The organism is Dongia sp. (assembly GCF_041906375.1).
GTDB lineage: Bacteria > Pseudomonadota > Alphaproteobacteria > Dongiales > Dongiaceae > Dongia.
Genome location: NZ_JAYRJJ010000003.1, coordinates 115,344 through 170,805 on the forward strand (window position 1 = coordinate 115,344; position 55,462 = coordinate 170,805).

Sequence of the window (55,462 nt, forward strand, 5' to 3'; positions counted from 1 at the left end):
AAAAAATTGGCAAATTTTGTGTTGCTGCTATGCAACACTATAAAGTGAGTAGAGTATAGAGTCAGGCGCTAATCCCCTGACAAATGGCAGCTTTCCCGGAGCGGTCCAAAGGATCATTCGGGTGGGATTGCTCGGCCCGCCACACCCCGGTAACGTCCCCGTCATGAGCGAAGTCCTACTTTCCGGCCCCCTCAACGGCACCCATGTGGCGGCCGCGCGGCTGGCATGCGAAGAAAAAGGGCTCATCTACAGCGTCCAGGAGCCGGATCTGCTGAAAGCGGGCGGATTTCGCCTTGCCGAGCTCCTGACCTATCTTTGCGAGCGCCAGCCCACTCTCTCGCATGCCGGGCTGATGCTGTTCGACCTCGAGGCGATCCTGCGTTACGTCGATGAGGGCTTTCCTGGCCCGATCCTGCAGCCGGAAGCCCCGCGCGACCGGGCGCTGATGACCCAGATCATGGCGGTGATCCGCGCCCATCTCGGCCCCTCGGCTGTCGGCGTCGTGATCGCCCAGCGCCTGTTCGTGCCGTTCCTGGGGGGTGCCCCGGATCTCAACCTGGTGACGCGCATCGTGCCGGCGATGCAGGATGCGCTCTATGCCATCGAGCAGCTCTCCCTGCTGTCCCATGACGGCGAACGTTCCGAATTCCTCATCGGCCGCGATCTCAGCCTGGCCGACATCATGCTGCTGCCGATCGCCGGCTATCTGATGGCGACGCCGGAAGGAAAGGGCGTGCTGGGTACGTCGACGCGCCTGTCGCGCTGGTGGATCAGCCTGTCGCGCCGCGCCGCCTGGGCGCGCTGCAAACCGCGCCTTGGCTAGGCCCGCTGCCGTTTCAGCAGCACCACGAAGCGGAGCACGAAGACGAGGCCGCAGAGCGGCGCCAGCGTTCCCACCTTGAGAACCAAAGTCACGGCGCGGGCGACGTCCGCCGGCACCAGCGCATCGGTGAGGCCCGAGGCATTGGCGATGGCGCCTGCCGCCGCCGCACCGAAGGCGATGCCGAGCGACCGTATGGTGGGGATGGACGACGCGGTGATCGATTCCTCACCCTTGGCCGCGTGGCGCATCGCCGCTGCCACCACATGCAGGTTGGAACTGCCAAGGCCGATGCCGACCAGCGCGTTGAGCGCTGCGATGGCATAGGGTGACAGGCTGGCGACGCCCAAGGCGAGGGAGGCGAGCCCGACGGTGCAGAAGCTCATGCCGCAGATCATGGCCGTGGTGGCGGCAGGACCTTGCCATTTCGCCGTGAAGACCGAGGCCGCGGTCCAGCCGATCGCCAGCACGGCCATCATGTAACCGGCGACGATGGGCGTCTGACCATGCAGTTCCTGCAGCGCCAGCGGCAGAAACACGCCGATCACCGTATGCGTCATCGACGCGAGGAACATCGCCCAGTAGCCGGTGCCGGTGGTGGTGAACCAGGAAAGCGGTTGGCTTGGAAAGATGCGGCTGAGGCCGCGCCGGTCGAGTAGGAAGGTGACGAAGACGAGCAGCAGCGCCAGGCCGATGAGGCCGATGCGGGCCGCCAGATTGGCACCTTCGCTGGCGACACCAACGCACATGACACCGGCCGTCAGCAAAGCCAGGCGGCCAAAGGGGAATTGCGGCGCTTCGCCCGGCTGCGGCTTGTCGGCCGGAAGCCGGGCCAGGGCGACGCCGAGAAATCCCAGCACGAAAGGCAGGTTGAACCAGAAGGCACCGCGCCAGAAATCAATCTCGGCGAATGTGCCGCCGAGCGCCGGGCCGATGAGGGCCGCCACCCCCCAGGTCGAGGAGATGAGTGCCAGGAGCGGTTTTTTCAGTGGCTCGGGAAAGAGTTCGCCAACCATCGCCATGGAACGCGACAGCACGATCCCGCCGCCGAGGCCCTGGATGAAACGCGCAAGAACGAACAGCTCCATTCGCGGTGATGCGGCACAGCCGATCGAGCCGATGAGGAAGAGGATGGCGCCGGCGCAATAGGCGCGCCGCCCGCCGAAGCGCAGCCGCACCGGTGCCGTTGCCGCTGCACCGATGATCGAGGCCACCATGTAGAGCATGGTCGACCAGGCATAGTAATGCGCCCCACCGAGATCGCGCACGACATCGGGCATCACGGTCGAGACGACAAAGACATCGAGGGCATGGAGCCCGATACCGAGATTGAGCATGATGACATAGAGGCCGAGCCCGTGGCCGAACAGGCTGCGCCAGGTGCTGGCGGGTTCGGCTTGGGTGGGCGAAGACATGCTGCGATCCTTGCAAGTATCAGTCGGGGGCCGGACTGTAAAAGGGTAGCACATTGCCGTCAAAGTCCCGGTCGTGCTGGGCAGCCATGCTTTCATGCATGGCTGGGCCGATGGGCTGGACGATAACTATTGCCGTCATTGCGTGTGGCGTGGCGCTGGTGGCGTAGTCTCGCCGATGGTGCTAGAAATCCCCAGTGCAAGTCTGGGCGCAAATATGGGCGCAATTCGGGGGAATCGCATGGGCGTCAAATTGATCCGGTTCGGCAGTAATCCGCCTGCCATCGAGACCGGCATGCCGGGCAATGTCATCAGCGGCAACCCAAGCACCAAGCTGCAGAACTACTATACGGACCAGACGGGGCAGTTCTTCGCCGGTATCTGGGAATCCGCGCCCGGCAAATGGCAGGTCAGCTACGGCGAAGAAGAATTCTGCGCGATCCTTGCCGGCAAGGCCGTTCTCACCAATGTCGAGGGCGTCGCCGAGACTTTTCAGAAGGGTGACGCCTTCGTCATTCCCAAAGGCTTTACCGGCAGCTGGGAAACGATCGAGGCGGTGAAGAAATGGTACGTGATCTTCGAGCCCAAGGTATGACCATGTGGGGCATGACGATGCCGGGCGCCATGTGGCCGGGGTCGTGAGGCCGGCATGGCTGATCTGACCACCGGCTTGCGCGTGCTCATTATCGATGAGCAGAACATCACCCGGCGCATGGCCGCCAAGATGGTGCGCGACAGCGGTGCCGGCGAGGTGCTGGAAGCGGAAACGCCGGGGCACGCGCTGATCCTCCTTGAAGCACAGGAACGCCCGGTCGATCTGGTCATCACCGATATCAGAGCCGGTGACAGCGCCGGCGGCATGGACGGTGTCGAATTCGTGCGCCGGGTCGCCGAACGACGGCTGGCCGGCCATCTGGTCATCGCCACGGCACTGGAAGAGGCGATCGTCCGGTCTGTCGAGACAATGGCGCGCGGCTTCGGCATCGAATTTGCCGGCCATGTGCGGCGCCCCATCAGTCCGGAGAGTCTGCGGCCGCTCATCGTGCGGCTGGTGGCCCGCCGCGCAGCCGCACCGCTGCTGAGGCCGCGCTCAGTCCATCTCACCGTTGAGGAACTGCGCCACGCCATCGCCGACAAGCAATTCGTGCCACATTTCCAGCCGCGCGTGCGGCGCGAAGACGGTGCCGTCACGGCGGTGGAAGCCTTGATCCGCTGGCGCCATCCGGAGCGCGGGCTGGTGCCGCCAGGTGCTTTCATTCCGCTGGCTGATCGGACAGGCCTCATCGACGGCATCACCGACGTGGTACTCGAAAAGTCGATCGCCTGGGCGCGCGTCTGGCGTGACGCCGGCATCGAGATCGCGGTCTCGGTCAATCTGACGGAGAATGCCCTCAACCAACCGGGCCTGCCGGAGCGCATCGCGGAATTGGCCCGCCAGCACGGCGTAGCGCATGAGCGCATCGTGCTCGAAGTGACTGAGACCTCCGCCATCACGGACCTCGCCGCATCGCTCGAAGCCTTGGCGCGGTTGCGCATCATGGGCTTCGGCCTGTCGATCGATGATTTCGGCACCGGCATGGGGACGCCGGAGCAGCTGGCGCGGACACCTTTCACCGAAGTGAAGATCGACCAGGCGCTGGTAACCGGCGTGTTCGACCAGCCGCAATTCTTCGGCGTGCTCGAATACTCACTGAAGCTGGCCAAGCAACTGGGCCTCAAGACCGTGGCCGAAGGGGTTGAGGGGCCGGAAGATTGGCAGCTGCTGAGCGACTTGGGCTGCGACGAGATGCAGGGCTATCACGTCGCCCGCCCAATGCCTGGTGAAGAGATCGAAGGCTGGGTGCAAGGCTGGCATCGCCAGCCGCTCTAGGAGCGCTTCAGGCGTCCTTGTTCGAGCAATAGATCGCCGCCATCACGGCACCCTTGAGATAGGGCAGCATGGCCAGGGACATGATCGCGGTGCTGGGTAGCCAGATCGCGAGCTGCACCCAGGTCGGCGGATGCGCGTAGCTTTCCAGCATCAGGAGACCGCTCACCACGATATGGCCGACGATGGCGATGGTGAAGTAGGCCGGGGCGTCGTCGGCGCGCAGGGGTTCGAACGGCAGCTTGCAGGCGCTGCAATGGTCGGCGATGGAGAGATAGCCACGGAACATCGCACCTTCGCCGCAGCGCGGGCATTTACGCCGGCAGCCGCGCATGAAGGAGGTGGTCCAGGTGGTTGGCGCCTCGATCGAATCCATGGGTCCGTGATCCTTTAACCTACTAACGCGCTAAAGCATTGCGCCAAAACATACTGGCCCCGCGCGCGATCGCCATGCGGCTGATTGTCACCTGCAATCGCACACCAAAAAATGAATGTGATTAAAGGTTTGGCCGCTTGAATGGGTGACTCTGCTCGAAGGCGCGCGCGGCATTGAGAACGGCCCGGTCGCCATAAAGCGGCCCGACGATCTGCAGGCCGATCGGCAAGCCGGTGGAGGTGAAGCCGCAGGGGACGGAGATTGCCGGCTGGCGGGTGAGGTTGAAGGGATAGGTGAAAGGCGTCCAATCCGACCATTGCTGGCGGGCGCGCTGCGGCGGGAAGGCATGGCCGGCGGCGAAGGCCGGGATGGGCATGGTGGGTGTCAGCAACAGATCGTAGCGCTGATGGAACTGGTTCATGGTTGTGCCCATGGCCTCGCGTGCCTTCACGGCGGCGAGATGGTCCATCAGTGAAATGCGGCGGCCCATTTCAACGACTTCGGCAAGGCCGGGGTCGAGCAGTTTCTGCTTCTCCGCCGGAAACTGACTGACCAGGAAGGCAGCCCCACCGAACCAATGCGTCTGGAAGGTGAGGAGGCTGGGATCCAGCACATGCTCCACCAGCTCGACCTTGGCGCCCAGCCCTTCGAACACCCGTGCCGCCTTGGCGACACTGGCGGCGACTTCAGGATCGACCTCGGCGCCGGAAAGCGTCGGCGAATAGGCGATGCGCCAGCCGGCGATGTTGCCGCCCAGAGTCTCGTGGAAATCGGCCGGTTCGGGCGGCAATGCATAGCAATCGCGCGGATCGGGGCGCGAGATGACGGAGAACATCAAGGCTGCGTCGGCGACCGAGCGGGTCATCGGCCCAACATTGGCGAGGCTGCCGAAGGGGGACAGCGGGAAGGCCGGAACCCGCCCGAAGGTCGCCTTGAAGCCGACGATGCCGCAGAAGCTTGCCGGGATGCGGATCGATCCGCCGCCATCGGTACCGATATGGAGGGCACCCATGCCGGTGGCGGCAGCGACGGCAGCACCGCCGCTCGATCCACCCGGCGTCATCTCAGGATTCCAGGGATTGCGCGTAATGCCGGTGAGCGGTGAATCGGTCACACCTTTCCAGCCGAATTCCGGCGTGGTCGTCTTGCCCAGGATGACGGCGCCGTGAGTGCGCAGGCTTGCGCTGCTCGGTGCGTCCTCGTTCCAGCTTTGCGTAGGGTCCACCAGGCGCGAGCCGCGCAGGGTCGGCAGGCCCCTGGTCAGGACCAGATCCTTGACCGAGACCGGCACGCCGTCGACAAGGCCGCACGGCTCGTTGCGCTGCCAGCGCGCTTCCGACGCGCGCGCCATTGCGCGGGCATTCTCGTGATCAACGACGCAGTAGGAATTGAGGCTTGAGTTGTGCCGATCGATGGCGGCGAGTGCTGCTTCGGTCGCTTCGACCGGGGACAATTTGTGTGCCCGGTAGAGAGCCACCAATTCCACCGCCGTCAGAAAGGCGAGATCGTCCTGCATAAGCCTGCCCCTGCCAATATGATTAACTTTCTATAAAGGCTATTCCTGCATGGTTGCGGCACGTTGTTCAATGCTGCATTGGCGTTGCGCGTCGCAGCAAATTTCATTCGGTTGGTGGGGGCGTCGGGGCGATGAGGTTGTTGGAAGTATGAGCCAGGGGATCTGGGAACTTTCCTTCCTGGTCGACAAGGATGGCCGCATCCTTGAGGGCCGGGGTGCCTGCAGCGAGCATCTGGGTGCCAGCCTGCAGAGTCTCATTGGCCGCTCGATATTTTCCTTTATCTCTGGCGAGGAAAGGCCGCATTTTCGCCGCTTCATGGGGCAATTGCACCGGCCGCGGGCAAAGCGCGCTGCCCTCATCTCGCTGCAGACCGCCGGCAGCATCCGCCCTTATGCGATGGAAGCCCAAGCGGGCAGGACCAGCGACGATCATTGGCTGATGTTCAGCCGCGATACCAGCAATGCCGAGGGGCTCGACGAGCTCGATTTGCCCGTCGTGATGGCGGATGAAGGCCAGTTCCTGCGCCTCGTTGAACTCGCCGCCGCCCAGGCGCGTGAATCGCTCGACCTCACCACGATCGAGATCGGTGGCCTCAGCGATACCAAGCGCCTCGCAGGCATGGGTGTCGAAGCGATCGCCGCCTTCGAGCGTAGCGTCGGCGAGACGCTTTCCGGCAATGCGCATGATGGCATTCTCTCGAACCCGTCGCGCGGCTTCTATAACCTGCTGCACGACCCCGCCAAGGCCGGCGCCGACATCGCGCAGGACCTCTCCGCAGTCGCGACGCAGCATGGCATCAGCGCGCAGCAGGCCGGCATCGCCCATGCCACCATGTCGGTGGCACCCAACACGGCGCTGTCCAGCATTCGTGAATCGCTCGGCGTCATGCAAAAGCGCATGCCCGGTTATCAGGGATGGGATCCGCCGGCCAAGGCGAGGATGAGCGAGGGGCAGATCGCCGCCATGCTCGGCATCGGCGCCTTTCTGCTCGGCGTCATCGGTATCGTCGTCTGGCTGATGGCCTGAGCTGCCTCAGTTCCGTTGCAGCATGTCCGCGAATTCGGCGCGGGCCTTGTCGAAATTGTCCGCCCACCATTTGCTGTCGACGATCACTTGCTGGCTGAGATTGTCCGGCTGGGTCGGGTCATAATCGCGCAGCGCCTTGGGCATCGATTCGGTCGCCGCCGGATTGACGGGGCCGACGCGCTGCAGGTTGGTGAACTCGATCTGACGGCCGGGATCCTGCATATGGGCGATGAGCTTGAAGGCATCGATGCCCGCCGGATTGCCCTTGGGCACCACCCAGACACCGGGATGCAGGATGCCGCCGGCCCAGGTGAAGGCGATCTTGCCCTCGGTCTCCTTGGCGAGTGCAACCGCCCTCGTGTGCCAGATGCAGGCCATGGAGATGGTCTTGTCGACGAACATCTGTTGGACCTGTTCGCCGGTTTCCCAGGTCTGCAGATTGGGCTTAAGCTTCGCGATGCGGTTGATGGCGACGCTCATATCGATGGGATAGGGATTGGTGTCTCGATCGCTGCCGGCCATCATCGCGGCCTCGAAGGCGCCGTTCATCCAGCGATAGACGGCGCGGCCGCCGGGAAAATTCCTGGTATCGAAGAAATCCTTCCAGCTCAATGGCGGTCGGCCGGCGAAGCGTTCGGTATCGAAGGCCAGCACATAGGAATAGGTATAGCCGCCGGCGCCATGGGTGAAAGCGAAGGGCTGCATGATCTTGGTCGCATCGACCGTCTTGTAGTCGATGGCGCTCAAATGCCCGGAGGCCCCCAGGCGCAAGGCCGTGAAGCCGTCGGCGTCGCAGAGGTCCCAGGTGACGTCGCCGGAATCGACCAGCGTCCGGATAGCGCCCTCCGTAGGACCGGTGCCGTCGAAGACGATGGAGGTGCCGGTTGCCGTTTCATAGCTTTTGCCGAAGGCACGGGTGAGGCTCTTGATCTCGTCCCCGCCCCAACTGGCAAAGACCAGTTCCTTGGCGGCGACGGCGCGCGCGGACCGCGGCAATAGGCCGGCTGTTCCCGCGCCCGTCAATGCCGCCAGCATCTGCCGGCGCGACCAGCCCTGCCGGCGAGCCAGGGCGAAAGTATCCTGCAGGAAAGGCGAGATCGGCATCGGGACTCCACAAACAGAAACGGCCGGATCGGGTTTAACCGATCCGGCCGCGGATAGAAAGATGCGCTGAAATGCGCGCTTATTTCATCGTCGGCATGACGAATTCGGCGCCCGAGCGGATGCCGGTCGGCCAGCGGCCGGTGATGGTCTTCAGCTTGGTGAAGAAGCGGATGCCTTCCATGCCGTGCATGTGGTGGTCGCCGAACAGCGAGCGCTTCCAGCCGCCGAAGCTGTTGAAGGCCATCGGCACGGGGATCGGCACGTTGATGCCGACCATGCCGACCTTGATCTTCGAGGCGAAATCGCGGGCGGCATCGCCGTCGCGGGTGAAGATCGCGGTGCCGTTGCCGTATTCATGGTCGTTGATCAGCTTCACGGCGCTGGCGTAATCGGGCACGCGCACGACCGAGAGGACGGGGCCGAAAATCTCTTCCTTGTAGATCTTCATGTCCGGCTTCACGTTGTCGAACAGGCAGCCGCCGAGGAAATAGCCGTTCTCATATCCCTGCAGCTTCAAGGTACGGCCGTCGACCACGAGCTTGGCGCCTTCGGCGACGCCCTGGTCGACATAACCTTTCACCTTCTCATAATGCTGCTTGGTCACCAGCGGGCCCATTTCGGCCTCCGGGTCGGTGCCCGGCGCAACCTTCATGCCGCGCACGCGGGGGCTCAGCTTCTCGATCAGCGTGTCACCCACTTTGTCGCCGACCGCGACTGCCACGGAAATTGCCATGCAGCGCTCGCCGGCTGAACCGTAGCCAGCCCCCATGAGGGCGTCGGTTGCCTGGTCCATATCGGCATCCGGCATGACGATCATGTGGTTCTTGGCACCACCCAAGGCCTGCACGCGCTTACCGTGCGCGGTACCGGTGGTGTAGATGTATTCTGCGATGGCGGTGGAGCCGACGAAGCTCACCGCCTCGATGCCGGGATGGGTCAGGATCGCATCGACCGCGACCTTGTCGCCATGGACGACGTTGAAGACGCCATCGGGCAGGCCCGCCTTCTTGAGGAGCTCGGCCACCATGTTCGAGACCGAGGGGTCGCGCTCGGACGGCTTCAGGATGAAGCAATTGCCGGCGACCAGAGCCATCGGGAACATCCACATCGGCACCATGGCGGGAAAGTTGAACGGCGTGATGCCGGCAACGACGCCCAGCGGCTGGCGCACCGACCAGCTGTCGACATTGGTGCCGACATTCTCGCAGAACTCGCCCTTGAGCAGTTGAGGCGCAGCACAGGCGAATTCGATCACTTCGAGACCGCGGGTGAACTCACCCTTGGCATCGGACAGGACCTTGCCATGCTCGGCCGTGATCATGGCGACGAATTTGTCGGTATTGTCTTCGGCGAGCTGCTTGAACTTGAACATGATGCGGGCGCGGGTAAGCGGCGGGGTATTGGCCCAGCCGGCATGAGCGGCCTGCGCATTCTTCACCGCGGCGTCGACTTCACCGACCGTCGCCAGGGCGACCTTGGCCTGAACTTCGCCGGTCGCCGGGTTGAAAACGTCGGCAGTCCGACCGGAGGTTCCAGCCACTTCCTTGCCGCCGATGAAATGATTGATGGTCCGCATTGCCGCCCTCTCCCGATCCATATCGATTGTTGCACCTTTGACCGCCGATATAAGGTGCAGGCGGGGGCGTGGTCAAGATTTTAATCAAACCGCTAAATATTTTGAGCACATGGTGCGGGCGTTAATTCGAGCCGACCACCGTCCCGGTGCAGTCAACCGAGACCCCGTAGGACTGGCCATTCTTTTGTGCGGTGCCGCGCCAGACGAAATCATTGACCCGTACCAGGTCGATGACCGCGGAATAGCCAGCCTGTTCGATGAAAGCGGTGGCGGGCGCGGCGGTTCCTTGATCGCGAAAATATTGCCGTTGGTGACTTCCGTCAGGGCGTATGTTTGGCCAAATGGAGGGCAGCGGCCATGGATATCGAACGGCAGGTAGTGCGTCACTACGGCAGCACGGATTTGGAGCGCAACGTTCTTGCCGCACTGAAGGCCGCCGGAAAGGATGTCGAGCGATTGAGCATCGACGATCTGTCGGAGCTTGACGAGTTTCACCTCGGTTGGCGGGCGCAGACTGCCGGCCTCGCCGACAGGCTCAAGCTCACACCGGTCGAGCATCTGCTCGATATCGGTTGCGGCATCGGTGGGCCGGCTCGCTATTGCGCCGCCCGCCATGGCTGCGAGGTGACAGGGCTGGACCTCACGCCTTCGTTCATATCGCTCGCCAAATTGCTGACCGAGCGCTGCGATCTTTCCGACAAGGTCGCCTTCCGCGAAGGCAGCGCGCTCGCCATGCCTTTCACCGACGCGTCTTTCGATGCCGCGATAATGATCCATGTCGGCATGAACATTGCCGACAAGCCGAGATTATTCGGGGAGGCGCGGCGGGCGTTGAAGAATGGCGGCCGTTTCGCCGTCTATGACGTCATGCTGACGGGGGATACGCCACTTGCCTATCCGATGCCTTGGTCGGAGCATCCCGAGACCAGCTTCGTCGCGGGGCCCGCGCAATACCGGGAGTGGCTGGCGGCAGCCGGTTTCCGCCTGGATTCGGAAATCAACCAGCGGGACACTGTTCTGCAGAAAGTGGCGGCGATGCGGGCGCAGGCGGCGCAGGATGGGCCGCCGCTCCTCGGCCTTCATGTCATCATGGGGCCACAGGCCAAAGAGCGGCTGAAGAATGTCATGGCCGCATTGGAAAAAGGGTTGATCGCGCCGGTCGAGATGATCCTGCGCGCGGACTAGGGGGGCGGCGTTGCAATCGGGCGGGGTTTGCCTACATGCTGCGGGATCGCAGCTCCACGGGTGATCTATGAGCCAGAATATGAAAATCGATTTCGTCTCCGATGTCTCCTGTCCCTGGTGCATCATCGGCCTGCGCGCGTTGGAGACGGCAATGGGACGCCTGGAAGGCACAGTTGATGTCGATCTTCACTTCCAGCCCTTTGAACTCAACCCGCATATGGGCCCGGACGGGCAGAATATCGTCGAGCATATCGGCGAGAAATACGGCTCGACACCTGAGCAGTCAGCTGAGACCCGCGCCATGATCCGCGAACGTGCCGCCGCCCTCGGCTTCGAGATGCGCATGGATGAGAGCAGCCGCATCTACAACACGTTCGACGCGCATCGCCTGCTGCATTGGGCCGAAGGGGAGGGCAAGCAGGCTGCGCTGAAACATGCCCTGTTCAAGGCCTATTTCAGCGACGGCGCCAAGATGTCGGATCACGAGACACTGGCGAAGATTGCCGGCTCGGTCGGGCTCGACGAAACCCGGGCACGCGACATCCTGGCCGGCGACAGCTATGCCGCCGAAGTGCGGGCGCGGCAGGCACTCTATCGTCAACAGGGCATCAATGCCGTTCCGGCCATCATCATTAACGAGAAATACCTGATCTCGGGCGGCCAGCCTGCCGACGTGTTCGAGCGGGCCCTGCGCGAGATCGCCGGGCAATCCTGAGCGCCGCGCCGTCCTGACCATCCTCAAGTAAACTAACGCATTTTTGCGAGCCAGCCAGCCCGCAACGGCGGGTTTCACGCTGGAGTCACGCTCCCCGTATTACTGAATGTGTCTATCGGGTGAAGTGCTTATGGACGCCTTCGCCTGCAATCAGGCAGCTTGGGGGTTGCGATGAAACAGGGAAACGGCACACGCCGCAAAGTTCAGGAACTGAAATCCAATAGCGATGACAGCCTTTTGATTCGCACCGATAGCGAGAGCGATCTTGAGGTTAAGGCGCTGGAAGCACTGAACACCGCCTACCGTCGGATTTCGCGCATCCTGAGCGCGGAAATCGACCGGTCAAAGAAGAATGTCGATCGCATGTCGGATCTGGGCGGGCGCCTGCGCTGGGTATCGGAGCGGCAGAAACTCGTGCGTACCGCGTTGCAGGGCGGTCCTGAATATGCGGCCTACCTGTGCGGCGATTGCCAGCAACTGCCCGAAGTCCGATCACTCGCCGAAATGGCTGCACAGCTCGCGCATAACAGCGAAGCCTATCCGACCACGCTCAATCTGCTCAACTATATCGATCACGAACTCGGCTGGACGCCGCTGGCCAAAACGGCCTGAGAGGATTCAAAGACGGATTGAGCGGAATCATTTGTTCTTGCCGAGCGAGCGCGCCAGATCGACGAGATGCTTGCGCACTTTCGGGCTCTTGATCTGGTAGTAGGCGCGCACAAGTTCCAGAGTCTCGCGCCGGGCCATCGGGTCCTTGTCCTCTTCGATGGCGATGGGGACGGCGCCCTGGAGATGGCCGGGGCTTTGTTCTTCCGTTTCGGCGGTCATGCCTTCGAAAAAATAAGGAATGCCGATATCGAGCACCCGCGCGATGTCGAAGAGGCGGCTGGAACTGACCCGGTTGGCACCCGATTCATATTTCTGGATCTGCTGGAACGTCAGGCCGATGAGATTGCCCAATCGTTCCTGGCTCATGCCGAGCAGCGTGCGCCGCAATTGCAGCTTCTTGCCCACATGTAAGTCAATCGGATTGGGAAATCCCTTGCTGGCCATGCGGCCCGAGGATTTGCGTTCGCGCGGCATTTTCTCTCCTCATTCCTGGTCGCGGGCCGAATCGCGGGAAAACGGTCCCAGATGATTAGGTGAGAACGAACGCGAGGGCTAGTCCCGCGTCGGCCAGGGGGCCCGCCGCAACACCTTGCCGGCACAACGAAGAGCGCCGCCGGCGCGCAGCATGGCACTCCAGCCATGAACCGGGATGGGTGCGAAGCCGAGGTCTTCCCAAACCCGGCGGGCCATACGGTCGAAGGGTTCGAGGTCAGGTTCAAGGTCGCCAAAATGCGGCAGCCATACCAATGGCCGACCATTCCCCAATTCGTGGCGGATGTCGTTCTCCAGGATGACATTGTTATAGGCGCGCAAGGTCGGGTTCGGCGCATGGAGCGGATGCGCCAAGTACGGCACCTTATTGCGAATGACGGTAAATCCATCTGCCGTCAGCCGGGCGGCGCTGGCATCCAATTGGTCGGACCAGCCGGGGACGGGTGGTCCGTCCGGATCGCAGCCGATGCGTGGGTCCGCCAGGAGCAGCAGCGGCTGGCCCGCCGGTGAGGTGATGCCGGTGACCGTAAGGACGAGGTCGAGATGGCCGGGTTGCTGGGCCAGTGCCGGCGGATGACCGCGCTGCAGCAGCGGAAAGCCGAACACATGGAGGTGCCGGGCATCGAGGCCCTCATGCCGGGCCAGGGCCTCGCCCCATCCACCAGCCGAAGCCGATTGCAGCACGCTTTGCGCGCCGACGAGACGAAAATCGGGGCCGGTCAAATGGTTGCCGCCGGCCAAGTGAAGCGGAGGCGCTGCCGCTTCGGCATATCCGGCCGCGGCGAGCCAGCGGGCATGCTGGCCGGGATGATCGGTCTGATGCAGGGGCAGCAATTGCGGCTGGCCGTCGTCTTCCGCGGCCAGAAACGTGTCCTGCGTCCAAAGGTCAGCGTCGCACATTGCCCCGGCGGGAACATGGGCCAGAATGCGATAGCTGCAGCGCAGCCGCTGGGTCGATACCCATTCCCGAGTGGCCGCCTCGAAGTCCGTTTCGACCAGCAGGATCAGCTCGGTGCCGGCCGTGAGGGATTCGGCGAGGTTCTGCAAAGCCTGTCTCTTGCCGGCTTGGCTTGCGGCTAAGAGGAAGGGCGGCAGGGTGATGGCAAGGTTGCGGATCAGGCCACCGCAATCAGGGACCAGGCGCAGCATCAGGACCCGGCCTGCCGCGAGCGCGCCAGAACTTCGCGGTGCAATTCAGTGAAGAACAGGGTCTCAGTGAACCCGCTGGGGATGCCTTTCGACGGCCCTTCCGGCGTCGACGCCAAGGCGTCGATCAGAAGCAGAGCGTCCGCGCGCTTGCGGTTGACGAAATGGGGACGCAGGCGGGCCAGTTCACTCGGCTCGCAAAGGCATTCCCAGCGCCTGTCCTTGAAATGGAGCGCGCGCGCGCCGGCTGCGAGGCGGTCACGCGCTGCCGCACCGATGTGGCCTTGGCTCAGCAGATACTCCAAAGTCGCGTCGATATCGACCAATGCTTCGGTCAGCGGCGGAAAGCCGAGCTCGGCCGGCCCATGCATCAAGGCGACGTCTTCGTCGGCAGTCCTTCGCCCCGCGGCATAATCGGCATAAATGGTCCCGATGCCGATCACGCCGAAGGCCGCGCATTCGGCGGCCCGCAAGGCGCCCATGCTGGCCGCGCCCAGGACGCGTACCCCTTGGTTCAATGCGAACAGGATCTCCTTGTGCCAGGTCGATGCGCCGTGGTCGAAAGTGCCGTCAACGAAGCCGATGCTGGTGGCGCCGTCGAAGACGGCTGCGAGCAGATCGCCCTTGGCCGCCGGCGGTCGACAATCGATGCCAGCGGGCAGTGGTCCTGGCGCGCCGTGCAGGCTGGGACCGATGAACAGAATACGTTTCGTCATGATGGTCACAGCCCCTGCATCAGCGCATCGATCAAGGACGCGCCGCCGCTGGTGACGCCGGTGCTGCCGGCAACGGCCAGTCCCGGTACCAGGACGCGGGCGACATGCAAATTCGGCACGTCATGGCTGAGCGGGAAGCAATAGATGTCGTCGGCGCCGGCGGCGAGAACGGTGTCGCTGACATGTTCAGACATCTGTCCGATTGTCGTGAATGTGGCAGCGGCGCGGTGACCGCGCATCTCGCTCAACCGCCTGCGCGACGTCATCGCGGTGGGCAAGCGGGCAAGGCTTGCTCGATAGTCGGCATCGGTGATGTCGTCGCGCGCTCCGGCGATGTCGGTCGCACGCGATTGCACGCATTCAAGCAAAGCGGCAAGGGCGGCCTGATGCGCATCCGGGCGGCAGGCGAAGCCGGCCGTCAACTTATCGCCGGCACCGGCGGAAGACATCACCTGCCGAGTGAGGAAGCAGGCGACAACCGGGAGAGCCACGGTGCCGGTGAGGTCAAAGAAATGCGGCGTGAAGCCGGCAGCGGCAACCTTGGTCAATGCGGCATCCAAGTCGGGATCGCCGCCGGTCTCACACGCCAACCCATGAACGTTTCCGGTGCCGAGCCCGAATAGATCGAGTGTTGCCGTCGCGTCATGCTCGACGACCTCAAGGAGGGCATGAAGGGCCGCCCGCGCTGCATTGTCGGCAGCGGCAAGGCCGATCGAGGACATCTTAAACGCGTCATGGTCCCACGGTGCCTTGGTCCGCATATCGAGGCCGATGAGTTCGTAAGGCGCGAGGATTGCGCGGCCGCTTCGTAGCGCTTGACCTTGTACCCAGGCGCGTTCACGAGCGGGGTCGATACGTCCGCTGGTGCAGCGCATGATGCGCTCAAATGGGAGAAGGTACCTGCCGCGCGCCCGCAGCTCTTGGCAAGTGCCGAAGAGGAGACCCAGATCTTCCGGGCGTTCGGCGATTGCCGTTTCGGCCGCTTCCATAACGGCGGAAAGGCGCGCCTTTGCCTCAGTTATGCCTTTGCCCTGCGAGACCGAAAGTGCCCGCGAATTGGGGCGGGTCGCGAACCAGACCGGCAGACCTATGGTGTCGAGACCGGTGATATCGCCGACACGCGTAATCCCCAGTCGCTGAAGATTTCGCGCGTCGGCAATGCCTGTCGTCGAGAATGAGTCCGTGAACAAGAAGCGGGCTTAGACGAGCGAGCCTTCCTTGAGCTGCGTATCCGGCGGCAGAGACGGATTAAGATCGGCAAGGGCACTGGAGAGGGGGGGCGCCACAAAGCGACTGGCTGACCAATCGGAATCGTCGATATCCGCGATGAAGCAGAAATCGGCGTCGGAAACGACTGCACCTTTACCGATCAGCTGGCCGATCGCTTGATAGGTCGTATCGAGATCCGGGAACGATTGCGCGACTTCAGTTTTGTTGATGATTGACTTGGCACCGGCGGCGATTTGGGCAAACACATTGTCGAATGTTTGGCCTTTCTGCGCGGCGTAAGTTTCAATCGTTGCCTTGCTGATATGAGTTAATTTCAGCGGTTCAGTCTTAACGAACAAGACACCCGCCTCACGATCGCCGATGACATATAGTTTGGTCATGATTTCTCTCCCCCAACTCAAGAGTCAGACCTCCGCCAACCGGAGTCCATCCTCTAATGGTTGCGCCAAATGGGCAAACTTGAACGGTGCGACATTGGTAGCGGATGAAGCATCCTGATTTGGATATAGTTCCTTGACTCTGCGGCCATACTCGCGCGCCGTAGCAAGGTCACCGAGATGCGCATGACTTGCGGCCAGAATTCTGACGACAGGCACATCCGAGGTCATTTTTTGGCAGAGCTCAATCGCTTCGGAGTAGGCGTGTCGCATAAACGCGATGCTGGCACCCGCCCACCAATAATGATCTGGCGCAATCGGATTCAAATCGATGGCGCGCTCAAATCGTGTCCAACCTTCATCCGCTTTACCGAAACATGAAAGGGCGTCGGCATGTTGGACAAGCATGTCCGCTGAGTTCGGGCTAAGCGTTTCGGCTTCGGCAAACTTCTCGGCCGAATAGTCGAAGTCCCTCTGGTAGAGTGCCACAACGCCTGACATCAGATGACTGAAACCGGCGCCGGAATCGATCTCGATGGCATGATCGACGATTTCCCTGGCGCGACGCAGCAATTCCGGATCGTCACCGCCCAGGGAAATCCATTCCAGGTAAAGAGTCTGGGCGATGCGGGCTTGGGCCAGGGCCATGCCTTTGTTGAGGTCGACTGCCTGCTGGAACGAGCGTCGCGCCCGGCGCAGCTTCGGCAGGTCGCAATTCTTAAGCAGGTTCTGACCGTCAAGATAGTGCAGGTAGGCGTTGCTGTTGCCGTCGCGGCGCATGGCATCCAGCAGGTGACGCTCAACCGACGCGGCGACGCTGGAGGCGACCTGCAGTGAGAGCATGCGGAAGGACCGCACCAGATCCTCCGGCCGGAAGGAGAACTCACCGGCCCACAGAATTTCGCCATTGCGGCAATCGGCCATGCGCAGGACCAGGATCTGGTCCCGGTCGCTGGGTTTGACGAAGCCACTGACCGTGTAATCCGCGCGCAGCACCGAATTGTCGATCGGTATGCCCGAATCATGCGCCAGTTTGAATGAGGAATGGGGTGCCAGCGTCACGAAGCTGCGATAGCGGGCCAGTTCGTTGGCGATGTCCTCGACCAATGCGTGGAGAAGAGCGGTCTGCGATGTGTCGCCGGCACCGGGCGGAATGATCCAGGCCGGCGCCAGGAAGGCCACGCGCGGCTGTGCTGCAGGCGGCTGATGTGGTAGGGCATCCGGCACCTGGTAGCCGCGTCCGGCTAGCACCCGGCGCAAGACGGCGGCGGTTTCGGGCTGCGGCGGCACGCCGAATTCGCGTTCCAGCATGGCGATGAGGCTGCGATAGATACGCTCCGACTCCTCATACATGCCGTTGCGGCCATAGGCTTCGATGAGGCTGCGGTAGCTCGCCTCACGTTCCGGGTCGAGCGCCAGCATGCGATCGGCGACGGCGCGCAAATCTTGTTCGGGCGCGCGGCCGAAGCGGGTGAGCTCGATAAGGACCGAGGAGGCGGCCGAAAAGAAACGCTCCCGCAACGCGGCGCGTTCCAGCGTTAGCCAATGCGAAAAGGCGTCCGTCGTTTCGGCGATGCCCTCCAGCAGTTCGCCGCGGAAGAGCAGTAGCCCCCGCAACGCCTGCTCTGATGAGCCGGACCGATAGCCGATTTCAAAGATATTGAGATCGATGAGCGCTGCACCGCCGCCGAGGGCGACCGTCTTGGTATCGGCATCGAGGAGGTCGTCGCGGCCGGCAGCAGCCTTGCGCATGCGCGCCAGCAATTGGCGGAGATTGCCGAGGGCTGCTGCCTCGGTGTCGTTGTCCCAGAGCAGTGCTGCCAGTTCCTTGCGCGGCAGGCGCTTGGCCGGCGCGCGGGCAAGCAGCGTGAGGAGCTGGAAGCCCTTCGCCGGAAAAACGACGCTGCCCGCCGGCCGCACCATCTCCGGCATGCCGAGCAGGCGAATCTCAATGTCGGATTCTAATCCCATGGTCTCTGAACAAAGCGCCCCAACCCTTTGGAAATCTGTCCTAAAGCTGGAATCTTCGCAAGCGCAAAACTGATTTGGGTCGCGTGCCAACCTCAAGTCACGCCGGCGTCACGTAGCAGCGGCGACATTAGTCCTCGAAAGTAAACGAAATGGTAAGGGCGGAGTCACCGATGACACGGATAAGGAGCAACGCGGTCCAGCAGTTTGAGGGCGCCAAGCCTCTCCTGATGGAAGCGTCCGACCGGTTTGAGGCGGATGAGGTCGCGCCGTCTCGTGCCGATGTTGCCGCGCTGATCTGTCCGGATTGGCGCGTCGCTTCGTTGGTGATGGATGCGCGGAGCGGTCAGGTGACCTATGCCAATACGCCGTGTCTGCAGATGCTGGCCGAACGGAGCAGCGTCCAGATTGTCTCGGGTCGCATCGCCTTCCTGGCAGATCGCCTGACCGAAAAGTTCTACGCGATGCTGGACCGGGTCGTGGCCAGCGGATTGGAGAGCGCCGCGATGATTGAACGCGAACGGGTTGGCGACGCCTTCATGTCCATCATGATCCGCAACACGCAAGGCTTCCTGCGCGACGTGCTCAATCGCAGCCTCGGCAACAGGGATGCACAATTCGTCGTGGTGGAACTGGCCAGCAGCCACGATCAATCCGACTGGCCGGCGATGCGCGCCTTTGTCCAGGCCTTTGCGCTGACGCCGTTCGAAGGTGACGTCGCCGATCTGGTTCTGCGCGGTCTCACGTTGCCGGAGATCGGTGCCCTCAAGAACCGCCAGGTGAGCGACATTCGACAGGCGCTCAAATCGCTGCTCGCCAAGACGCGCTGCAAGCACCAGGCGGAATTGGTGCGACTCATGATGACGCTGTGCCCACCGACGCGGCGGGCATGACGCATGTCGACGACACCGTTCCGCTTCCTCCGCCTGGCAGAATTGCCATGTCGCAGCCGGGATCTGCCGAGAAAATGACCGACCGAGCCAGGGATATGCATCAGATGGGCGTCAGTTCCGACAGGCGTCGTAGCCTAGCATCGTGCGGGCCGGTCATTGCCGTCATCATTTTGCTCGTGATCGGCATCGCCGTGGCTCTGCTGGTGCAGGATTATCAAGCCGTCAGCGCGGCCGGCCGGCAGCGCACCGAGGCGTTGGCCAAGATCGCTGCCGCACATGTGCAGCAGACGCTTTCCGCGATCGAGGTCAGCATGCAGGTGCTGGATCGGCCGCCGGAATCGCTCGATGATGCAACGGCAGGCCCTGGTGAAACGGTCGAGCAGGTGCTGGCGCGCGTCATCCGTATCATGCCGGCACTGAGCAACATGCAGGTGCTGGATGCGGCGGGCGTGCCGGCCATTTCGGCATATCCTGTGGCCGATCAGTCGAGCAATGCTGCCTTCAACTATCATCGTGGGCATGCCGGCGACAGCATTCGCCTGGATTGGGAAGGTCCGCTTGCTCCCAGCCTGCTCATTTCGCGCCGCATCAGCCGTCGCGACGGTTCTTTCGCGGGAGTGATCCAGGGCACGCTCGATCCGCACTATTTCGACACGTTCTTTGCGGCGCTGGGCGGGGACACTGTCAGCCTGCGCCTTGCCCATGGAGCGGCATTGGTGACCTATCCGCCGGAGCCGGCAGCGCCGACGGCGCAATTCATGGCGAGCGAAACCCTGCGTGGCTTACCGCTGCAGATCGATGTCGGACTGAGCCGGGCGGCGGTCCTGGCGCCGTGGGAAAGCAAGCGCAACGTCGGGGTGGCGCTGGCGGCCAGCCTCATCCTGCTGCTGCTCGGCGGTGTCGTTGCCACCCGGCGGCACACGGAACAGGCTGTGGCGCTCGCTGCCCTCGAGGCAAAAAGCCGCGTCGAAGCGGCCGCCCGCAGCCGTGCCGACGAGCTCAGCCGCCGCAAATCGGATTTCGTCTCGCAGATGAGCCATGAACTGCGCACGCCGCTCAATGCCATCATCGGCTTTTCCGAGGTGATCAAATCGGCAAGCTTCGGTCCGGTGGGCCAGCCGAAATATCAGGAATATGCCGACGACATCCATTACAGCGCGCAGCATTTGCTCTCGGTCATCAACAACATTCTCGACCTTTCTAAGGTCGAAGCCGGCAAATGGCATATGGCCGAAGACGAGGTCGCCTTGGCGGACCTATTCGATTCCCTGCAGCGCCTGGCGGCCGAGCGCGCCTCGCGCGAAAATGTGCGCCTGACTTTCCAATCGGCAGCCAATCAGACGATCATCCGCGGCGACAAGCGGACGCTGCTGCAGATCATGCTCAATCTCACCATCAATGCGATCAAGTTTGCCGGTCCGGACCGGCAGGTCGACCTCGACGTGCGCGCGCTGCAGGATGGCGGCCTCGCGATCAGCGTCGCCGATCACGGTGACGGCATGACGGCGGATGAACTGGAAAAAGCCATGAAACCCTTCGACGCGCCATCGCAGGGGCTCAATCGCAAGAAGCAGGATACGGGCCTGGGACTACCGCTTGCGGCAGCTTTCGCCGAATTGCATGGCGGAAAGGTGGAACTGGAGAGCGTGCCGGGCCTCGGCACGACGGCGCGGCTCATTCTGCCGGCTGTCCGGGTGCAGGTTGCGCCGCGCGCCCAGACTCTGCATTGAACCGTCCCTGGATTGATATATCCCGGCACTGATTCCTTAGTGCGCGAAATCGGGCAGTATCACCTCAAGAAACTCGGTGCCGTTTGCAGCACCGACCGAATAGGCTGCATCGGCCGGGAGGACGACGCTGTCGCCGGCGCCGAGCTTGTGCTGGCCGATGGATTGGCCGGCGAGGTCAAGGGATCCCTGCAACACGAAGAAGAACAAGAACTCGCCGCCATGGGGCGGCGCGTCGGCCGTCGTCCCCTGCAAGGGGCGGACGACGCGGACGCCGGCAAGGCCATCGGTTGCCGCCCCGATGCCGATATCGCGCGCCTCGAATCCGGCGAGGCGCCACGGTTCCCAAGCAGCCTTCGCGGCGATGTGGCGCACGAAGCGCTGGTCGCCGTAATAGCGCCCGGGAATGAAGCGGCCGGTGGGCAATTCCATATTGTGATCGGCAAAGGTTTCATGGATGGCTGGGCAGCCGATCTCGATCACCTCAAGCCCATTCGAGGCTTCGAGCACCCGGTGGCGGATCTCGGGCGGCTGCAGCACACAATCGCCGGCCTCCAGCAGAAAGGGTTCCCCCTGGTCTTCATAGACGAGCTTCGCCCAGCCGGTTTTGCAGAAGATCATCTGAAAGCGGATCTTGTGAAAATGCACATAGTCCGGCACCGGTCCGCCATTCGGGATGCGGATATGGGACGCTACGAAGCGTCCCCCCAGCCGGCTGGGGATAAGGTCGCGGTACTGCATGCCTGCCCGGCCGACGCCCCATGAATTCTGACCACCGCGCGACAGGACGAATTCCTGTTGGCCCTCCGGAATGACGAGCGGCACCTGCACGTCGACCAGCTGGATGCGGGTCCCGCCGGGTGCGATGAGTTCGTCGGCTGTGTCGGCGGGAAGGGCGGCCAGATCGCAAAGCAGACGCAATTGCAGCGGCGTCTGATTGCCCGGCAGCTTGCGCTGCTCAAGGCGCAGGGTGACGCCATGGCCGGAGATGACTGCAAGCGACGGCGAATCCGCCGGCATGATCAGATTGACCTTGAAGCCCAACTGTCCGGTGAAGAATTTGAGTTCGGCGGCGAGATCGGTGCAGGGCAGCACAATCTGCGCAGCGCGGATCTGCGGGGCGATGGGGATCGGGCTATCAGCAATCATGATTCCGGCTCGTCTGGTGATGCGACAGTTCTAGTCCCGGCCGCAGCGGAAGGCAATTTCAGCGATGGATGGCGATGGCACGGGCCGGAAATCCGGAACCGTCCTTGGGCTTGGGCCAACTCGCCATGATGAGGGCGCCTGCCGCGGGCACCTGATCCAGGTTCGTCAGCATCTCGATCTGCCAGCGATCCTGCGACAGCACATAGCGCTCAAGGCTGTCATCGCCTGCTGAAACGGCGAGGCCGGGGTCGGTATCGAGCTGTTCATGCCCGATGGCCGTGATTTGCCGGTCCTCGATGAGGTGAGCGAGGACTTCAAGAGACCAGCCCGGGCAGTGTGCACGGCCGCCCGCATCACGGTTGTGCATGCGTGCTGCATCCGGCCAGCGCTGCGACCAATCGGTGCGCAAGGCCACGAAACTGCCGGCGGGAATGCGGCCGTAGCGGTCCTCCCATTTGACGACATCGGCCAGGGTCGGCGTTGCATCGGGATCCGTCGCCGCGCGCCCGCTGATATCGAGCACGGCCAGCGGCAGCAGCATCTGCGCCGCCGGGATATTGTCCAGCGTGCGGCCGCCTTTGATGTAGTGCACCGGAGGATCGACATGGGTGCCCCATTGCCCGACATGGGCGTAGTGATGCACCTGGCAGTCATGGCCGAGCGAATAATCCTGCAGCAATGTGCGCTGCTCGTCGGGAAAATCCGGGAACCTGGGCTGACCCGGAAAGAAGGCGTGGGTGAGGTCGGTGAAGACGGCGCCGGCGAATGCCTCGCGGAAGACCGGCCACAGGCCAAGCTCTCGATTGCCGTCCATCATGTCAGCTCGCCTTTTTGCGAAGATCGTGAATGCGGTTGAGGAAGCTCCGCAGCACCACATTATCCTCGGCTCCCTTCTTGTGCAGCAGGAAGAAGGGAGATTCGTACTCATTCTCCGGTCCGAGCGGCAGTTTCTGAAGGCGCCGCTGCCACCCGATGAGGCCGGCATAGTGGATGGGCAGGAAGCCGATGAAGCGTCCGGACAGGATGAGGGCTGCCTGCGCCTCCATCTGCTCGACCACGGCGCCGGCCTTGAGATGCCCGACGATCTCGAGGTCGAAACGATGCAGATAGCGCCTGGCGACGAAGGGATGCTGCCGGATATCGGCAAGGCCCACCTTGCGCCGACCGAAGAGCGGGTGCCCGTCGGCGCAGAACATCGCCTGCCGTTCGCGGTAGAGAGGCAGATAGGTGACGGCTGTTGATGCCTCCCGCGCCGGCTTGACGAACGGGCCGATGGCGATGTCGCGCGACCCGTCGGCGACCGCGCGCGCCATGGCATCGGGTGAATCGATCGACAATTCCAGCACCACCGATGGTGCCCGGGCGGCAAAGGCGCCAAGGATCGCCGGAAAGTCGAAATCCGGGTTGCTCAGCATGGCATCGACCGTGCCGATCTTGAGGGCACCCTTCATCTCGCCGGAAACGTCGGCGGTGACTTTCTGGAACCGGTCGACGGCGCTGAAGAGATCGCCGCTGGCTGCATAGAGCTTCTCGCCGGCCGCGGTCAGCGCAAAACCGGCGCGCCCCCTGCGGCACAGGCGGAAGCCCAAACGCTTCTCGAGTTCGGCCAATTGGGTCGAGATGGTGGATTGGCTGAGGTTGAGTGCCACCTGTGCCGCCGCCAGCCCGCCGGATTCGACGATGGTCGTGAAGACGCGCAACAGCTTGAGGTCGATGTCGGTGAGACGATGCATCTGTTACATCGGAAAAGTCGATATATTGCCGATTATCTTCTCTTTATTCGGAATGTAAAGCCGTGCCATTTTGCCGAGGATCCAGCCACGGAGAGTCTTGCCATGAGCCAGAATGCCTACGAAACCGGCCGTCTCAACCTACCCTTTGTCGGGCACTGCACCTTCGCCAAACAGCCGATCTGCACCGACTGGGACAATATCCAGGCGGATGTCGCCGTTCTCGGCGTCCCTTACGACATGGGCACGCAATACCGCTCCGGCGCACGCTTCGGCCCGCGCGCCATTCGCGAAGCTTCGACGCTGTTCTCCTTCGGCCATGGTGGCGCCTATGATTTCGAGGACGACGTCGTCTATCTGCCGACTGACCGGGTGCGCATCGTCGATATGGGCGATGCCGACATCGTCCACACCGATACGGTGAAGAGCCACGAGAACACGCGCTTTGCCGTGCGCAAGATTTTGGCAAGTGGCGCCATGCCGCTGGTCCTGGGCGGCGATCATGCTGTCCATGCCCCGGTAATCGAGGCCTTTGCGGGGCAGGAGCCGGTGCATATCGTGCATTTCGACGCGCATCTCGATTTCGTCGACGAGCGCCATGGCGTGCGCTACGGCCATGGCAACCCGCTGCGCCGCGCGTCGGAAACCGGGCACGTCACCGGCATGACGCAGCTCGGCATCCGCAACGTGTCCTCCTCCAACCGCTCCGACTATGACGCGGCGCGGAATTTCGGTTCCAAGATCCTGTCCGTGCGCCATGTGCGCAAGCTGGGCACGCAAGGTGTGCTGGATCTCATCCCGAAAGGCGTCCGCTATTACGTTACCATCGATATCGATGGATTCGACCCGTCCATCGCCCCGGGAACGGGGACGCCGAGCCATGGTGGCTTCCTTTATTACGAAGTACTGGAGATCCTGCAGGGTCTCGCTAAGCAGGGCGATGTGGTCGGCATGGATCTGGTCGAAGTGGCGCCGCCTTATGATCCAACCGGCGTCACTGGTTTTCTGGCCGCACAATTGCTAATGAACTTCCTCGGTTTCATCTTCGAGGCGCGCCATCAGCGCGGCCGCTAACGCTCGAATTTCCAGGAGACAAGATCATGACTTATGACGTTGCCGCCATTCGCGGCCAATTTCCGGGCCTCAAGCGGCTGCAAAACGGCGAACCGGCCGTGTTCTTCGACAATCCCGCCGGCACGCAGATGGCACGGCAGTCGATCGACCGCATGGTCTGGGCGATGACTGAGGTGAACGCCAATCTTGGTGGCCAGTTCGAGACCTCGATCCTTGCCGGCAAGCTGGTCGACGATGCCCATGAGGCGGCCAAGGATTTCGTCAACGCGGCCAGCGTTGAGGAAATCGTCTTCGGTCAGAACATGACGACGCTCACCTTCATGATGTCGCGCAGCCTGGGGCGCGAGTTGAAGTCCGGCGACGAGATCGTCGTCTCGCGCATGGACCATGATGGAAACGTGACGCCCTGGGTCATCATGGCCGAGGAACGTGGCCTCAAACTGAAATGGCTCGACTTCAGCCCGGAGACCTTCGAATTCGACCTGACGCAGGTGGGCAACGTCGTGACCGACCGCACGCGCCTGGTTGCGGTGGGCTATGCCAGCAACGTCACCGGTACCATCAACAATGTGAAGGCGATCGCTGCTGCCGCGAAAGCCGCCAGCGGTGGCAAGGCGCTGGTCTATGTCGATGCTGTGCAGTTCGCGCCGCATGGCGTCATCGACGTGCAGGATATCGGCTGCGATTTCCTGGTCTGCTCGGCCTACAAATTCTATGGCCCCCATTACGGACTGCTCTGGGGCAAGCGGGAGCATTTGGACCGGCTGACCGCCTACAAGGTACGGGCAGCCACCGAAGAATTGCCGTCGAAATTCGTCACCGGCACGACCAACCGCGAAGAACTGGCCGGCATCATGGGGGCGATCGAATATTACGAATGGCTGGGCAAGAATTTCGGCGGCGCCACAAATCCGGCGCTGACCCGTCGCCAGCGCATTGTTGCTGGCGTCGAAGCCATGCTGCGCCATGACCACGATCTGGCCGAACGGCTGATCGCCGGACTAAGCCAGGTCAAGAACCTCCGCATCATGGGCATTACGGACCGGGCGGCCTTCAGCCGTCGAGTGCCGACCGTGTCCTTCGCGATGGACGGGTGTGACCCCACCGAAGTCGCGAAATTCATGGCGAGCCAAGGCATCTATGTGTGGGACGGCCACAATTACGGTGTCGAGCCGGTGACGCGTCTGGGTCTCATCGACAAAGGCGGCGTCGTGCGTGTCGGCCCCACCCATTACAATACGCCGGGGGAGATCGACCGCTTCCTCGGCGCCCTTAACGTCTATCTGCAGAAGCGGTGATGCAAGGTATGTGCTAGTCTCGGCCCGCGAACAATGTGTCGAGGGCCGAGACATGCGCCGGATCGCCGCTATCCTGTTTCTGAGCCTGTGGGCTCTGACGCCTTCCTATGCACAAGACACCGAAGACGCCGAGCGGCTGGCTGAGCAGGGTTTGGCGAAGATCCTGCAGGCCTTGGATCTGCTCATGAAAACGATTCCGCAGTATTCCGCGCCGGAAGTGCTGCCGAATGGCGATATCATTATCCGCCGACAGCATCCTGAAGACGAACCAAATCAAAAGCCCCGGAAAGAGGACGATGAATCAAGCGACGGCACAGAAACCTGAGCCCTGGCAGCGCCTGCGCGCGCTTGGCGCCCTGGCACCGGGCGGAGATTTTACCCTTGAACCGACAGCGTCCGGGCCGCTCGACGGGCTCACCTTCGCCATCAAGGATCTCTACGACGTGGCGGGTCGCGTCACGGGCGGCGGTAATCCGGACTGGCTGCGCACCCACCAGCCGGCGAAGGCGCATGCCGCCAGCGTGACGCGGCTGCTCGCGGCCGGCGCGCGCGCTATCGGCAAGACCATTACCGATGAAATGGCGTTCAGCCTCAACGGGCAGAATTTCCATTACGGTACCCCGCGCAATTCGGCGGCACCCGACCGCATTCCCGGCGGGTCCTCATCCGGATCGGCTGCGGCAGTGGCGGGCGGTGCCTGTGATTTCGCGCTGGGGACAGATACCGGCGGCTCGGTCCGCATTCCCGCAGCGCTCAACGGCATTTTCGGCATTCGCCCCAGCCATGGCGTGGTCGACGATCGCGGCGTGATGCCGCTGGCCAGAAGCCACGACACGGTGGGCTGGTTTACGCGCAGCGCCGATCTACTGGCCAAAGTGGGTGCCGTGCTGTTGCCGGCCGATACCGGGGACGAAAGCTCTTTCAGCGAAGCCTATCTGGCGCGCGATGCCTGGGCGCTTGCCGACCCGGCCGTGGCGGCAGCACTTGTACCGGCGCGGGACAAGGCCGTGGCGGCAATCGGACCGGCCATCGACATGACGCTCGCAGCCGATTGTGGCGGTCTTTCCGCCTGGCGCATGGCCTTCCGCTTCCTGCAGATGCGCGAAATCTGGGCCGAGCACGGTGCCTGGATCGACAGCGCGCAGCCCCGCTTCGGCCCGGAAATCGCCGAACGCTTCGCCATGTCGAAGGAAGCGGCCGCAAAGGCGGATACTGGCGAAGCGGAACTGCGGCACACCATTACCCGGCGCCTCGACGACATGCTGTCGGCAGACGGCATCCTGATCATCCCGACCGCTGCCGATATCGCGCCATTGAAATCGATGAGCGCCGCGGATTCGGCCGGGTTCCGCGACCGCACGCTGAGCCTGACCTGCATCGCCGGTCTCGCCCGCCTGCCGCAGGTGACCCTGCCGGCCGGCGTCGTGCAGGGTGCCCCGGTCGGCCTTTCGCTCATCGCCCGCCACGGCCGCGACCGGGCCCTGCTGGACCTCGCCGCGCGACTCGCACCGGATTTTCTTTCCTGAAGGGCAAAAAAAGTTGCGAGGGCTGTCGAAAGTGGCTGATCTCGAGCGTCTGTCCGGGTGAAAGGCATGCGGTGGGCGCGTGCCCGTTCGGCCCGGAGGAGGGGCTAAGTCGATGAAATACATGTTGATGGTCTACGAGAACGAGGCGTCTTTCGGCGACAAACGGCCGGATCCCGGTCTGATCAAGCGGCATATGGAGTTCCAGCAGGACATCAAGGTGCACCATGTCGGCGGCGCCGGTCTCAAGGGTGTCGCAACGGCAACGACCGTGCGCACCGATGGCGGCAGGCAGGTCGTCCATGACGGCCCCTTTGCCGAGACCAAGGAGCAGTTGGGCGGCTTCTATCTCATTGACGTGCCGGACCTCGATGCGGCGATCGGGATTGCCAGGAAGCTGCCGCTCTTCAAGAACGGCGCGGTCGAGATCCGACCACTGATGACGGCGGATGCCGACTAGGTCGCTTGAAGAGGCTGTGCGCAACGCGGGCGGCCGCATCATTGCGGCGCTCGCTGTGCGTTTTCGCAATCTCGACCTGGCCGAGGAAGCCTTCGCCCAGGCGAGCCTGAAAGCCGCTGAACATTGGTCCCAGCGCGGTATTCCTGACGATCCGGCGGCTTGGCTTTACCGGGTCGCGGAGCGCTGCCTGCTCGACGCGCTGCGCCGGAATCGACGTGCCGTGGCAATGCCAGAGCCGGTCGAAGCGGCGGCGAGCGCTGAAGAAATGCTGATGGATGACCGCATGCTCATTCCGGATGAAAGGCTGCGCCTCATTTTCATCTGCTGCCATCCGGCGGTGGCGGTTGAAGCGCGCGCGGCGCTGACACTGAAACTCGTCTGCGGTATCTCGACAGCGGCGATCGCGCGCGCTTTTCTGCTGGCTGAACCGACGCTCGCCCAGCGATTGGTACGGGCCAAGCGCAAGATCGCCGAGGCCGGCGTCCCCTTCGAGCTGCCGGCACCGGCGCATTGGCCGGAGCGGCTGGATGCGGTCCTCACCACGCTGGAGATCGCCTATGCCATGGCGCACGAGGATGCGGCCGGGTCGGGTCCGCATGCCGGCTTCGCCACGGAGATGCTGGAGCTGACGCAACTCCTTGCCGACCTGCTGCCGCAGGAGGCGGAGGTGCTGGCGCTGGCTGCCACTGTCCGCTTTGCCGAAGCCAGGCGACCGGCACGACTTGCCGATGACGGGGCCATGGTGCCGCTTTCCGAACAGGATCCGGTGGATTGGCGCCAGCCCATGATCGGCGCGGCGCGGCGCTATCTCGCCCGCACGGAAGCGGCCGAACCCAGCCCGCGCATCCTGCAGGCAAGGATTCACGGATTGTGGTGCAGTCGCCGAAGCCTGACGGATCCGGCCCCATGGCCGCAGGTTCTCGAAGCATACGAAATGCTGCTCGAGCGGCGCGACGATGCCGTCATTCGATTGAATCGCGCGGTCGCCTTGGCCGAGGTTGCTGGCGTTGATGTGGCCTTTCAGGAAGTGTCGCGGCTGGACGGTGCCGCACTCGCCAGCTTCCCACCCTACCATGCGGTCCGCGCCGACCTGTTGCGCCGCATGGGACGGACCGAAGACGCGTTGGCGGCTTACGACGCCGCCCTCGCGCTGGCCCCGGGACCGGCGGAAAAGCTGTGGCTTGCGCGCCGCCGGAACGAGCTTCAGCTGTCGTAGCTGAGAAGGCTGTGGACGGGAGTCTTGAAGCGCTTGCGGCCGTTGAGGAAAGTCAGCTCGATCAGGCAGCCGATCGCCACCACATCGGCGCCGACTTTTTCCAGCAAGGTGACGGCCGCCGCCATGGTCCCGCCGGTCGCCAGCAGATCGTCGAGCACGATGACGCGCTGGCCCGGCCTGATCGCCTCGGCCTGGATCTCGATGACGTCTTGGCCATATTCCAAATCATAGGCATGGCGGATGGTCTCGCCCGGCAGCTTGCCGCGCTTCCTCACCATGATGAAGCCCGTGCCCAGCCGGTCGGCCAAGGGGGCCGCCACCAGGAAGCCGCGGGATTCGATCCCGACCAGGACGTCCGGCCTGTAGGCGCCCAGAATGTCGGTCAGCCGGTTGAGCGCCTCGTGCCAGGCGCCGGCATGGGCGAGCAGGGTCGAGATGTCATAAAAAAGGATTCCCGGTTTGGGGAAATCCGGGACGTGGCGGATATGTTCTTTGAGATCCATCGTGACCTGAAACGGTTAGGGGAGGTGGCGCCGGCCGCTCGTCTGGCTGTATAAGCCATTGACCCAGGCGGGGAAAGACCAAAGCGGAAAGGGCAGGCAGGCATGCGCAAGTCGCAGCGGATCGACAAGGTGGACGTCAAGATTCTGACCGCTCTGCAGGCAGCGGGCCGGGTCAGCAATCTGGAACTGGCGGCCAAGGTCGGCCTCTCCGCCAGCCCCTGCCATACGCGCCTGCGGCAGATGGAAAAGCAGAAGATCATCCGCGGCTACCGGGCCGATATCGACCTCGCCAAGGTCGCCGACCATGTCGAGATCCTCAGTTTCGTGACCCTGCACAAACACGGCCGCGCCCAGCAGGGGGCGTTCGAGAGGCTCATCGACGACACGCCTCAGGCCATTGCCTGCTATCAGATCTCGGGCAATTTCGACTATATCGTCCACTTCGTCTGCCGGTCCGTGGGTGACTATGTCGAGATCCACAACGCCCTCATAGAGCAAGACCCGAACATCGCCTCGGTCACCACCAACGTGATCATGTCGGAGACCAAGAAGTTCGCCGGCTATCCGCTGAAGGAACTGATCGATCCGGGCGAGCTGAAGGCCGAATAGGGCCGAAGCAGAAAAATCTTCGGGTGAGGGGCCCCAACCTGCGCAGATATTCTGCGTTGGCGCCCATCAAAAACGACAAATCCTGCTAAGCAAATCTTATCTATTCTCCCGCCATGATGGCATTCGCCGCGTGGGATTCGCCCCTTCGATGGGGGTTTCCAACGCGGCGATTTCATTTTCGGGGTCCCAAAAGCCCCCATCCGCCCCCCAGGGGACGATTTGGGAAGGAAGAATAGGCAGATGACCAAGATTGCGGCCGTGCAAGTGAAGTCGAAGTTGGCGAAGTCGAAGAAGGCCAGCCAGGAAGTCAGCGCCCGTGACCTGACGGCGACCTCCTTGCGGGCGCAGCTGGCACCCCAGGCGGTCATCGCCAATGATGCCGGCCCCCGGCCCGAACGCGCCTTGCAGTTTCTCAATGACGAGAAACCGGCGACACCCTGCCTCGTGGTCGACCTTGACGTCGTCGAGCGGAAATATGCGGCCCTTCGTGCCGCCCTGCCGCAGGCCGAGATCTTCTATGCCGTGAAGGCCAATCCGGCGCCGCAGATCCTCGATCGGCTGGCAGCCGCCGGCTCGAGCTTCGACACCGCCTCGTCGGGCGAGATCCGCTCGGCCCTGGCCACGGGCGCCACGCCGGAGCGCATCTCCTTCGGCAATACCATCAAGAAGCCTTCGGATATCGCCTGGGCCCATGGCATCGGCGTGAAGCTGTTTGCCTTCGACGCCATTGAGGAATTGCGCAAGATCGCCGCCCACGCGCCGGGCGCTGAAGTCTATTGCCGCATTCTCATCGAGGCGGAAGGGGCCCTCTGGCCGCTCAATCGCAAATTCGGCTGCGTGCCGGAAATGGCGACCGAACTCCTCATCGAGGCCCAGGCCTTGGGCCTGAAGCCGGCGGGTGTTTCCTTCCATGTGGGCTCGCAGCAGCTCGATCCCAGCCAGTGGGACCGCGCCATCGCCAGCGCCAAGACCGTGTTCGACGGTTGCGCCAAGGCTGGCGTCACTTTGAATCTGATCGATCTCGGCGGTGGTTTCCCGGCGGAATACGCCCCGGGTGTTGCCGGCATCGACGCCTATGGCGCCACGATCGCGCATGCCCTGAACCAGAGCTTCGGCAACGCCTGGCCGCGCCTCATCATCGAGCCCGGCCGCTACATGGTGGCAGATGCCGGTGTGATCGAGGCTGAGGTTTTGTTGGTCTCGCGCAAATCGGCGACCGAGGAGCGCCGCTGGGTTTATCTCGATATCGGGCGTTTCGGTGGTCTCGCCGAGACCGAAGGCGAGGCGATCCGATACCGAGTCGAGGCGCTGGATACGGTGGCGACCGCGACCGGTCCGGTGATCCTCGCCGGGCCAACCTGCGACTCAGCCGACATCCTCTATGACAAGGCCAATTACCGCCTGCCTTTGGACCTCAAGGCCGGCGACCGGGTGCGTCTGCACTCGACCGGGGCCTACACGACCACCTATTCTGCCATCAATTTCAATGGCTTCGACCCTCTGAAGGCCTATTTCATCTGAGCCCGAGGCGGTTCCATCATTGCTGTGCGAGGACGGGCTGCTAGACTGCAGCCCGTTTTGCATTTGAGGCACTCATGAGCGACCCCGGCTGGGTCAAATTCAGCACCAGCGGCAGCATGGCCATCTGGTCATGCGGTGGGGCTTGGACCATCGATCACGCAACGCGCCTGTCCCGCGACCTCGCCATTCCGGCCGAGGCGAAGGGGAAGGCCGCGCTTATCGACCTCGCCGCCATCGATCAACTCGACACGTCCGGCGCCTGGCTCATCCGTCGGCACGGCAATGCGTTGGTCGGCGCCGGCTTCAAGGTGGAGACGAAGGAGGGCGACCCGGATCTCGCCGTCCTCCTGAAACGCGTGGTCGAGACCCAGGATGTGCTGCCGGCGGAACTGCCGCGACGTAACCTCGGCGACAAGGTGGCGGAGGTTGGCGCCGCAGCCGAGGCCATCCTGATTGAAAGCCGCGATCTCGTTGCCTTCTTCGGCGGATTGATGAGTGCCTTGGCGCGCCTTGCCGTGCAGCCCTGGAAGCTGCGCTGGAACGCGATTTTCTCGCATCTGGAGCAGACAGGCCTCAATGCCCTGCCCATCGTCGGCATGATCAATCTGCTGGTGGGCGTCGTCCTGGCCTTCCAGGGCGCCGATCAGCTGGCGCGCTTCGGTGCGCAGACCTTTACCATCAACATGTTGGGGATCTCGGTGCTGCGTGAGATGGCGGTGCTGCTGACCGCCATCGTCGTCGCCGGCCGGTCCGGATCGGCCTTCACGGCGCAGATCGGGACCATGCAGGTGAATGAGGAAGTGGATGCCTTGCGTACCATCGGCCTCGATCCGATGGATGTGCTGGTGGTGCCGCGCGTGCTGGCGCTGATGGTGGCATTGCCGCTCCTCACTTTCTTTGCCGACATGATGGGTCTGCTGGGCGGCGGTCTCATGTGCATCGCCCTGCTCGATATCAGCTTCGGCCAATATCTGAGCCTGCTCAACCAGGCGATCACGGTCACACATTTCTGGGTCGGCCTGATCAAGGCGCCGTTCTTTGCCGCCCTTATCGCCCTGATCGGGTGCTTTGAGGGCCTGCGCGTGTCGGGCAGCGCCGAAAGCGTCGGCCGACTGACCACCCGGTCGGTGGTCGAGGGCATCTTCCTGGTCATCATCGTCGATGCGCTGTTCTCAATCCTCTTTTCCTATCTGGGGATCTGACGGCATGGCGCAGAAACAGGACAACGTCATTTCACTGCGCGGCATCGTCAACCGCTTCGGTGCCCAGATCCTGCATGACGGGCTGGATCTCGATGTGCGCCGCGGCGAGGTGATGGGGATCGTGGGCGGTTCAGGTACCGGTAAATCGGTCCTGATGCGTACCATCATCGGCCTCAATCGACAGGCGTCTGGCACCATTTCTGTGCTGGGCCAACGCATGGACCAGATCAGCGACGCCGAGCGGACCAAGATCGAAGCGCGCTGGGGCGTGCTGTTTCAGAACGGCGCACTATTTAGCTCGCTGACCGTGGCTGAGAATGTACAGGCGCCGATGCGCGAGCACACCGATCTCAGCCCACAGTTGATGGACGAATTGGCGGCTCTTAAAATCCGCCTCTCCGGCCTGCCGGCCGAAGCGGGCGCCAAATACCCATCGCAGCTTTCGGGCGGCATGAAGAAGCGCGCGGGCCTGGCGCGCGCGCTGGCACTCGATCCGGACATTCTCTTCCTCGACGAGCCGACGGCGGGCCTCGATCCGATCGGGGCGGCTGAATTCGACCAACTCATCCGCAATCTGCAACAAAGTCTCGGTCTAACGGTGATCATGATCACCCACGACCTCGACTCTCTGGTGGCGATCTGCGACCGAATCGGTATCCTCATTGACCGGCGCATACGGGTCGGGACGCTTCAAGAGCACTTGAAGGATGAACATCCCTGGATCAAGGAGTATTTCCATGGTCCGCGCGCCCGTGCCGCGGGTATCGGCGCTTGATAGACAGTTAGAGCAGGATTGAACGCATCATGGAAACGAGGGCTCGGCATCTGGCGGTTGGCAGCTTCGTGCTGCTGCTCCTGGCGGGCGCCTTCATTTTCGTGCTGTGGGCGGCGAAATTTCAGGGGCAGGTCTCCTACAATGCCTATTACGCCCGCTTCTCCGGATCGGTGTCGCAATTGCGCGTCGACAGCACGGTCAATTTCGGCGGTATTCCGGTCGGTCGCGTGACCGATGTCCGCATCGATCCGGATGACAGCGCACTGGCCCGTGTCGATTTCCAGGTGCGCGCCGGGACGCCACTGCGCGTCGATTCACAGGCGACCCTGGAATTGCAGAGCATCGCCGGCGGTGTCGGCATGTCCTTGAGCCGCGGCAGTTCCTCCCAGCCCTTGCTGCCGCCGGGTAGTGAAGTGCCAGCGGCCGCTTCGGCGCTGGAACGCCTGACCCGCCAGGCGCCGGACCTTGTCGCCAAGATCGACCGCATCGCCAACAACCTCAACGCCATGCTCTCGCGCGAAAACCAGCAGGCGCTGACCGATACGCTCAACAATCTGCGTGACCTTTCCAAGGGCCTGAAGGACCGCGCGCCCGAAATCGATGCCCTGATCGCCGACAGCAATGCCGCGGTGAACAATGTCGGCGAAGCGGGGGATGAGTTCCGCAAGCTGGCTTCCGATCTGCAGAAGACGCTCGGGCCAGCCGCGAGGGAAGCGCAGAAGGCCGTCGACTCTTTTGAAAAAATGGCAAAATCCTTCGAACAGACCTCTGATCAGATGAACGCCATGGTGGCAGAGAACCGCGAACCGCTGAAGCAGTTCTCCGGCACGGCGCTTTACGAAGCGACTGACCTCATCGCGCAGCTGCGCGATCTCGTCGCCTCCATGGCCCGCATTTCGCAGGAACTGGAGCGCGATCCGGCGCGCTTCTTCCTTTCGGACCGCAGCAAAGGTGTGCCCGCCCCATGATCGATTTTTCTGTTCATAACACCAGCGACCAATCGATCAGGCCGATCAGTCGACGCGGGCTTCTCATTGGTGCGAGTGGCCTGCTGGCCGGCGGTTTGCTGACGGGATGCGGTATCGTCCCCGAGGTCAACACGCCGCTCAATCTCTATTCCGTCTCGCCCAAGGTGGCCGACGTAACCAATCCGCCGTCGCTCGACTGGCAGCTGGTGGTGGCTGAGCCCAAGGCCGGCGCCGATCTCGCGACCAACCGCATCGCGCTGAGCCGCGCTGCCAACCGGATCGAATATTTTGCCGAAGGCGTCTGGTCGGACGCGGCCCCGGCATTGGTGCAGTCGAAGCTGATCGAGGCCTTCGAGGATGTCGTGCCGCAACTGGCCGTGGGGCGCGATTCCGCCGGACTGAAGCCCGATTATATCCTGCAGTCCGAACTGCGCGACTTCCAGGCGGCCTATAGTGGCAGCAGCGGCGAGGCCGTGGTCCGCATCACCGCGAAGCTCGTCAAAATGCCGGAACGCAAGATCGTCAAATCGATCGCCGCCGAAGCGCGCCAACCTTCGGCAGGCGGCGGCCTCCCTGGCATCGTCGCGGCGTTCGAAGCGGCACTGGGCGACGTTTTCAACCAACTCATCGCCGGCGTCCTCGCGGCACCCCAATCCTGATCCATCACCAACCAAAAGATCTCAGCATCATGTCCCACGTTCTGCATCGCGACCTTCGCAATCCGCTGCCCGCCGCCGTCAAGGGCGATGGCGCCTATGTCATCGACAGTGCCGGCAACCGCTATCTCGATGCCTCGGGCGGACCGGCCGTCTCTTGTCTCGGGCATAGCCATCCCAAGGTGATCGAGGCCGTGCGGCGCCAGGCGGGTGAGATCGCCTTCGCCTATTCCGCCTTCTTCACCCACCCGGCGATGGAAGCCTTGGCTGACAAGCTGGTGGCGCAGGCACCGGCCGGGCTCGGCCATGCCTTTTTCGTCTCTGGTGGGTCGGAAGCGATCGAGGCGTCGATGAAGCTTGCGCGGCAGTATTTCCTGGAGATCGGTCAGCCGCAGCGACGCCATTTCATCGCGCGCGAGCGCAGCTACCACGGCAATACGTTGGGCGCCTTGTCCCTGGGCCATGACGTCAACCGGCGCCAGACCTATGAACCCCTGCTGCTGCCGGTGACGCATATCTCGCCCTGCTATGAATATCGCGAGCGGCGCGCCGATGAGAGCGCCGAACAATATGGCATCCGCATTGCTGGCGAACTGGAAGCGGCGATCTTGAAACAGGGTCCGGATACGGTTGCGGCCTTCTTTGCCGAACCGATCGCCGGCTCGTCATTGGGCTGCGCCGAACCTGTGCCGGGTTATCTGGCGCGGCTGCGCCAGATCTGCGACCGCTATGGGGTATTGCTGGTGTTCGATGAAGTGATGTGCGGCATGGGCCGGACCGGCCACCTCTATGCCTGCGCCGAGGATGGTGTCACGCCGGATATCCTCACCATGGCGAAGGGACTCGGGGCCGGCTACCAGCCGATCGGCGCCTTCCTCGCCCATGACAAGATCGTGTCGGCTCTTGAGAAAGGGTCGGGGCAGCTGAAGCACGGGCATACCTATGCGGGCCACACCATGGCGTGCGCGGCTGCACTTGCCGTCCAAGAGGCAATCGAGGAAGAAAATCTCCTGGCGCGCGTGCGTGACCTCAGCGGCAAGCTGCGTGCCCGCCTCAACGATGCATTTGGCCAGCATCCACATATTGGCGACATCCGTGGCCGCGGTCTGTTCATCGGCCTCGAACTGGTGGCCGACCGCGAGACCAAACAAGCCTTTGATCCAGCGGATAAAAAATGGCTGCAATACCGCAAGGCGGGGATGGCGGAGGGATTAATTACCTACCCGGCGGGCGGTTGCATCGACGGAAAGAGCGGCGATCACATCCTGCTGGCGCCCCCCTTCAACCTCACCGACGGGCAGCTCGACGAGATCGTCGACAAGATGGGCCGCGCGCTCAAGCAGACGGTTGGATGAGAGCTAAGTACGTGATTGCGCGAAATTTTAAGTATCGACGGCCGGCGGCGTTGTCACTACTTTAACGAATTGTGGATTAGGTGTTTTTGATGGCACCACGACAGGGCAATGAGCCGCCCCTCAGACTGGAGTAAGCCTCGATGGCAGGCATGCTAACGGAAGCCGATGTCCGCAAATTGATGACCGACCCGTCGCCGGATGCGCGGGTCGAGACGGCGACCAAGGTCGCGAAGGCGTTCTACGAAACCGAACTGACGGCTGCCGAAAAGCAACTCGCTGAAGAAATTTTCCGCGTCATGGTACGCGACGCCGAAGTGCGGGTGCGCGAAGCGCTGTCGATCAATCTGAAAGCCAGTCCGGAGCTGCCCAAGGATGTAGCGCTGAGCCTTGCGCGCGATGTCGAAATCGTCTCCCTGCCGGTGCTGGAATTCTCGACCGTTCTGTCCGATGTCGACCTCATCGAAATCATCCGCATGTCGAGCGCCGAGAAGCAATCGGCCGTGGCGCGCCGCGCCAGTGTTTCGGGCGAGGTCGCGAACGCACTGATCGACCACGGCAAATCCGGGGCCGTCGTGGCGACGCTGGTCAACAATCCCGGGGCTTCACTGAAGGATGCCGAATTGGAGAAGGCTTTCTCCAAATTCGGCGCCGATCCTGTCGTGAACAATTCGCTGGTGGCGCGGGCCAACCTGCCGCTGCGCATTTCCGAAAAGATCGTGGCGCGCGTTTCCGAATCCCTGCGCGAGCATCTGCTGTCGCATAAGGAAATCTCGGCTGAAATGGCGGCCGATCTGGTGCTGCAGGCGCGTGAGCGGGCGACCGCCGGTCTGCTGCCGCCGGGGACGAAATCGGCCGATGTGGTCGATCTGGTCAAACAGCTGCGCGACAACAAGCGGCTGACGCCGTCGCTGATCTTGCGCACACTCTGCACCGGCGATCTCGTCTTCTTCGAAGCGAGCCTGGCGGTGCTGGCCAACATGCCGATCGTCAGCGCCCGTGTGTTGATCCATGACGAAGGCAAGCTCGGCTTGCAGTCGATCTATCAGCGCACACCCCTGCCGGCCAATCTGTTCCCGGCCTTCCGCGTCGCCTTCGATGTGGCACGCGAGATGGATTATGACGGCGGAGCCAACGACCGGGCGCGTTTCTCCGCCCGCGTCATCGAACGCGTTCTCACCCAGTTCGAGGATATCGGCAACGACAACCTCGAATATCTCATGAAGAAGTTGAAGCAGCTCGCAGCATGAAAAATCTCATTATTTCTCTCGGAGCGCTGCTGGCGCTGTCCGCCGCTCCTGCCTATGCCTGCGACCAGCAGGAAGCGGTCGACCTGATGGTCAAGGTGTCGACGGCGCTGGGTGAAAAGGCGGCTGCGGCCACGACCGAGGAAGACAGCCAGCGTGTCGTCGCGGCGAACGGCCGCATGAATGAGGGCGGCGAAGCCCTGGCCGCCGGCAATCCCGACAAGGCCTGTGAAATCTACCGGGCCGTTGCGAAGGATGAGGGTATTCCGCTCGAGTGAGCTAGGCCCCTAGCGCTGTTGGACAAATCGTCCGGGCGCTGCCCCCAACGATACCCCAAATTCCGGCGGCGTCACCTTGGCGCCGGAATGTTGCGCCAGCCAATGTTGCCATTGTGGCCACCACGAGCCTTCATGCTCGGGGGTTGCAGTAAACCATGTCTCCGGATCCTGATAGCGCTCGCCGGCCGCCTTGGTCGAAACGCGGTAATGGCGGCCGTCCTTGCCCGGCGGGCTGACGATACCGGCATTGTGGCCGCCGCTTGCCAGCAGAAAGGTGACGTCGGTTGCGGGATGGAAGGTGATCTTGTGCACCGAGGTCCAAGGCGCCACGTGGTCGCGCTCAGTGCCGATGGCGAAGATGGGCACGCGGATATCGGCCAGATTGATTGGGCGACCATCCACCATGTGCTGACCGCGCGCCAGATTGTTGTTGAGGAACAGCCCACGCAGATATTCGGAATGCATCCGGTAGGGCATGCGCGTCGAATCCGCATTCCACGCCATCAAATCCGTCATCTGCGGCTTTTGCCCCAGCAAATAGAGCCGCAGGACCTGCGACCAGATCAAATCGTTGGAGCGCAGCAGCTGGAAGGCGCCGGCCATCTGCTTGGTATCGAGATAGCCTTGCTCCCACATCATGTCTTCAAGGAAGCAGACCTGGCTGTCGTCGATGAAGAGGGTGAGTTCGCCGGCCTGGGTGAAGTCGACTTGGGCCGCCAGCAGGGTGATGGATTTGAGGCGCGTATCGTTGTCGCGCGCCATTGCCGCGGCGGCGGTCGCCAGCAAGGTGCCACCCAGGCAATAGCCGGCGGCGTTGATCGGCCGTTTCGGCATTGCCGCCGAGATATGGTCGATTGCCGCCATCACCCCAAGGCGCCGGTAATCGTCATAGGAGCGGTCGCGGTCGCTTGATTCCGGGTTCTTCCAGGAGATCATGAAGACGGTATGGCCGCGTTCGACCAGGTAACGCACGAGCGAGTTTTCCGGCGACAGGTCTAGAATGTAGTATTTCATGATCCAGGCCGGCACGATCAGCACCGGATCGGCGAACACTTTGGGCGATTGCGGCTTGTATTGGATGAGTTCGATCAGTTCGTTGCGATAGACGACCTCGCCCGGTGTCACCGCAACGCTCTCGCCGGGAACGAAGCGCTCAGCACCCACCGGCGGCTTGCCGGCAATCAGTCGCTCCCAATCGGCCAGGAACTGCTCGGCCCCGCGCTGCAGATTGGCGCCGCCTTCCTGCGCCGTGGCCTGCAGGACCTCAGGATTGGTGGCAATGAAGTTGGCGGGGGAGAAGATATCGAGCAGCTGGCGCGCGGCGAAGGACACCATGTCTTCATGATGCTGCGAAACGCCGGGCACCTCGGTCGTCGCGTTGTGCCACCATTGCTGGGTGAGCAGGAAGGATTGCTGCAGGAGGTTGAAGGGGAATTGCTGCCAGGCCGGCGCATCGAAGCGCTTGTCCTGGGCCAGCGGCTCGATGCAGTTCGGCGCTTTGGCACCTTCGCGGGCGCAGCCTTGCGCATAATTGGCAAAGCGCAGCGCCTTGCGCACGGCCTTCTGCATCAGGTGCGCCTGCTTGCCGGGTGACATGGCAAGATGCACGGCCCAGTCGGTATAGGCTTCGTAGAGAGAAGCAGGAGAAATGCCGAATGTGAGGCGGGCGAGGGTGGCGTGAACCTGCCGATCAATGGTGTCGCCGCTGACCGATCCCCACAGCAGATCATGTTCCTGAACGGGCGGCGGCGAGAGCTGCGGGCTCCTTGTTGCCGGCAAAGACGGCCGCAGCGCCACGGCTCGTGACGGGGTCGCTTTGCGCGCACCGCGTTGCTTTTGTGCCGCTGCAGTCATTCCAGGCTCCTGGGCGAGGTTTCAATAGTCCAGGAAACGAAAATGGGGTGCGAAGGCCTTGGCGGCAAATGAATTTGCTGCGCTGCGGCAAAAAAGCTTGGAGATGTGGAAAACAGGCCCGAAATGGGCGAATTGGTCGGAGTGAGAGGATTCGAACCTCCGGCCCCTACGTCCCGAACGTAGTGCTCTACCAGGCTGAGCTACACTCCGACCAGAAGACGCCCGGGTCCTGGAAGTGCCGGGCGGCGAAACGCGGTGCCTTATAGCCGCTGCGCCGGGCCGGCGCAAGCCTGCCTTGGGCTTGCCTGAAAACTTTGTCCCGCGGGCGCAAGCTATTGAGGGGATTGTGCCTTTCCCGGCCTCGACCTGGACTAGAAGCCGCGGTCGATGCAGAAGTCGACCACATCGATAAGGGCGCGCTTTTCCGGGCCCTCCGGGAAGATGCCCAGCGCATCGCGGGCGATGGCGCCGTAATGGGCCGCGCGGGCTACCGTGTCCTTTAGGGCGCCATGGCGTTCCATCAGGTGAATGGCATGGCGAAGGTCGGCATCCTTCTGGTCGACCTCTTCCAAGGTACGCTGCCAGAAGGCGCGTTCTTCAGCGTCGCCGCGCAGGAAAGCCAGGATGACCGGCAAGGTAATCTTGCCCTCGCGGAAATCGTCGCCGACGGTCTTGCCCAGCGTTTCCTGCTTGGCGGAATAGTCGAGCGCGTCGTCGATGAGCTGGAAGGTGATGCCGAGATTGAGGCCGAAGCTTTGCAGCGCGTCCTCTTCGACCTTGGGGCGCCCGGCCACCACCGCACCGACTTCACAAGCAGCGGCGAAGAGGGCAGCCGTCTTGCCCTTGATGACCTCGAGATAGGCCTGTTCCGTCGTCGCCGTATCGTTGCTGGTCATCAGCTGCAGCACTTCGCCCTCGGCAATGACGGCGGAGGCGGTCGAGAGAATCTCGAGCACGCGCAGGGAACCATCGGCCACCATCAACTGGAAGGCGCGGCTGAAAAGAAAGTCGCCGACCAGGACCGACGCCTTGTTGCCCCAGACCGCATTGGCCGAAGCTTCGCCGCGCCGCAGGGCGCTCTCGTCGACGACATCGTCATGCAGCAGGGTGGCGGTGTGGATGAACTCGACGCAGGCGGCAAGGCCCGCGGCGCGTTCGCCGTGATAGCCGCACATATGCGCGGCGGCGAGGGTGAGGAGCGGGCGCAGGCGCTTGCCGCCGGCAGCGATGATGTGGCCGGCTAGCTGCGGGATGAGCTGCACGTCGCTCTGCATGTGCTGGATGATGAGCTGGTTGACGCGGCCGAGATCGGCCGCGACCAGATCGGTCAGCCGGTCCAGCGCATCGCCCTTGGCGTCTTTGCGTCCGGTTTCGAGGTTAACGACGACAGCCACGCTGAAATCCCTACGTAAATTCTTGAGAAAAGTCTTATCTCGGGCGAGCATAGCCGCTCTCCCCGTTCGGTCAAGCCGAGCCGGGGCGGGGCCCGCGACATATCGGCGCGGGGTATAATCCGAAGGGAATTGACCTTTGCGCGAACTGATCCGGTCCGGCGACCCGGTTAGGCTGTCCTTCCTGACGGCCCTGCTGGCCGATGCGGGCATCGATTCCCTGATTCTCGACACGCATTCCAGCATCATGCAGGGCAGTCTCGACATCCTGCCGCAACGCCTGATGGTGGCGGATGACGATATCCATCGCGCCCGTTCGGTGCTGATCGAAGCGGCGGAATTGTCGCCGGACGCGCAGAGTTGATGGAGACCAGCACCGACCGCGTACTCGGCAACCGCCTGCAGCTGATGCAGCCGCGGGATGGCTATCGCGCGGCGATCGACCCCGTCCTATTGGCCGCCACGATCCCGGCGAAGGAAGGCCAGCGCGTGCTGGATCTTGGCTGCGGCGTGGGCACGGCGGCGCTGTGCCTGGCCGCGCGCGTCGCCGGAATCGCAGTGCATGGAATCGACCTGCAGCCGGCGCTAGTGGCGCTGGCCGTACGCAATGCCGCAGCGAACGGCCTTGCCGACCGGGTCACTTTCGCGGCCGGCGATCTCCTCGCCTTCAAGGATGGCGGCTTCGATCATGTGCTCGTCAATCCGCCCTATCTGGCACGGGAGACGGCTTCCATCTCGCCCAATCCCATCAAGGCGCTGGCAAATGTCGAAGGCGAGGCAAAGCTCCGCCACTGGGTCGAGGCGGCCATTGCTGCGGTAAAGCCGGGCGGCAGCGTTACCTTCATCCACCGCGCCGACCGTGCAGGAGAGCTATGTGCACTGATGGCGGCGGGGCTCGGCAATCTGCGGCAGCTGCCTTTGCTGCCACGCGCCGGTGCCGGCGCCAAGCGGGTCATCCTGCAGGGTGAAAGAGGTGCTCCTCCTGGCTTCCGGATGCTGCAGGCCTGGCCGCTGCATGAGGCGGATGGGCGCTTTACGGCGTTGACCGACGCGGTCTTGCGCGAGGCTGCCGCTTTGCCGCTCAATGAGTTATCCCAGGAGTTATCCTTGACCGACCCGGCTTGAGGCCGCTAAATCTCGGCCATGTTCGGTCTCCCCACTTTTCCCAAACTACTGATCATCGCCGCCATCATCGCGGCGGTGTGGTATTTCATGCGCCGCGGCAAGGTCGCCCGGGGCGAGCAGGACAGTCGTGTCGGCGACCGGACGAATGGTGCCAAGGCCAACGGCAAGGCACAGAAGCCGATCGAAGACATGGTCCAGTGCAAATCCTGCGGCGCCTATTTTCCGGCCAAGTCGGGCTGCTCCTGCGGCCAGAGCGGGAACTGACGCCGCGCAAATCGACCGCAGCGCGCGGGATTTGGCTTTTCTCCTGTTAAGTCACATGAATTTGGCGGAAATGCGCGCTTTTCAGCATGGGTTTGACCCAGGCTTGGCTTGATTAACCTCACACGGCTGAGTATGTTGCGGCGCACCAAGAAGCCGGTCACGGCCACGCCCGAATGAATATTGTAGGGGGATTCACCGATTATGCCCGCCGAGGCGAAGCCTGCGCGCCGGAAACCGAACCCTGAGACCTGTTTCCAGGCGCTCATTCTGAAGCTGCAGCGCTATTGGGCTGAGCAGGGCTGCGTGATCCTGCAGCCCTATGACATGGAAGTGGGCGCCGGTACCTTTCATTGGGCGACCACTCTGCGCGCACTCGGTCCCAAATCCTGGCGCGCCGCCTATGTGCAGGCCTCGCGCCGCCCGAAGGATGGCCGCTATGGCGAGAACCCCAATCGCCTCCAGCATTATTATCAATTCCAGGTGATCCTGAAGCCGTCGCCGGCCGACAGCCAGGATCTCTATCTCGGTTCCTTGAAGGCGATCGGCATCGATCCGCTGCAGCATGACATCCGCTTCGTCGAAGACGATTGGGAAAGCCCGACGCTCGGCGCCTGGGGCCTGGGCTGGGAAGTCTGGTGCGACGGCATGGAAGTCTCGCAGTTCACCTACTTTCAGCAGGTGGGCGGGTTGGAGTGCAATCCGGTTTCGACCGAACTCACCTATGGCCTCGAGCGCCTCGCCATGTATGTGCAGGGCGTCGAGAGCATCTATGACCTCGATTACAATGGCGTAGAAGGTCCTGGGGGCATGACCTATGGCGACGTGTTCCTGCAATCGGAACAGGAATACTCGACCTTCAATTTCGAGCGCGCCAATACCGACACGCTCCTGCAGCATTTCGTGGATGCGGAGAAGGAATGCGCGGCGTTGCTCGGTGGCAATAAGGCCCTGCCGCTGCCGGCATATGACCAGGCACTGAAAGCCAGCCACCTCTTCAATCTCCTCGATGCGCGTGGCGTCATCTCGGTGACGGAACGCCAGGCCTATATCGGCCGCGTGCGCACGCTCGCCAAGGCGTGTTGCGAAGCCTGGGAAGCCACGCAGAAGGGGGAGGCATAAGTCATGGCCGAACTCCTCCTCGAACTCTTCTCCGAAGAAATCCCGGCGCGCATGCAGGCGCGCGCAGCGGAAGATCTGCAGCGCCTCGTTACCGACAAGCTGAAGGTCGCCGGCCTCACCTTCACGTCTGCGAAATCCTTCGTGACACCGCGCCGCCTAGCACTGGTGGTCGACGGCTTGCCGCTCGCTCAGCCGGATGTGAAGGAAGAAAAGAAGGGCCCGCGCGTGGGCTCGCCGCAACAGGCGGTTGACGGGTTCCTGAAATCCGCCGGCCTTGCCTCGCTCGACCAATGCGAAAAACGCGACACGGGCAAGGGCGAGTTCTATTTCGCTGTCGTCGAAAAGAAAGGTGTCGCGACGGCAGCGATTCTGCCGGAAATCATCCTCGCCGCCATGGGCGATCTGTCCTGGCCGAAATCCATGCGCTGGGCTGCCAATACGCAGCGTTGGGTACGGCCGCTGCATGGCATTGTGGCCCTGCTCGATGGCAAGCCGCTGTCGGGGGTGTTCGACCTCGGCGGTGGTGAAGTTGCTTTTGGCGACAAGACCAAAGGCCACCGCTTCCTGTCATCGGGTGAAATCACGGTCACGAACTTCGCCGACTACAAGGCGAAGCTGAAGGCCGCCAAAGTCATCCTCGATCAGGCCGAGCGCCGTGCCAGCATCAAGGCACAGGCGGATGCCGTCGCTGCCAAGGAAGGCCTCGCCGTGAAGCCAGATGAGGGGCTTCTCGACGAAGTGACTGGTCTTGTCGAATGGCCGACCGTCCTCATGGGCAAGATCGATGACGAGTTCATGTCGGTGCCACATGAGGTGCTGACCACCTCAATGCGCGTCAATCAGAAATATTTCGCGCTGCTGGACAAGAACGGCAAGTTGGCGCCGCGTTTCCTGGTCACCGCCAATATCGAAGCAAGTGACGGCGGCAAAGCGATCATACACGGCAATGAGCGCGTTCTGCGCGCGCGCCTGTCGGATGCGAAGTTCTTCTGGGACCAGGATCTGAAGGTGACCTTGGCCGAACGCACGCCGCAGCTCGACACCATCACTTATCACGCCAAGCTGGGCACGGTCGGGCAAAAGGTCAGCCGGGTGAAAGCGTTGGCGCGGGATCTCGCCAAGTTCATCCCCGGTTGCGATGCCGGTCTTGCCAACCAGGCGGCCGCGCTTGCCAAATCGGACCTCGTTTCCGGCATGGTCGGCGAATTTCCGGAACTTCAGGGCATCATGGGGCGTTACTACGCGCGCCATGAAAATCTGTCGGGTGAAGTTGCCGATGCGATTGCCGATCATTACAAGCCGCTGGGGCCGAACGACACCTGCCCGAGTGCGCCGGTGAGCATCGCGGTGGCCCTGGCGGATAAGATCGATACCCTGGCCGGCTTCTTCGCCATCGACGAGAAGCCGACGGGTTCAAAGGATCCGTTCGCGCTGCGCCGTGCCGCCTTGGGCGTCATTCGCCTGATCCTTGAGAACAAGTTGCGGCTTGGGTTGCGTGATGTGCTCGCATCGTCGTTTCACGCATATGGAACGGTAGTTGCCGGCTCGGCCAACGACCTTCTCGCCGCCGCGGATGATTTGATGGAATTCTTCGCCGACCGTCTGAAGGTGGCATTGAAAGAGCAGGGCGCGCGTCACGATCTCATCAGCGCGGTCTTCGCGCTGGGCACTGAAGACGACCTCACGCGCCTGCTGGCGCGGGTTGATGCCCTGAGATCGCTGGTCGACAGTGCTGAGGGCGCCAATCTGTTGGCGGGCTACAAGCGCGCTACCAATATCCTGCGCATTGAGGAAAAGAAGGATGGCGCCGCGCATTCCGCTGCGCCTGATACCGCCTGGCTGCAACTCGATGAGGAAAAGGCGCTGCACAAGGCGCTGGGCGTTGCGCATCAGCAGGTGGCGGACTCCGTTGCCAGGGAAGATTTCGGTACCGCCATGCGTGCGCTGGCGGTATTGCGGGCGCCGGTCGATGCCTTCTTCGACAAGGTAACGGTCAACGCCGATGAGAAAGACTTACGTGGCAATCGCTTGCGGTTGCTGAATTCGATCCGCGACACGTTCAATCTGGTGGCGGATTTTTCCAAGATCGAAGGGTGAGCAAGGCCATGGCGAAGTGGGTTTATCATTTCGGTGGCGGCTCGGCTGAAGGCCGGGCCGATATGCGCAATCTGCTGGGCGGGAAGGGCGCCAATCTCGCTGAGATGTCGTCCCTGGGCTTGCCGGTGCCGCCGGGCTTTACCGCCACCACTGAAGTCTGCACCCACTATTATGCCAATGGGCATAAATATCCGGCCGAACTGACGGCCCAGGTCGAGGCGGGCGTCGCCCATATCGAGAAAATCGTCGGCCTCAAATTCGGCGATCCCAAGGCACCGTTGCTGGTGTCGGTGCGCTCCGGTGCTCGCGTGTCCATGCCGGGCATGATGGATACGGTGCTCAATCTGGGTTTGAATGACGAGACGGTGAAGGGCCTAGCCGCCAAGTCCGGCGACGCGCGCTTTGCCTATGATTCCTATCGCCGCTTCATCCAGATGTTCGGCAACGTCGTGCTCGGCGTCGAGCATCACAATTTCGAGGACATCCTCGATTTCCATAAGCAGGACAAGGGCGCCAACCTCGATACGGAATTGACGGCCGAGGACTGGCAGAAGGTCATCGCCGATTACAAGGCGAAGGTCGAGGAAGAGCTGGGCAAGCCTTTCCCGCAGGATCCGAAGGAACAATTGTGGGGCGCCATCGGTGCCGTGTTCGGCAGCTGGAACATCCCGCGCGCAGTCACCTACCGCAAGATCAACAGCATCCCTGAGGATTGGGGCACGGCCGTCAACGTCCAGGCCATGGTGTTCGGCAATATGGGTGAGGATTGCGCCACGGGCGTTGCCTTTACGCGCAACCCGTCGACGGGTGCCAAGGAATTCTATGGCGAATATCTGATCAATGCCCAGGGTGAGGACGTGGTGGCGGGTATCCGCACGCCGCAGCATCTGACCATCGAGGGCAAAAAAGCCAACAATTCGACTTTGCCGGCGATGGAAGAGACCATGCCGGAAGTGTTCGGTCAGCTCATGAAGGTGCGCGAGCAGCTCGAGCGGCATTACACCGACATGCAGGACATCGAGTTCACGGTGCAGCAGGGCAAGCTCTATATGCTGCAGACTCGCAACGGCAAGCGTACGGCGCAAGCCGCTCTCAAGATCGCCGTCGACATGTGCAATGAGGGCCTCATCAACAAGAAGACCGCGGTGGCGCGCATCGAGCCGGCCTCGCTCGACCAGTTGCTGCACCCCACCCTCGACCCGAAGGCCAAGAAGGACGTGATCAGCCGGGGCCTGCCGGCAAGCCCGGGTGCCGCCTGCGGCAAGGTCGTGTTCACCGCCGACGAAGCGGAAGACCGCGCGTCGAAGGGCGAGAAGGTCATCCTGGTTCGCGTCGAAACCAGCCCGGAAGATATTCACGGCATGCATGCCGCGGTGGGCATTCTGACCACGCGCGGCGGCATGACCAGCCATGCGGCCGTGGTCGCACGCGGCATGGGTCGCCCCTGCGTATCCGGTGCCGGTGATCTCCGTGTCGATGCGGCCCAGAAGGTCATGGTGGTAAGGGGGCAGAAGATTGCCGAGGGCGACCTCATCACCATCGATGGCGGGACCGGCGAAGTGATGCTGGGTGCCGTGCCGACGATCGAACCTGTGCTTTCCGGCGATTTCGCGACGCTGATGGGCTGGGCCGACGAGTTTCGCAAGCTCCGCATCCGTACCAATGCCGAAACACCGCTCGATGCGCGCACGGCCCGCCAATTCGGTGCCGAAGGCATCGGTCTCTGCCGGACCGAGCATATGTTCTTTGACGGCGACCGCATCATTGCCATGCGCGAAATGATCATGGCCGAAGACGTGGCCGGCCGGAAGAAAGCCCTGGCGAAGATCCTGCCGATGCAACGCCAGGATTTCGTCGAGCTGTTCCAGATCATGAAGGGCCTGCCGGTCACCATCCGCCTGCTCGATCCGCCGCTCCACGAATTCCTGCCGCATAGCCGCGAGGAAATGGCGGAAGTGGCTGCAGCAGCCGGCATCTCAGTCGACCTCGTCGCCTACCGCGCGTCGCAGCTGCAAGAATCGAACCCGATGCTCGGGCATCGCGGCTGTCGCCTGGGGATCACCTATCCCGAGATCTACGAAATGCAGGCCCGCGCCATCTTCGAGGCGGCTGCCGAGGTCAAGGCCAAGCAGGGCGATACCGCCGAGCCGGAAATCATGATTCCGCTGGTCGGCATCCCCAAGGAGCTGACCTTGATGCGCGAGATCATCGACCGCGTGGCGAAGGAAGTGGCGGAAAAGAGTGGCAGCACGATCCCCTATTCTGTCGGCACGATGATCGAGTTGCCGCGTGCCGCCCTCCTCGCGGGGCAGATCGCCAAGGACGCGGCCTTCTTCAGCTTCGGTACTAACGATCTGACGCAGACCACTTACGGCCTCAGCCGCGACGATGCCGCGCGTTTCATCCAATCCTATGAGCGCCAGGGCATCATCGAGCGCGATCCATTCATCACCATCGATGTCGAAGGTGTCGGCGAATTGGTGAAGATTGCTGCTGAACGCGGCCGCAAGACGCGCCCGAACATCAAGCTCGGCATCTGCGGCGAACATGGCGGCGACCCGGCCTCGATTCACTTCTGCGCCGATGTGGGCTTGGACTATGTCTCCTGCTCGCCCTACCGCGTACCGATCGCCAAACTGGCCGCAGCGCAGGCAGCACTCACCGGCGACCAATCCGGCCGCAAAGGCGAGGGGTGAGGTTTATGGGGAGGAGAGGGTAATTGACCACTCTCTCCGACCTTCGTTCGGGCGGTAAGGCAGCGCTCGCTCGTGTGCTGGCCCGCCTCGAATCCCATGCGGACGCCCCCGACATCATCAGACTGCTCGATGCCGCTTTCCTGGCGCCTGTCGGACAGGTCATCGGCCTGACCGGGCCGCCGGGCGTCGGCAAATCGACCCTAGCTGGCGCACTCATCACGGCCTATCGCCAGAGCGGGCGGACGATCGCCGTCATTGCCATCGACCCCTCTTCAAAGCGCTCCGGCGGTGCCCTGCTCGGCGACCGCACGCGACTGCGTACTGACCCGGATGATCAGGGCATTTTCGTGCGCTCGATGGCGGCCAGGGATCAACTGGGTGGCCTTGCCGAGATTACCTTCGCGGCCATGGTCCTGATGCGGGCGCTCTATGACGTGGTCCTCATCGAGACGGTGGGGGTCGGCCAGTCGGAGACCGATATTGCGCTCGCCGCCGATACGGTCATCTTCTGCGTGCAGCCGGGCTCGGGCGATTCGCTCCAGTTTATGAAGGCCGGCATCGTCGAAATTCCCGATATCGTCGTCGTTACCAAGGGCGATCTCGGCCGGGCGGCCACGCGGGCGCGGGCCGATGTGAAGGGGGCCCTTGGCCTCAATGAAGGTCGCCAGGACGGCAGCGCCTGGACAGTGCCGGTGCTGATCGTTTCGGCCAACGCGGCGGAGGGAATCGACGCCCTGACCGAGGCGGTAGCCGCGCACGGCTCCTGGCTCAAGGAAGAAGGGCGGGGACAGGCCAAGCGCGCCACCCAGGCCGCCGCCTGGATCGAGGCCGCCATCAAGGAGCGCTGGGGGCGGGAGGGCGTGAAGCGCCTAAATGCGGTCCCCGTGACGGCGCGCACAGGCGAATCTCCGTTTCTGGCCTTGGCGGAGTATGCGCGCCGGCTATAGTGGCGCCCATGGCATCCATTTACGATCTCAAGCCGCGTTTCGTGGCACTCCTCCGACCCATCGCCGCGCGCCTCGCTGCAGCCGGGGTCACGGCCAATGCGGTAACGCTGGCCGCCATGCTTGGCTCCATCCTGGTGGGTGTCATCCTGGCGCTGTGGCCGGAATGCCTGAGCCTGTGGTTGATCCTGCCGGTCTTTCTGTTCCTGCGCATGGCCGCAAATGCCATCGATGGCATCCTGGCGCGTGAATTCGCGATGAAATCGCGCTTAGGCGCCATCCTCAATGAGGTTGGCGATGTCGTCTCGGATACGGCCCTCTGCCTGCCGGTTGCATTGCTGCCGGGTGTCACCGGCTTCTGGGTCGTGATGGCGGTCGTCATCGCGATCGTGGGCGAGCTTACCGGAGTGCTGGGCCAGGTGATCGGTGGAAGCCGTCGCTATGATGGGCCGATGGGCAAGAGCGACCGCGCGGCGGCCCTCGGCCTGCTCGGACTGATGATTGGCTTCGGCGTTCCGCTCGGCTCCTGGATCGATTGGGAAATGATCATCGTCGCCCTGCTGGGCATTGTCACCCTGGTCAACCGAGCCCGCCACGCACTTGCCGAGACACCCAAATGATCTTCGACATGACCATCAATGTCGCCTATGCGTTGGCGGCAATCTTCGTCCTGCTGCTTGTCGCCACGGCGGTTGCGTGGCCGCAGCGCAAGAAGAAGCATGAATTGTGGCTGCGCACCCGCACCTGGTGGGTGATCATCGCTTTGCTGGGCCTGTCGATCGCCCTGCCATCCTGGGTGCCGATTGCACTTTTTGGCCTCATCAGTTTCCTGGCCTTCAAGGAATTCGTGACGCTGATCCCGACGCGCCGTGCCGATCACCGCGTGCTGCTTTGGGCCTATCTCTCGATCCCGCTGCAATATTACTGGGTGTCGATCGGCTGGTATGGGATGTTCATCATCTTCATCCCCGTCTACATCTTCCTGGCTCTTCCTTTGCGCATGGTGCTGGCCGGTGAAACGCAAGGCTTCATCAAGGCCGCCGGCACGGTGCATTGGGGCCTGATGATCGCGGTCTTCTCGTTGAGCCACGCGGCTTTCCTGCTGGCGCTGCCAGCTGCCAACAACCCGGTCGCCGGCGGTGACGGTTTGCTGCTCTATCTCCTGCTGCTCACCGAGATCAATGATGTCGGGCAATATTGCAGCGGCAAGCTGCTGGGCAAGCACAAGGTTGTACCCAAGGTGAGCCCCAACAAGACCGTCGAGGGATTGGTCGGCGGTGTCGTCATCACGACTGTCATCGCGGCCCTGGCAGCACCTTTCCTGACGCCGCTCGCCTGGTATGAGGCCGGTGGCATCGGCTTCGTGCTGGCCTTGGCTGGCTTTGCCGGTGACGTCACCATTTCGGCGGTGAAGCGTGACCTGAAGCTCAAGGACAGCGGCAGCCTATTGCCGGGTCATGGCGGCATTCTCGACCGGGTCGACAGTCTGACCTTCACCGCGCCGCTCTTCTTCCACATCGTCTACTTTCTCTATTACTGACGATGTCGCGTTGGCTGCGCCGCCTGTTTGCCATGCTCGTGCTGCGGCCGGTTGCCTTCATGATGCTGGGGTTGACCGTACGTGGGCGCGAGAATCTGCCGAAGCATGGCCCCGCTATCGTCATCGCCAATCACAACAGTCATCTGGATACGCTGGTGCTGCTGTCGCTGATGCCGCTTGGGCAGATTGACAGCGTGCGCCCGGTGGCGGCGGCGGATTACTTCCTCAAGAACAGGTATCTCGCCTGGTTCAGCCTGCACATTCTCAACATCCTGCCATTGGAGCGCGGCAATGCCGCGCGTGGCGAGGATCCATTGGCCGAGAGTGCCGCAGCCCTCGACCGGGGCGAGATCCTCATCGTCTTTCCGGAGGGCTCGCGCGGGTCGGCGGAGGTTATGGGGAAGTTCAAGGGCGGCGTTGCGCGATTGAAGGAACGCTACCCCGATGTACCGGTGGTTCCTGTCTTCCTGCAGGGCGCCGGCAAGGCCCTGCCGCGTGGGGAGATCGTGCTGGTGCCGGTGGTGGTCGATGCTGTCGTCGGCACGCCTGTTTCCTGGAACGGCAACCGCGCTGCCTACACGCAGGAGATGGAACAAGCTGTGCGCGCCCTCGGCGCCCATCTGCCGCCTGTTTTTGACGACGACACCGACTAGTCCGTCAGACGCTCGATCCAGGCACGATGCTGTGGATAGTCGGCGAGCATTGCCGCCCGCGTCGCCAACTCGAAATCGGCAAAGTCGAAACCGGGTGCCACGGTGCAACCGGCCAGCGTGAAGGCACTGCCCTTGGCGGGCAGAGCGCCAAACCATTGGCCTGCCGGCACCACATGTTGCGGCATGTGGCCGGCCGCAAAATCACGGCCCAAGGTCGTCTCGATCAACTGGCCCTGGCTAGTGATCGCAATGATGGTGAGCGGATCGCCGTCATAGAAGTGCCAGACCTCATCCGACTTGATCCGGTGCAGCTTCGAGCGCTCGCCGGCCCGCAGCAGATAATAGATTGCCGTGGCGTGGCTTCGCTCCCCGTGAAAACGCGCCGGCAGACCGTCATTGGGGATGGCCTCTATTGCGCGGTAGGTTTCGCGGTAGAATCCGCCCTCGGGATGTGCCGCAAGGCCGAGGGCGGCGATCAGCGCATCAGTCGCGGCGGGCATAGCGGGCGACGGCCTGTTTCAGAAGGTCATGGGGTATCGCATGGGCGGTGCGCCCCATATAGCCGGTCATCGTCTCGGCCGCGCAAAGCGCGTTCCAGATCGCTTCCTCGGTCGCCTCGGCCGCGGCCTGGAAGAGGGCGGTGCATTCCTCCATGCCCAGCATGCGTACATCCGCCATCTTCGACTTCAACGGCACGCGGTTGCCGGTGGAGAAGGCGAGAAAAATGTCGCCGGAGCCATTGGAGCCGATGCCCCCAACCCAGGCAAGGCCCGTGGTGGCACGGCGGGCGAGGCGCTGGCATTGGATGGGCAGCAATGGCGCATCGGTCGCCAGGATGACGATGATCGAGCCTTGCTCGGTCTTGCGCTCGGCATGGGCCGAAGGGACGGTCTCGGTATCGAGTTCCAGCCCTACCGGGGCATGGCCGCAACGCAGCAGCGACCGCCGTCCGTAATTCGACTGCACCAGGGCGCCCACGGTCCAGCCGCCATCCTCGACCGAGAGGCGGCGCGAAGCGGTGCCGGTGCCGCCCTTGAATTCATGGGTGATCATGCCCGTGCCGCCACCGATATTGCCTTCCGGCACGGCACCGCCCTTGGCTGAATCCAATGCTTCGATCGCCATATCGAGCGTGATGGGGAAGGTTTCGGCGTCCGACAGCCAGCCATCCCAGGTTTCGGCGGCGACGGGCAAGTGCCAGGCCTGATCGATTCCTTTGCGCGCAGCATGCACGCAGATCGCATCGCGCGCGACGCCGGTTGCATGGGTGTTGGTAATGGTCATGGGTGCAGCAAGCAGGCCCTGTTCGTTGAGCCAATGACTACCCGTCATCTCGCCATTGCCGTTGAAGGAATGGATCCCGGCGAACATGAAATCGGTATAGATGTCATCGGCCGGCCAGATCGCCGTGACGCCCGAGCGCACGACATGCGGTTCATCGCGGATGATGGTCGAAAAGCCGACGCGCACACCCGCGACATCGGTTATGGCATTCAACGGACCAGGTCGCATCTGCCCCAGAGTAATGCCCAAATCCCGCAACCGCGCCTTCGCCATGATCTTTCCCCCGGTTTATTGTTGGGGTGGAGATTAGGCGAGGTTTAGGTGACGGCTCAAGCCATCTCCGGCAATTTCACCCAGGCAGGTACCGAAATGGTGACGCGCGCGCCATCTGCCTCGATCATCTTGCCGGAAATCGCCTCGAGATGTTCCAGTCGGATGAGGGCAAGACCGAAGCCCGCTTCGGCGTGGCGGATTTCGCCGATTTCCTTACCATCGAGGAGGATCGCTGTGCCGTGGGCGGGATCGACGCCCTCGATTGCGACCGGCAATAGCCGCTTCCTGACCAGGCCGCGATATTTCGTGCGGGCCGTCAGCTCCTGACCCATATAGCAGCCCTTCTGCCAGTCGACGCCGTGAAGCTCGTCAAAACCGGATTCGAGCAGGATGGATTTGTCGGGGATGAGGTCTTGGCTGCCTTCCGGTACGCCGAGCTCATAGCGCAGCTTCCTGAAAGTGCCCATCGGGGCTTCGCTGAAACCTAGCTCAGCCAGTGTCTGCGCATGGCTTGCGCGGGGCAGGAATGCGCGGGCGCCGAGATCAGGAAGGCGCGGATCGGCGAAGACCGCGCCGCCGCCCAACTCTTTTGCGGCACCGGGCTCGGCGGCAAGGCCGAGGCGCGCGAGCGATTCCGCGCCGAATAGATTGACCACGATGAAATCGGCATCGAGGTCGTCGAGCGTTACCTTCGAGCGCAGCTTGAACATCTTCAGGCGCTTCAGAAGCTCCGCGCGGCGCGCCTGCTCGGCATCGATCAGATAGCGCCCATCCGCCCCGACCAGCAGCAGGTCATAGGCGAACTTGCCCTGCGGGGTCAGCAAGGCAGCGAAAATCGCCCGGCTTTCGCCGATACGGGTGGTGTCGTTGCTGATCAATCCTTGCAGGAATTCCTGGCGGTCCTCGCCGCTGACGGCAATCACGCTGCGGGCTGGATTGAGTTCGAAAAAAGCCTTATCTATCATGTGGCTATGCAGTGCTTTCCAGTTTCTGTGCTAATAGTTGGAACAGCGCGGGCAAAAGGCAAGGGGATTGATCGATGGGGGATGACGGCAGATGGCGATAAAACGCGTCGGCATTCTGACCAGTGGGGGCGACTGCGCGGGGTTGAATGCGGTCATTCGCGCCGTCTACGCGCATGCGCGCGGCCATTTCGGCTGGGAGGTGGTCGGCATCCATAACGGCACGGCCGGCTTGCTGGCACGTCCCGTCGAGGCGACGGCGCTCGACGACCGGGTGCTGGGCTCCGACATGCTGCGCCAGGGCGGCACGATTCTGGGTACCACCAACAAAGGCGATCCCTTCGCCTTTCCACAGGAAGATGGCAGCCATGTCGATCGCTCCGAAGAGGTGATCGAAGGCGTCCGTCAATTGCAACTTGATGCCCTGATCGGCATCGGCGGCGACGGTTCGATTGCCATTCTGCGGCGCCTGGCGCTTCAGGGCGGCATCAATCTGGTGGCGATCCCCAAGACGATCGACAACGATCTGGGCGCCACCGAGATGTCGATCGGCTTCGAGACGGCGGTGCAGACCGCCACCGCCGCCCTCGACCACCTGCAGCCGACCGCCGCCAGCCACAGCCGAGTCATGGTGCTGGAAGTGATGGGCCGCGATGCCGGACACATAGCGCTTTCTGCCGGCATTGCCGGCGGTGCCGACGTGATCCTCATTCCCGAAATTCCCTACAAATTCGCGGCGATCGAAGCCAAGCTCGCCGACCTGCGCAAAAGTGGGCGCAATTTCGCTCTGGTCGTGGTGGCTGAGGCCGTGAAGACGGAAAGCGGCGAGGCCATTACCGCGGTCCATGGCGGCGGTGCCAAGGCGATGCATACCTATGGCGGTATCGGTCACTATATCGGGGCGGAACTCGCGAAGCGCAGTGGCGCGGAAACGCGCGTG

Annotated in this window: 55 protein-coding genes and 1 tRNA gene (1 of these 56 running past the window's edge); 35 read left to right on the top strand and 21 right to left on the bottom strand. The window is 62.9% G+C overall.

Features of this window, described 5'->3' with window-relative positions; all coding sequences use genetic code 11:
* Positions 1-163 precede the first annotated feature (163 nt).
* Positions 164-823: a glutathione S-transferase family protein gene (locus ACE3OA_RS12010; protein WP_374311012.1), complete on the top strand. Its 660-nt coding sequence runs from the start codon at positions 164-166 to the stop codon at positions 821-823.
* Here ACE3OA_RS12010 and ACE3OA_RS12015 read toward each other — a convergent pair.
* The gene (locus ACE3OA_RS12015; RefSeq protein ID WP_374311013.1) at positions 820-2,235 is read right to left on the bottom strand and encodes an MFS transporter; all 1,416 of its coding nucleotides are present in this window, start codon (positions 2,233-2,235) and stop codon (positions 820-822) included. The genes ACE3OA_RS12010 and ACE3OA_RS12015 overlap by 4 nt on opposite strands.
* Before the next feature lie 238 nt (positions 2,236-2,473).
* Here ACE3OA_RS12015 and ACE3OA_RS12020 point away from each other — a divergent pair, with 238 nt between their 5' ends.
* Complete coding sequence (locus ACE3OA_RS12020) at positions 2,474-2,827, top strand: cupin domain-containing protein (RefSeq protein WP_374311014.1); 354 nt, start codon at positions 2,474-2,476, stop codon at positions 2,825-2,827.
* A 54-nt stretch (positions 2,828-2,881) separates the two neighbouring features.
* Positions 2,882-4,102, top strand: a complete 1,221-nt coding sequence (locus ACE3OA_RS12025) for an EAL domain-containing protein (protein ID WP_374311015.1) — start codon at positions 2,882-2,884, stop codon at positions 4,100-4,102.
* Positions 4,103-4,109: 7 nt separating this feature from the next.
* Here ACE3OA_RS12025 and ACE3OA_RS12030 read toward each other — a convergent pair whose 3' ends face one another.
* On the bottom strand, positions 4,110-4,475 hold the full coding sequence (locus ACE3OA_RS12030; protein WP_374311016.1) for a DUF983 domain-containing protein: 366 nt from the start codon (positions 4,473-4,475) through the stop codon (positions 4,110-4,112).
* A 121-nt stretch (positions 4,476-4,596) separates the two neighbouring features.
* Positions 4,597-5,991, bottom strand: coding sequence for an amidase (locus ACE3OA_RS12035; RefSeq protein ID WP_374311017.1), 1,395 nt, complete (start codon positions 5,989-5,991; stop codon positions 4,597-4,599).
* Between the two features lie 148 nt (positions 5,992-6,139).
* Between ACE3OA_RS12035 and ACE3OA_RS12040 the strand changes: the two genes are divergently transcribed.
* Positions 6,140-7,018, top strand: coding sequence for a PAS domain-containing protein (locus ACE3OA_RS12040; protein ID WP_374311018.1), 879 nt, complete (start codon positions 6,140-6,142; stop codon positions 7,016-7,018).
* A 6-nt stretch (positions 7,019-7,024) separates the two neighbouring features.
* Here the strand turns inward: ACE3OA_RS12040 and ACE3OA_RS12045 are convergent, their stop codons facing one another.
* A complete protein-coding gene (locus tag ACE3OA_RS12045; protein ID WP_374311019.1) occupies positions 7,025-8,122 on the bottom strand; it encodes an extracellular solute-binding protein in 1,098 nt (365 codons plus the stop codon).
* Between the two features lie 79 nt (positions 8,123-8,201).
* Positions 8,202-9,698 carry a CoA-acylating methylmalonate-semialdehyde dehydrogenase gene (locus ACE3OA_RS12050; protein WP_374311020.1) on the bottom strand — a complete coding sequence of 499 codons (1,497 nt, stop codon included), beginning with the start codon at positions 9,696-9,698 and terminating at the stop codon, positions 8,202-8,204.
* 357 nt (positions 9,699-10,055) lie between these two features.
* Between ACE3OA_RS12050 and ACE3OA_RS12055 the strand changes: the two genes are divergently transcribed.
* The 3 genes from ACE3OA_RS12055 to ACE3OA_RS12065 all read left to right on the top strand — a co-directional run bounded on the left by ACE3OA_RS12055 (position 10,056) and on the right by ACE3OA_RS12065 (position 12,210).
* Positions 10,056-10,883: a class I SAM-dependent methyltransferase gene (locus ACE3OA_RS12055; protein ID WP_374311021.1), complete on the top strand. Its 828-nt coding sequence runs from the start codon at positions 10,056-10,058 to the stop codon at positions 10,881-10,883.
* A 79-nt stretch (positions 10,884-10,962) separates the two neighbouring features.
* Positions 10,963-11,598: a DsbA family oxidoreductase gene (locus ACE3OA_RS12060; RefSeq protein WP_374311022.1), complete on the top strand. Its 636-nt coding sequence runs from the start codon at positions 10,963-10,965 to the stop codon at positions 11,596-11,598.
* A 171-nt stretch (positions 11,599-11,769) separates the two neighbouring features.
* Complete coding sequence (locus ACE3OA_RS12065) at positions 11,770-12,210, top strand: hypothetical protein (RefSeq protein WP_374311024.1); 441 nt, start codon at positions 11,770-11,772, stop codon at positions 12,208-12,210.
* A 27-nt stretch (positions 12,211-12,237) separates the two neighbouring features.
* On the opposite strand, the gene ACE3OA_RS12070 is transcribed toward ACE3OA_RS12065, so the two are convergent.
* From ACE3OA_RS12070 to ACE3OA_RS12095, 6 genes are all read right to left on the bottom strand, one after another.
* Complete coding sequence (locus ACE3OA_RS12070; RefSeq protein WP_374311025.1) at positions 12,238-12,684, bottom strand: helix-turn-helix domain-containing protein; 447 nt, start codon at positions 12,682-12,684, stop codon at positions 12,238-12,240.
* 78 nt (positions 12,685-12,762) lie between these two features.
* Entirely contained in the window at positions 12,763-13,851 is a 1,089-nt protein-coding gene (locus tag ACE3OA_RS12075; protein WP_374311026.1) for a hypothetical protein, read from the bottom strand.
* Entirely contained in the window at positions 13,851-14,564 is a 714-nt protein-coding gene (locus ACE3OA_RS12080; protein ID WP_374311028.1) for a TfuA-like protein, read from the bottom strand. The genes ACE3OA_RS12075 and ACE3OA_RS12080 overlap by 1 nt, the downstream gene beginning before the upstream one ends.
* A 5-nt stretch (positions 14,565-14,569) precedes the next feature.
* Positions 14,570-15,754, bottom strand: a complete 1,185-nt coding sequence (locus tag ACE3OA_RS12085; RefSeq protein ID WP_374311029.1) for a YcaO-like family protein — start codon at positions 15,752-15,754, stop codon at positions 14,570-14,572.
* 9 nt (positions 15,755-15,763) lie between these two features.
* Positions 15,764-16,174 carry a hypothetical protein gene (locus ACE3OA_RS12090; RefSeq protein WP_374311030.1) on the bottom strand — a complete coding sequence of 137 codons (411 nt, stop codon included), beginning with the start codon at positions 16,172-16,174 and terminating at the stop codon, positions 15,764-15,766.
* A 24-nt stretch (positions 16,175-16,198) separates the two neighbouring features.
* Entirely contained in the window at positions 16,199-18,142 is a 1,944-nt protein-coding gene (locus ACE3OA_RS12095) for a BTAD domain-containing putative transcriptional regulator (RefSeq protein ID WP_374311031.1), read from the bottom strand.
* 170 nt (positions 18,143-18,312) lie between these two features.
* Between ACE3OA_RS12095 and ACE3OA_RS12100 the strand changes: the two genes are divergently transcribed.
* Both ACE3OA_RS12100 and ACE3OA_RS12105 read left to right on the top strand, forming a co-directional pair.
* Complete coding sequence (locus ACE3OA_RS12100) at positions 18,313-19,032, top strand: helix-turn-helix transcriptional regulator (RefSeq protein ID WP_374311032.1); 720 nt, start codon at positions 18,313-18,315, stop codon at positions 19,030-19,032.
* 104 nt (positions 19,033-19,136) lie between these two features.
* The gene (locus tag ACE3OA_RS12105) at positions 19,137-20,762 is read left to right on the top strand and encodes an ATP-binding protein (RefSeq protein ID WP_374311033.1); all 1,626 of its coding nucleotides are present in this window, start codon (positions 19,137-19,139) and stop codon (positions 20,760-20,762) included.
* A gap of 36 nt (positions 20,763-20,798) precedes the next feature.
* On the opposite strand, the gene ACE3OA_RS12110 is transcribed toward ACE3OA_RS12105, so the two are convergent.
* The 3 genes from ACE3OA_RS12110 to ACE3OA_RS12120 are packed head-to-tail and all read right to left on the bottom strand — an operon-like array spanning position 20,799 to position 23,641.
* Positions 20,799-21,908, bottom strand: a complete 1,110-nt coding sequence (locus ACE3OA_RS12110; RefSeq protein ID WP_374311035.1) for a cupin domain-containing protein — start codon at positions 21,906-21,908, stop codon at positions 20,799-20,801.
* A 58-nt stretch (positions 21,909-21,966) separates the two neighbouring features.
* On the bottom strand, positions 21,967-22,725 hold the full coding sequence (locus tag ACE3OA_RS12115; RefSeq protein ID WP_374311036.1) for a cyclase family protein: 759 nt from the start codon (positions 22,723-22,725) through the stop codon (positions 21,967-21,969).
* Position 22,726: 1 nt separating this feature from the next.
* A complete protein-coding gene (locus ACE3OA_RS12120; RefSeq protein ID WP_374311037.1) occupies positions 22,727-23,641 on the bottom strand; it encodes a LysR family transcriptional regulator in 915 nt (304 codons plus the stop codon).
* A 102-nt stretch (positions 23,642-23,743) separates the two neighbouring features.
* On the opposite strand from ACE3OA_RS12120, the gene speB reads away from it, so the two are divergent.
* The 6 genes from speB (at position 23,744) to ACE3OA_RS12150 (ending at position 29,209) form a co-directional block, all read left to right on the top strand.
* Positions 23,744-24,712 (top strand): agmatinase, encoded by a 969-nt coding sequence (gene speB, locus ACE3OA_RS12125; protein ID WP_374311038.1) that lies wholly within the window; start codon positions 23,744-23,746, stop codon positions 24,710-24,712.
* Positions 24,713-24,738: 26 nt separating this feature from the next.
* Positions 24,739-26,010, top strand: coding sequence for a cysteine desulfurase-like protein (locus ACE3OA_RS12130; RefSeq protein WP_374311039.1), 1,272 nt, complete (start codon positions 24,739-24,741; stop codon positions 26,008-26,010).
* 52 nt (positions 26,011-26,062) lie between these two features.
* The gene (locus ACE3OA_RS12135) at positions 26,063-26,335 is read left to right on the top strand and encodes a hypothetical protein (protein ID WP_374311040.1); all 273 of its coding nucleotides are present in this window, start codon (positions 26,063-26,065) and stop codon (positions 26,333-26,335) included.
* Positions 26,307-27,536 (top strand): amidase, encoded by a 1,230-nt coding sequence (locus ACE3OA_RS12140; RefSeq protein WP_374311041.1) that lies wholly within the window; start codon positions 26,307-26,309, stop codon positions 27,534-27,536. The genes ACE3OA_RS12135 and ACE3OA_RS12140 overlap by 29 nt, the downstream gene beginning before the upstream one ends.
* Positions 27,537-27,648: 112 nt before the next feature.
* Positions 27,649-27,993, top strand: a complete 345-nt coding sequence (locus tag ACE3OA_RS12145) for a YciI family protein (RefSeq protein ID WP_374311043.1) — start codon at positions 27,649-27,651, stop codon at positions 27,991-27,993.
* The gene (locus ACE3OA_RS12150) at positions 27,983-29,209 is read left to right on the top strand and encodes an RNA polymerase sigma factor (RefSeq protein WP_374311044.1); all 1,227 of its coding nucleotides are present in this window, start codon (positions 27,983-27,985) and stop codon (positions 29,207-29,209) included. Before ACE3OA_RS12145 ends, ACE3OA_RS12150 begins: the two co-directional genes overlap by 11 nt.
* Here the strand turns inward: ACE3OA_RS12150 and ACE3OA_RS12155 are convergent.
* Positions 29,197-29,712 (bottom strand): adenine phosphoribosyltransferase, encoded by a 516-nt coding sequence (locus ACE3OA_RS12155; RefSeq protein WP_374311046.1) that lies wholly within the window; start codon positions 29,710-29,712, stop codon positions 29,197-29,199. The genes ACE3OA_RS12150 and ACE3OA_RS12155 overlap by 13 nt on opposite strands.
* Positions 29,713-29,814: 102 nt before the next feature.
* Here ACE3OA_RS12155 and ACE3OA_RS12160 point away from each other — a divergent pair, with 102 nt between their 5' ends.
* The 9 genes from ACE3OA_RS12160 (at position 29,815) to ACE3OA_RS12200 (ending at position 38,320) form a co-directional block, all read left to right on the top strand.
* Positions 29,815-30,321: an Lrp/AsnC family transcriptional regulator gene (locus ACE3OA_RS12160; RefSeq protein WP_374311047.1), complete on the top strand. Its 507-nt coding sequence runs from the start codon at positions 29,815-29,817 to the stop codon at positions 30,319-30,321.
* Positions 30,322-30,561: 240 nt separating this feature from the next.
* On the top strand, positions 30,562-31,842 hold the full coding sequence (locus ACE3OA_RS12165; RefSeq protein WP_374311048.1) for a type III PLP-dependent enzyme: 1,281 nt from the start codon (positions 30,562-30,564) through the stop codon (positions 31,840-31,842).
* A gap of 74 nt (positions 31,843-31,916) precedes the next feature.
* Positions 31,917-33,044, top strand: a complete 1,128-nt coding sequence (locus ACE3OA_RS12170) for an MlaE family ABC transporter permease (protein ID WP_374311049.1) — start codon at positions 31,917-31,919, stop codon at positions 33,042-33,044.
* A gap of 4 nt (positions 33,045-33,048) precedes the next feature.
* Entirely contained in the window at positions 33,049-33,819 is a 771-nt protein-coding gene (locus ACE3OA_RS12175; RefSeq protein WP_374311050.1) for an ABC transporter ATP-binding protein, read from the top strand.
* Between the two features lie 29 nt (positions 33,820-33,848).
* A complete protein-coding gene (locus tag ACE3OA_RS12180) occupies positions 33,849-34,787 on the top strand; it encodes an MlaD family protein (protein WP_374311051.1) in 939 nt (312 codons plus the stop codon).
* Entirely contained in the window at positions 34,784-35,446 is a 663-nt protein-coding gene (locus ACE3OA_RS12185) for an ABC-type transport auxiliary lipoprotein family protein (RefSeq protein ID WP_374311052.1), read from the top strand. Before ACE3OA_RS12180 ends, ACE3OA_RS12185 begins: the two co-directional genes overlap by 4 nt.
* A 29-nt stretch (positions 35,447-35,475) precedes the next feature.
* A complete protein-coding gene (locus tag ACE3OA_RS12190) occupies positions 35,476-36,798 on the top strand; it encodes an aspartate aminotransferase family protein (protein ID WP_374311053.1) in 1,323 nt (440 codons plus the stop codon).
* A gap of 140 nt (positions 36,799-36,938) precedes the next feature.
* Positions 36,939-38,045, top strand: a complete 1,107-nt coding sequence (locus ACE3OA_RS12195) for a DUF2336 domain-containing protein (RefSeq protein ID WP_374311054.1) — start codon at positions 36,939-36,941, stop codon at positions 38,043-38,045.
* Complete coding sequence (locus ACE3OA_RS12200; RefSeq protein WP_374311055.1) at positions 38,042-38,320, top strand: hypothetical protein; 279 nt, start codon at positions 38,042-38,044, stop codon at positions 38,318-38,320. The genes ACE3OA_RS12195 and ACE3OA_RS12200 overlap by 4 nt, the downstream gene beginning before the upstream one ends.
* Positions 38,321-38,329: 9 nt before the next feature.
* Here ACE3OA_RS12200 and ACE3OA_RS12205 read toward each other — a convergent pair whose 3' ends face one another.
* The 3 genes from ACE3OA_RS12205 to ACE3OA_RS12215 all read right to left on the bottom strand — a co-directional run bounded on the left by ACE3OA_RS12205 (position 38,330) and on the right by ACE3OA_RS12215 (position 41,568).
* Positions 38,330-40,174 (bottom strand): PHA/PHB synthase family protein, encoded by a 1,845-nt coding sequence (locus tag ACE3OA_RS12205; RefSeq protein ID WP_374311056.1) that lies wholly within the window; start codon positions 40,172-40,174, stop codon positions 38,330-38,332.
* Between the two features lie 133 nt (positions 40,175-40,307).
* Positions 40,308-40,384 (bottom strand) — tRNA-Pro (locus tag ACE3OA_RS12210).
* 161 nt (positions 40,385-40,545) lie between these two features.
* Positions 40,546-41,568 (bottom strand): polyprenyl synthetase family protein, encoded by a 1,023-nt coding sequence (locus ACE3OA_RS12215; protein ID WP_374311057.1) that lies wholly within the window; start codon positions 41,566-41,568, stop codon positions 40,546-40,548.
* Between the two features lie 136 nt (positions 41,569-41,704).
* Here ACE3OA_RS12215 and ACE3OA_RS12220 point away from each other — a divergent pair, with 136 nt between their 5' ends.
* The 10 genes from ACE3OA_RS12220 to ACE3OA_RS12265 all read left to right on the top strand — a co-directional run bounded on the left by ACE3OA_RS12220 (position 41,705) and on the right by ACE3OA_RS12265 (position 52,003).
* Positions 41,705-41,929 carry a DUF2007 domain-containing protein gene (locus ACE3OA_RS12220; RefSeq protein WP_374311058.1) on the top strand — a complete coding sequence of 75 codons (225 nt, stop codon included), beginning with the start codon at positions 41,705-41,707 and terminating at the stop codon, positions 41,927-41,929.
* Positions 41,929-42,690, top strand: a complete 762-nt coding sequence (locus tag ACE3OA_RS12225) for a tRNA1(Val) (adenine(37)-N6)-methyltransferase (RefSeq protein WP_374311059.1) — start codon at positions 41,929-41,931, stop codon at positions 42,688-42,690. Before ACE3OA_RS12220 ends, ACE3OA_RS12225 begins: the two co-directional genes overlap by 1 nt.
* Positions 42,691-42,708: 18 nt before the next feature.
* Positions 42,709-42,954, top strand: coding sequence for a hypothetical protein (locus ACE3OA_RS12230; protein WP_374311060.1), 246 nt, complete (start codon positions 42,709-42,711; stop codon positions 42,952-42,954).
* Between the two features lie 201 nt (positions 42,955-43,155).
* Complete coding sequence (locus ACE3OA_RS12235; protein WP_374311061.1) at positions 43,156-44,073, top strand: glycine--tRNA ligase subunit alpha; 918 nt, start codon at positions 43,156-43,158, stop codon at positions 44,071-44,073.
* A gap of 3 nt (positions 44,074-44,076) precedes the next feature.
* The gene (glyS, locus tag ACE3OA_RS12240) at positions 44,077-46,170 is read left to right on the top strand and encodes a glycine--tRNA ligase subunit beta (protein WP_374311062.1); all 2,094 of its coding nucleotides are present in this window, start codon (positions 44,077-44,079) and stop codon (positions 46,168-46,170) included.
* A gap of 8 nt (positions 46,171-46,178) precedes the next feature.
* On the top strand, positions 46,179-48,866 hold the full coding sequence (gene ppdK, locus ACE3OA_RS12245) for a pyruvate, phosphate dikinase (RefSeq protein ID WP_374311063.1): 2,688 nt from the start codon (positions 46,179-46,181) through the stop codon (positions 48,864-48,866).
* 23 nt (positions 48,867-48,889) lie between these two features.
* Positions 48,890-49,813: an ArgK/MeaB family GTPase gene (locus tag ACE3OA_RS12250; protein WP_374311064.1), complete on the top strand. Its 924-nt coding sequence runs from the start codon at positions 48,890-48,892 to the stop codon at positions 49,811-49,813.
* A gap of 8 nt (positions 49,814-49,821) precedes the next feature.
* Complete coding sequence (locus ACE3OA_RS12255) at positions 49,822-50,430, top strand: CDP-alcohol phosphatidyltransferase family protein (RefSeq protein WP_374311065.1); 609 nt, start codon at positions 49,822-49,824, stop codon at positions 50,428-50,430.
* Complete coding sequence (locus tag ACE3OA_RS12260; RefSeq protein ID WP_374311066.1) at positions 50,427-51,350, top strand: phosphatidate cytidylyltransferase; 924 nt, start codon at positions 50,427-50,429, stop codon at positions 51,348-51,350. Before ACE3OA_RS12255 ends, ACE3OA_RS12260 begins: the two co-directional genes overlap by 4 nt.
* 2 nt (positions 51,351-51,352) lie before the next feature.
* Positions 51,353-52,003, top strand: a complete 651-nt coding sequence (locus ACE3OA_RS12265) for a lysophospholipid acyltransferase family protein (RefSeq protein ID WP_374311068.1) — start codon at positions 51,353-51,355, stop codon at positions 52,001-52,003.
* Here ACE3OA_RS12265 and ACE3OA_RS12270 read toward each other — a convergent pair.
* From ACE3OA_RS12270 to ACE3OA_RS12280, 3 genes are read right to left on the bottom strand one after another with little or no spacing between them, the layout of a single operon-like run.
* Complete coding sequence (locus ACE3OA_RS12270) at positions 52,000-52,503, bottom strand: cupin domain-containing protein (RefSeq protein ID WP_374311069.1); 504 nt, start codon at positions 52,501-52,503, stop codon at positions 52,000-52,002. The two genes, ACE3OA_RS12265 and ACE3OA_RS12270, sit on opposite strands and share 4 nt — an antisense overlap.
* The gene (locus tag ACE3OA_RS12275; protein WP_374311070.1) at positions 52,487-53,560 is read right to left on the bottom strand and encodes a P1 family peptidase; all 1,074 of its coding nucleotides are present in this window, start codon (positions 53,558-53,560) and stop codon (positions 52,487-52,489) included. The genes ACE3OA_RS12270 and ACE3OA_RS12275 overlap by 17 nt, the downstream gene beginning before the upstream one ends.
* A 56-nt stretch (positions 53,561-53,616) precedes the next feature.
* Complete coding sequence (locus ACE3OA_RS12280) at positions 53,617-54,525, bottom strand: folate-binding protein YgfZ (protein ID WP_374311071.1); 909 nt, start codon at positions 54,523-54,525, stop codon at positions 53,617-53,619.
* Positions 54,526-54,616: 91 nt separating this feature from the next.
* Here ACE3OA_RS12280 and ACE3OA_RS12285 point away from each other — a divergent pair, with 91 nt between their 5' ends.
* Positions 54,617-55,462, top strand: partial view of an ATP-dependent 6-phosphofructokinase gene (locus ACE3OA_RS12285; RefSeq protein ID WP_374311072.1) — the 5' portion only. It continues 246 nt past the right edge of the window; the window shows 846 of its 1,092 coding nt (coding positions 1-846); its start codon is at positions 54,617-54,619; its stop codon lies off the right edge, out of view.

Excerpts from the sequence above, each read along its gene's own strand:
- ACE3OA_RS12195 (WP_374311054.1), top strand. The coding sequence starts at position 36,939 with ATGGCAGGCATGCTAACGGAAGCCGATGTCCGCAAATTGATGACCGAC.
- ACE3OA_RS12025 (WP_374311015.1), top strand. The coding sequence starts at position 2,882 with ATGGCTGATCTGACCACCGGCTTGCGCGTGCTCATTATCGATGAGCAG.
- ACE3OA_RS12280 (WP_374311071.1), bottom strand. The coding sequence starts at position 54,525 with ATGATAGATAAGGCTTTTTTCGAACTCAATCCAGCCCGCAGCGTGATT.
- ACE3OA_RS12175 (WP_374311050.1), top strand. The coding sequence starts at position 33,049 with ATGGCGCAGAAACAGGACAACGTCATTTCACTGCGCGGCATCGTCAAC.
- ACE3OA_RS12110 (WP_374311035.1), bottom strand. The coding sequence starts at position 21,908 with ATGATTGCTGATAGCCCGATCCCCATCGCCCCGCAGATCCGCGCTGCG.
- ACE3OA_RS12090 (WP_374311030.1), bottom strand. The coding sequence starts at position 16,174 with ATGACCAAACTATATGTCATCGGCGATCGTGAGGCGGGTGTCTTGTTC.
- ACE3OA_RS12255 (WP_374311065.1), top strand. The coding sequence starts at position 49,822 with ATGGCATCCATTTACGATCTCAAGCCGCGTTTCGTGGCACTCCTCCGA.
- ACE3OA_RS12270 (WP_374311069.1), bottom strand. The coding sequence starts at position 52,503 with ATGCCCGCCGCGACTGATGCGCTGATCGCCGCCCTCGGCCTTGCGGCA.
- ACE3OA_RS12045 (WP_374311019.1), bottom strand. The coding sequence starts at position 8,122 with ATGCCGATCTCGCCTTTCCTGCAGGATACTTTCGCCCTGGCTCGCCGG.
- ACE3OA_RS12150 (WP_374311044.1), top strand. The coding sequence starts at position 27,983 with ATGCCGACTAGGTCGCTTGAAGAGGCTGTGCGCAACGCGGGCGGCCGC.
- ACE3OA_RS12265 (WP_374311068.1), top strand. The coding sequence starts at position 51,353 with ATGTCGCGTTGGCTGCGCCGCCTGTTTGCCATGCTCGTGCTGCGGCCG.
- ACE3OA_RS12105 (WP_374311033.1), top strand. The coding sequence starts at position 19,137 with ATGGGCGTCAGTTCCGACAGGCGTCGTAGCCTAGCATCGTGCGGGCCG.
- ACE3OA_RS12190 (WP_374311053.1), top strand. The coding sequence starts at position 35,476 with ATGTCCCACGTTCTGCATCGCGACCTTCGCAATCCGCTGCCCGCCGCC.
- ACE3OA_RS12135 (WP_374311040.1), top strand. The coding sequence starts at position 26,063 with ATGCGCCGGATCGCCGCTATCCTGTTTCTGAGCCTGTGGGCTCTGACG.
- speB (WP_374311038.1), top strand. The coding sequence starts at position 23,744 with ATGAGCCAGAATGCCTACGAAACCGGCCGTCTCAACCTACCCTTTGTC.
- ppdK (WP_374311063.1), top strand. The coding sequence starts at position 46,179 with ATGGCGAAGTGGGTTTATCATTTCGGTGGCGGCTCGGCTGAAGGCCGG.
- ACE3OA_RS12140 (WP_374311041.1), top strand. The coding sequence starts at position 26,307 with ATGAATCAAGCGACGGCACAGAAACCTGAGCCCTGGCAGCGCCTGCGC.
- ACE3OA_RS12130 (WP_374311039.1), top strand. The coding sequence starts at position 24,739 with ATGACTTATGACGTTGCCGCCATTCGCGGCCAATTTCCGGGCCTCAAG.
- ACE3OA_RS12060 (WP_374311022.1), top strand. The coding sequence starts at position 10,963 with ATGAAAATCGATTTCGTCTCCGATGTCTCCTGTCCCTGGTGCATCATC.
- ACE3OA_RS12020 (WP_374311014.1), top strand. The coding sequence starts at position 2,474 with ATGGGCGTCAAATTGATCCGGTTCGGCAGTAATCCGCCTGCCATCGAG.
- ACE3OA_RS12155 (WP_374311046.1), bottom strand. The coding sequence starts at position 29,712 with ATGGATCTCAAAGAACATATCCGCCACGTCCCGGATTTCCCCAAACCG.
- ACE3OA_RS12225 (WP_374311059.1), top strand. The coding sequence starts at position 41,929 with ATGGAGACCAGCACCGACCGCGTACTCGGCAACCGCCTGCAGCTGATG.
- ACE3OA_RS12200 (WP_374311055.1), top strand. The coding sequence starts at position 38,042 with ATGAAAAATCTCATTATTTCTCTCGGAGCGCTGCTGGCGCTGTCCGCC.
- ACE3OA_RS12260 (WP_374311066.1), top strand. The coding sequence starts at position 50,427 with ATGATCTTCGACATGACCATCAATGTCGCCTATGCGTTGGCGGCAATC.
- ACE3OA_RS12095 (WP_374311031.1), bottom strand. The coding sequence starts at position 18,142 with ATGGGATTAGAATCCGACATTGAGATTCGCCTGCTCGGCATGCCGGAG.
- ACE3OA_RS12030 (WP_374311016.1), bottom strand. The coding sequence starts at position 4,475 with ATGGATTCGATCGAGGCGCCAACCACCTGGACCACCTCCTTCATGCGC.
- ACE3OA_RS12100 (WP_374311032.1), top strand. The coding sequence starts at position 18,313 with ATGACACGGATAAGGAGCAACGCGGTCCAGCAGTTTGAGGGCGCCAAG.
- ACE3OA_RS12055 (WP_374311021.1), top strand. The coding sequence starts at position 10,056 with ATGGATATCGAACGGCAGGTAGTGCGTCACTACGGCAGCACGGATTTG.
- ACE3OA_RS12145 (WP_374311043.1), top strand. The coding sequence starts at position 27,649 with ATGAAATACATGTTGATGGTCTACGAGAACGAGGCGTCTTTCGGCGAC.
- ACE3OA_RS12275 (WP_374311070.1), bottom strand. The coding sequence starts at position 53,560 with ATGGCGAAGGCGCGGTTGCGGGATTTGGGCATTACTCTGGGGCAGATG.
- ACE3OA_RS12040 (WP_374311018.1), top strand. The coding sequence starts at position 6,140 with ATGAGCCAGGGGATCTGGGAACTTTCCTTCCTGGTCGACAAGGATGGC.
- ACE3OA_RS12010 (WP_374311012.1), top strand. The coding sequence starts at position 164 with ATGAGCGAAGTCCTACTTTCCGGCCCCCTCAACGGCACCCATGTGGCG.
- glyS (WP_374311062.1), top strand. The coding sequence starts at position 44,077 with ATGGCCGAACTCCTCCTCGAACTCTTCTCCGAAGAAATCCCGGCGCGC.
- ACE3OA_RS12075 (WP_374311026.1), bottom strand. The coding sequence starts at position 13,851 with ATGCTGCGCCTGGTCCCTGATTGCGGTGGCCTGATCCGCAACCTTGCC.
- ACE3OA_RS12065 (WP_374311024.1), top strand. The coding sequence starts at position 11,770 with ATGAAACAGGGAAACGGCACACGCCGCAAAGTTCAGGAACTGAAATCC.
- ACE3OA_RS12080 (WP_374311028.1), bottom strand. The coding sequence starts at position 14,564 with ATGACGAAACGTATTCTGTTCATCGGTCCCAGCCTGCACGGCGCGCCA.
- ACE3OA_RS12120 (WP_374311037.1), bottom strand. The coding sequence starts at position 23,641 with ATGCATCGTCTCACCGACATCGACCTCAAGCTGTTGCGCGTCTTCACG.
- ACE3OA_RS12165 (WP_374311048.1), top strand. The coding sequence starts at position 30,562 with ATGACCAAGATTGCGGCCGTGCAAGTGAAGTCGAAGTTGGCGAAGTCG.
- ACE3OA_RS12160 (WP_374311047.1), top strand. The coding sequence starts at position 29,815 with ATGCGCAAGTCGCAGCGGATCGACAAGGTGGACGTCAAGATTCTGACC.
- ACE3OA_RS12205 (WP_374311056.1), bottom strand. The coding sequence starts at position 40,174 with ATGACTGCAGCGGCACAAAAGCAACGCGGTGCGCGCAAAGCGACCCCG.
- ACE3OA_RS12035 (WP_374311017.1), bottom strand. The coding sequence starts at position 5,991 with ATGCAGGACGATCTCGCCTTTCTGACGGCGGTGGAATTGGTGGCTCTC.
- ACE3OA_RS12180 (WP_374311051.1), top strand. The coding sequence starts at position 33,849 with ATGGAAACGAGGGCTCGGCATCTGGCGGTTGGCAGCTTCGTGCTGCTG.
- ACE3OA_RS12170 (WP_374311049.1), top strand. The coding sequence starts at position 31,917 with ATGAGCGACCCCGGCTGGGTCAAATTCAGCACCAGCGGCAGCATGGCC.
- ACE3OA_RS12070 (WP_374311025.1), bottom strand. The coding sequence starts at position 12,684 with ATGCCGCGCGAACGCAAATCCTCGGGCCGCATGGCCAGCAAGGGATTT.
- ACE3OA_RS12015 (WP_374311013.1), bottom strand. The coding sequence starts at position 2,235 with ATGTCTTCGCCCACCCAAGCCGAACCCGCCAGCACCTGGCGCAGCCTG.
- ACE3OA_RS12230 (WP_374311060.1), top strand. The coding sequence starts at position 42,709 with ATGTTCGGTCTCCCCACTTTTCCCAAACTACTGATCATCGCCGCCATC.
- ACE3OA_RS12050 (WP_374311020.1), bottom strand. The coding sequence starts at position 9,698 with ATGCGGACCATCAATCATTTCATCGGCGGCAAGGAAGTGGCTGGAACC.
- ACE3OA_RS12185 (WP_374311052.1), top strand. The coding sequence starts at position 34,784 with ATGATCGATTTTTCTGTTCATAACACCAGCGACCAATCGATCAGGCCG.
- ACE3OA_RS12115 (WP_374311036.1), bottom strand. The coding sequence starts at position 22,725 with ATGATGGACGGCAATCGAGAGCTTGGCCTGTGGCCGGTCTTCCGCGAG.
- ACE3OA_RS12235 (WP_374311061.1), top strand. The coding sequence starts at position 43,156 with ATGCCCGCCGAGGCGAAGCCTGCGCGCCGGAAACCGAACCCTGAGACC.